Genomic DNA, 57,356 nt, shown 5'->3' on the forward strand with positions numbered 1-57,356 from the left:
AACTCCAGCCCGCCCGGCGTTTGAGGGCACGGGCGCGCAGCGCACGTACGGGTCCGGGCGGAGCCCGGGGAACGGTGGAAGGGCGGGTAGGGGACCACCGCCCCGCGCAGCGGCACGCCGACCGGCGCGTCCGGCCCGGCGTGCGCGGCTACGCCCGTTCGTCGGCGACGGTCCGCAGCGCCGCCAGCGCATGCGCCACCGCCGGGGCGGATTCGGAGCCCCGCCGCAGGGCCGCCACGACATGGCGGGTGGGCCGGTCGTGGGAGAGCACGCGCACGGCGACCCCCGCCGCGCGGCTCGCCACCATGCGGGGGACCAGGGCGACGCCCATGCCCGCTTCGACCATGGCCAGGATCGCGGTCCAGCCGGAGGCCGAGTGCGCCTGCTCCGGCACGAACCCGGCCGCCTCGCACGCGTTGCGGGTGATCTCCGACCAGGGCCCGGAGCCGCCGTAGATCCACGGGTCCCCGGACAGGTCCGCGAGCCGCAGCTCCGCGGCTCCGGCCAGCGGGTGGCCGGGCGGCAGGGCCACGTCGAGGGGGTCCTCCAGCAGGGTCCGGCGGGTGAAGCGGGGATCGCGGGCGGTCGGGGCGTGCGCGGCGAGGGAGAGCGCGAGGTCCACGACCCCCGCGGACAGCAGCTCGTAGGACTCGGCCGCCTCGGTCTCCCGTACGCGGACCTCCACGCCGGGGTGCGAGCGCCTCAGGGCGGCGACCGCCGGGACCACGAGGACCGGTACGGCGGTGGAGAAGGCGCCGATCCGCACCTCCCCCGCCTCCCCCGCGAGGTATCCGGTCAGTTCCGCGTCGGCCCGCTCCAGCTGCGCGAACACGGCCTCCGCGTGCCGGAGTACGAGGTGTGCGGCGTCGGTGAGCCGGACCCGGCGGCCTTGGGCCTCCAGCAGCGGGACCCCCAGCATCCTGGCCAGGTTGGTCAGCTGCTGCGAAACGGCCGAGGGCGTCATGTGCAGCGCCTCGGCCGTCGCGGTCACGGTCCCCTGTTCGGCGAGGGTCCGCAGGATCCGCAGCTTCTTGATGTCCCACTCGATCATGGGACCGAACTTACCGCCGGGCACCCAGACCCACGCCGCCCAGGATCAGCGCCATGCAGAGGAGCTGCGTCGGGCCGGTCGTCTCGCCGAGGAGCAGCAGGCCGAGGCCCGCGACGCAGACCGGCTGGAGGTAGTAGACGACTCCGGCGCGGGCTGCGCCGATGATCGAGACGGCCTTGTTCCAGGCGAAAAAGGCGACGGCGGAGGAGAAGACGCCGACGTACAGGAGCATTCCGGCGGTGGAGGGGGTGACCCGGAAGCCGCCCTGGACGCCGACGGACACGGCGTAGGCGGGGGCGAGCATCAGGGCGCCGAGGACGAAGGTGGTGAGCAGGAAGGCGAGTCCGCCCAGTTCGGCGGGCTTGCGCTTGAGGAGCGCGCTGTACGTGGCGAAGGACAGGGCGGCGCCGAACATCCACAGGTCACCGGCGGCGAAGTCGAAGCGGATCGATCCCTTGCCGACCAGGAGGAGCACGCCGAGGGCGGCGAGGGCCAGGCCGAAGGTGCGCCGGGCGCCGAGCTTTTCGCCGCCGAGCCGGGCGTACAGGGCCATGATGACCGGCGAGGCGGCCATGATCATGCCCATGTTGGAGGCGGAGGTGGTCAGTCCGGCCTGGTGGACGAGCGTGTTGTAGAGGGTGACGCCGAAGAGGGTGGCCAGGGCGATGTAGCCGAAGTGCTTGCGGATCAGGGCCCGCTGCTGCCAGGCCTGCCGGGCGGCGAAGGGGGCGACGGCCACGGTGGCGATCACCCAGCGCCAGAAGACGGCCTGGACGGGCGGGATGCTGTCGGCCATGCCGCGGGTGGCGACGAAGCTGCCGGACCAGACGACCGTCGCGAGCAGGGCGAGGAGGATGCCGAGACCGGCGGCCCCCTTCTTCGCCTTGCCGGGCAGTGCTTCCTGCGGGACGGTGCGGACTCGGTCCATGACGGCCACGGTGTGTCTCCCCCTCGGGGTTCGGAGTGTCGGTTCGTTGGTCTACCGTCGCACCGGGTCACCCGTCAGGTCCATCGAAACATTTCGATCGGTTTCTTCAGCAGAACTGAACGATCCGGCCTTCGGTCGCGCCGAGTCCGCCTTACCTACCGAGTCCGCCCTACCCGCCGCGTCCGCCCTACCCGCCGCAAGCTGCCCCGCGATGGTGGCGCCGAAGGCGATCACCATGCCCAGCACCTGCACCGGCGACAGCGCCTGCCCCAGGGCGGCCCACCCGATGACGGCGGCGGTGAGCGGCGAGAGCGGGCCGAGGAGGGTGACCGACGTGGCGCTGAGCTGGCCGATGCCGCGGATCCAGAGCCAGTACGCGATGCCGGTGTTGATCAGCATCATGTAGCCGTACCCGAGGAAGGCCTTGCCGTCGAGGGCCGGCGGCGCCCCCTCCACCAGCGCGGCGACCGGAATGATGATCAGCCCGCCCGCGGTGAGCTGCCAGCCGGTCATGGCCAGCGGGCCGACACCCTCCGGGCGTCCCCACCGCTTGGTCATGACGGTGCCCGACGCCATCGAGGCGGAGGAGACGATGCCGGCCACCACCCCGACCAGGTCGAGCTGCGCCTGCGCGGTCAGCACCACCATGCTGACGCCGAAGGCCGCCGCGACGGCGGCGAGCACGGTCCGCAGCCGGGCCCGCTCGCCCAGCAGGAGGGCGGCGAGCCCCACGACGAACAGCGGTCCCGCGGAGCCCAGTACGGCCGCGACCCCGCCGGGCAGGCGGTAGGCGGAGAGGAACAGGAGCGGGAAGAAGGCGCCGATGTTGAGTCCGCCCAGGACGGCCGCCTTCCACCACCACCGCCCCGCGGGCAGCTTCCGCGCGAGGGCGGTGAGCAGGAGTCCGGCGGGCAGGGCGCGCATCACGCCGGTGAACAGCGGCCGGTCGGGCGGCAGCAGCTCGGAGGCCACGAAGTAGGTGGAGCCCCAGGAGATGGGGGCTAGGGCGGTCAGGGCGATGGTGGCGATGCGCTTCACGGCGGTGCTCCTCCGGCAGGGACGAGTAGCTCGAGCGAGCGGTTCGAACGAGTAGCTCACTTGGAAGTAGCTTAGCACTAAGCTACTTTCCTGCAAGCAACTTTCTTGCGAAGGAACAAGCGGAAGCCGGATACTGCGCCTATGACCGACAAAGCCCCCGTCGACGCGGTCGACGCGATCGCGGACCAGTGGTTCGCGGTGCGACCCGATCTGGACACCGCGCCCATGGCCGTCTTCGGCCGGATCTACCGGATCTCCAAAGCCATGGGCGACGCGATGGAAAAGGCCTACGCGCGCTACGGAATCTCGCGCGGGGAGTTCGACGTCGTGGCCACGCTGCGCCGGAGCGGAAGCCCGTACACCCTCTCGCCCCGCCAGCTCTCGGCCACGCTGATGCTCACCACGGGCGGGATGACGGGACGGCTGGACAAGCTGGAGAAGGCCGGGCTGCTGCGCCGCAGCCCCGATCCGGACGACCGGCGGGGGCTCCGGGTGACCATCACCGACCGGGGGCTCGCGCTCATCGACGAAGCGGTAGCGGCGGGTCTGGAGGTCCAGCGGGAAGCGCTCACCGGGCTGGACGAGACGGAGATCGCGACGCTCACCGGTCTGCTGCGCAAGGTGATGGCAGGGACCCCCTAGCGGAGTCGTCCCTGCGGAGCCGGGCCCCGCGAACCGGGCCCGGGTACGACGAGGCGCCGGGGGTCCTCAGGGACCCCCGGCGCCTTCGTGCGTTCTTCGGTCAGCCTTCGTTCAGTTCTTGGTCTGCGGCTTGCGCGACTTGTCGCCGACCATCACCAGACCGGCGATGATCAGGAACAGCACGATCGGCGCGGCCACGTAGAGGCCGAGCGTCTCGGCGACGCTCAGGCCCGGACCCGGGTCGTCGCCGTCGTCACGGGTGACCGCGAGGGCGGGAGACGTCATCAGCAGCATCATCAGCGTCGATCCGGCCGTGACGGCGCCGGCGCGCAGAGCGTTCTTCTTGTCCACGGTGCAAACGTAGCGAACACCTAAACGCCGCGCGCGCCCGGGGGTGCCGTACGGGTTCCCACCGCCCCCCGCACCGCCCCCAGCAGGGCGTTCGCCCGCGGCGAGGCGGCCAGTGCCTCCAGGGTCAGCGGCCGGCCCTCCGCGTCGGCGACCGGGAGCCGCCAGTTGGGGTACTGGTCCCACGTGCCGGGAAGGTTCTGCGGCCGCCGGTCCCCCACCGCGTCGGGCAGCCAGACCCCGACCAGCCGGGCCGGAGTGCGCAGCAGGAACCCGTACAGGGACCGTACGGCGGCCTCCTCGCCCTTGGTGTCCAGCCCGAGGTCCTCCAGTACGTCCAGCCAGCGCGCGGTGTCGGCCGCGTCCTCGGCGCGCTCCCGCTCGGCCGGGCGGGTCAGCAGGCCGAGCCGGTCGCGCAGTTCCACGTGGGCGCCGGCCAGTTTGGCGGCCGTGGGCGGCAGATCATGGGTGGTCACGGTGGCCAGGCAGTCGGCCCGCCAGCGCTCCGGCTCCAGCGGCTCGCCGTCGCCGCCCCAGTCCCGCTCGAACCACAGCACCGAGGTGCCCAGCACCCCGCGCCGGGCCAGCGCCTGACGGACCCCCGGCTGCACGGTGCCGAGGTCCTCGCCGATGACCAGGGCCCCGGCCCGGTGCGCCTCCAGGACCAGCAGGGCGAGCATCGCCTCCCCGTCGTACGCGACGTACGCGCCTTCGGCGGGCGGGGCCCCTTCCGGGATCCACCAGAGCCGGAAGAGTCCCATGACGTGGTCGATGCGCAGCGCGCCCGCGTACCGGAACACCCCCCGCAGCAGGGCCCGCAGCGGCGCGTACCCGGTGGCGGCCAGCCGGTCGGGCCGCCACGGGGGCAGCCCCCAGTCCTGGCCGCGCGCGTTGAAGGCGTCCGGCGGGGCCCCGACGGAGACGGTCCGGGCGTAGTGGGGGGCTCCGAAGGGGGCGCCGGTGGCGTCCGAGCCCTCCGGGTGCACCCCGACGGCCAGGTCGTGCACGATGCCGACCGCCATCCCGGCCTCCTTGGCCGCGCGCTGGGCGGCGGCGAGCTGGGCGTCCGTCAGCCAGACCAGCCAGCGGTGGAAGTCGGCCCGGGTCTCCGGGTCCTCCCCGGCGTGCCCGGCGCACCAGGCGGCGTGCCGGTCCAGTTCCGCGCCCTGCTCGGCGCGGAACTCCCCGTAGGCCGCCTCCCGTTCGGGGCTCCGCGGGACGGCGTAGAGCAGCTCCAGGGCGGCCCGCTTGAGGGACCAGACGGCGTCCCGGTCGATCAGCGCCCCCTTCTCCAGCACCTCGCGCCGCAACTCCGCTCCCCGGTCGGCCAGTTCCGTGAGGGCGGCCCGGTCGCGGCAGTCGGCGTACTCGGGGACGTCCTCGATCCGCAGGTGCACCGGGTCGGGGAAGCGGCGCGAGGACGGCCGGTACGGGGAGGGGTCGGTCGGGGTGCCGGGCACGGCCGCGTGCAGCGGGTTGACCTGCACGAAGCCGGCTCCGTGGACGCGTCCCGCCCAGCGGGCCAGCTCCGCGAGGTCGCCCAGGTCGCCCATGCCCCAGGAACGCTCGGAGAGCACCGAGTAGAGCTGGACGAGCAGCCCGTGGGTGCGTTCGGGCGCCGCCGGAGCCCGGTCGGGGGCCACGATCAGGGTGGCGGTCGCGGTGCGGCCGTCGGGGGCCTCGACGTGGATCCGGTGCACGCCGAGGGGCGGCTCCCCCGCGTCGGCCTCGCTCCAGGCCACCGGCGGCTCCTGGGGGACCGCACGGCCCGCCGCCTCCGACGGCCCGGCCCCCACTGCCTCTGCCTCTGCCTCTGCCTCTGCCTCTGCCTCTGCCTCTGCCTCCAGCAGCGTCCGGGTCCCCGGCGGCAGCGCGCCCAGCTCCACGGGCGGCCGGGATCCCGCCCACCACACCAGCACGCGCGGCAACAGCCGGTGCGCCGCGTCGTGTTCGGCCGTGGCCAGGTGCGCCCGTACGGACTCCGGGGTGTCCGTGTCCACACCCAACTGCCGCAGTACGGCGGCGATGGTGGCCTCCGGGACCCGGAGGGTGACGTCCTCGGCGGGCTGGTAGGTGGTGGCGACTCCGTACAGGGCCGCGAGCCGGGCGAGGTCGTCCATCAGGTTCCTTGTCGTCTAGTCACCCGCGGCGGCCGCCGCGGCATGGGTGGTCGGCTCGCTGGTCAGCGGGGCCTCGCAGGCGAGCGGGGGCTCACTGGTCAACGGCGCGTGCGCGGCGTCGGCGAGCGACGGCTCGCTGGTCAGGGGCCGCTCGTCGGGTCCGGCCTGCGCCGGCAGGTGGGCGAGCGGCGGAATCCGTTTGGGGACGGATATGGCGGTGGTGGCGCTCTTGGTGTTCGCAGCCTTGGTGTTCACCGGCAAGCACTCCTTCGTGCGTGAGGATCGGTCAGGACCCGTGGATGGCTCCCACTGTGTCGGTCCGCGCACCGTCCGCGCACCACCGACAGCGGAAATTCTCCTGTGCGGGACGTGAATCCGTACAGACGTGCCTGTGTTCGCTCCGCGCACGAGAGGTGTTGCGGAGCTCCGCGGCGGTCACCACGCGTGCGGGGCCATCGGCCCTGGCGTGCGGGAACGTCGGGAACACCCTCCGGCGCGCGGTCCGGAGAACATCCCAGCCATACCCAGTCGGCCGCACCGCATTCCTGGCCGATCCAGGTCAGATCACCCGCCGACGTTGACACCCCGGGCGTACGGATGGTGGGCTCTGGCTCGTTCGTACGAGCGGGGGACGACTCGGGACGGGGTGGCTCCGTGCAGACCAGGGGCAGCAAGCGAGCCACGGCCACGGCTGCGGCGGTCGCCGTCATCGGCGCGCTGCTGGGCGGTTCGGCGGTGGTGGGTCCCCCCAGCGCCTTCGCCTCGCCGACCGCGCCCGACGGCCCCGCCGCGCCGGACGCGGGCGCGGCACCCGCGGCGCCCGCGGCACTGCGCGACCCGGCGCCCGTTCCCGTACCCGCCCCCGTGCTCGCCCCCGGCTCCGATCCGGCGCGCGCCGCCGACGCGGATCCCGCGGTGTGGCCCCGGCCGCAGTCGATGGCCGCCGACCCGGCGCGCGCGGTGCCGCTGGGCGCCGAGGCCGTGCTGGTGCTGCCCGCGGGCGTGGACGCGTACGCCGCCCAGGTGGTCCGCGACGCCCTGCACGGGGCGGGCGTCCGGACCCTGCACGAGCGGGCCGACGGGGAACCGCTGCCCGACGCCGTCCCCGTCGTACGGATGCAAGGGCCCGATGCCGAGCGGGCGCTGCACGCCCTGGGCTCGGGCGCGACCGGCGACCTCCCGGCCGGCGGCTACCGGCTGGCGGTGGGCCGCGTCGAGGGGCGGGACACGGTCGCGCTGGCCGGCACCGGCGACGACGGACTCTTCCACGCGGCACAGACACTGCGTCAACTGCTCTCCCAGGGCGGCGGGAAGGTGCCGGGGGTCCTCGTACGGGACTGGCCGACCGCGCCGGTGCGCGGGATCACGGAGGGGTTCTACGGGACTCCGTGGACGGCCGCCCAGCGGCTCGCGCAGGTGGAGTTCATGGGCCGCACCAAGCTGAACCGGCTGCTGCTGGCGCCCGGTGACGACCCGTACCGGACCACGGAATGGCGCCGCGACTACCCGGCGCCCCGGGCGGCGGAGCTGCGGGAGCTGGCCGACCGGGCGCGCGCCAACAAGGTGGTGCTCGGCTGGGCGGTGGCGCCCGGGCAGTCGATGTGCCTGGCCTCCTCGGCCGACCGGGCGGCGCTCGCCCGCAAGCTGGACGCCATGTGGGACCTCGGGTTCCGGGCCTTCCAGGTGCAGTTCCAGGACGTCAGCTACACCGAGTGGGGCTGCCGGGCGGACCGGGAGCGGTACGGCAAGGGCCCGGCGGCGGCCGCCAAGGCGCACGCTGAGGTGGCGGGCGAGCTGGCCGCGCACCTGGCCCGGCGCTACCCGGGGGCGCCCGCGCTGTCCCTGCTGCCGACGGAGTACTACCAGGAGGGCGCGACGCCCTACCGGACCGCGCTGGCCGAGGCCCTGGACGACCGGGTGGAGGTGGCCTGGACGGGCGTCGGCGTGGTGCCGCGCACGATCACCGGGCAGGAGATGAACGGGGCCCGCTCGGCGCTCGGCCGGCACCCGCTGGTCACCATGGACAACTACCCGGTCAACGACTGGGATCCGGGCCGGATCTTCCTCGGCCCGTACGCGGGACGCGACCCGGTGGTCGCGGGCGGCTCGGCGGCCTTGCTGGCCAACGCCATGCCCCAGGGCACGCTGTCGCGCATCCCGCTGTTCACCGCGGCGGACTTCACGTGGAACCCGCGCGGCTACCGGGCCGCCGACTCCTGGGCGGCGGCCGTGGCCTCGCTCGCCGGCAACGACCCCAAGGCCCGCGAGGCCCTGGCCGCGCTGGCCGGGAACAACGCATCCTCCGGCCTCGCCCAGCCGGAGTCCGCCTACCTGGTCCCGCTGACCGAGGAGTTCTGGCGGGCCCGCAGCTCCGGCGACCCGGCGGCCGGCGACCGGCTGCGCGCCGCCTTCCGCGTGCTGCGCGAGGCCCCGGACCGGCTGCCCGCGCTCGCGGAGGAGGCGGGACCCTGGCTGTCGCGGCTCGCGCGCTACGGGGCGGCCGGGGAACTGGCCCTCGACGTCCTCCAGGCGCAGGCCCGCGGGGACGGGGCGGCGGCCTGGCAGGCCTCGCAGGCCTTCACCGCCGCCCGTTCGGCGCTGTCCGGGGCGGAAGCCGCCCGGGTCGACAAGGCGGTGCTGGACCCCTTCCTGGCGCGGGCGGCGGCCGAGGCCGACGCGTGGACCGGCGCGGCCCGCGAGCCGGGCACGGTGACCCGGCAGGCCGACGCGTGGACGGTCCAGCTGTCGGACGCCCGGCCGGTGTCGGTGGTGACCGTGATGACCGACCCGCTGCCGCCGGGCAGCCGGGGCGCCGCGATCGAGGCCCACGTACCGGGAGAGGGCTGGCGCAAGGTCGCGGAGGCCGCGGCGTCGGGCTGGACCCAGGCGGACGTGGGCGGCCTGCGGGCCGACGCGGTCCGGCTCGTCTGGTCGGGCCCGGCTCCGGCCGTGCACGGCGTGGTCCCGTGGACGGCCGACGGGCCGGAGGCCCGCTTCGAACTGGCGGAGACCGTGGACGCGGAGATCGGCGGGGCCGCGCAGCGGATCCCGGCGCAGCTGTCCGCGCTGCGTCCCGGCGAGGTCCGCGGGCCCCTGTCGGCGACCGCGCCGCCGGGGATCTCGGTGCGCCTGCCGGAGACGGCCGCGGCCGCGCGCGGTACGACGGCGACCGTCCCGGTCGAGGTCGCGGTGGCCGCGGGCACGGCGCCGGGCACCTACGAGGTCCCGGTCACCTTCGGCTCCGAGACGCACACGCTGAAGGTCCGCGCCCATCCGCGGACGGCCGGCCCGAACCTGCTGCGCTCCGCCGTGGCCTCCTCCTCGGGGGACGAGACCCCGGCGTTCCCCGCGTCGGGGGCGCTGGACGATTCCCCGGCCACCCGCTGGTCCTCGCCCGCGGCCGACGGGGCCTGGTGGCAGGCGGAGCTGCCGGCTCCGGCGCGGATCGGGCTGCTGCGGCTGCGGTGGCAGGAGGCGTACCCGTCCCGGTTCCGGGTGGAGACCTCGGCGGACGGTGTCGCCTGGCATCCGTCGGCGACGGTCGACTCCCGCGGCGGGGTGGACTCCGTCCACTTGGACCCGGCGGCGGGCCCGGCCCGCTTCGTCCGCGTCACCTGCGAGACCCGCGCCACCCGCTACGGCTGCAGCCTGCTGGGCGCAGAAGCCTTCGCGATGGCCCCGTAGGGGGCCGGGCGACCCTGCGGGGCTGTCCCCTACCCGCCCTTCGCCCGTTCCCTGGGGCTCCGCCCCAGACCCCGCGCCTCAAACGCCGGCGAGGCTGGATGATGCCGCGCAGCGGCATTTCCAGCCCGTCCGGCGTTTGAGGACCCGGGCAGAGCCCGGGGAACGGGCGAAGGGCGGGTAGGGGACTTTGCCCGGCTCTGGGGCTACGAAGCGACCGCCGCGGCGGGTACCGGGACCCCGATGCGGTCCAGTGCGTCCTCCGCCCCGTACGGCTGGAGGTACGGCATCCAGCACGGATCCCGGTGCCCCGTCCCGATGATCCGCCAGGCCAGCCCCGACGGCGGAGCCGGCTGGTGCCGCAGCCGCCAGCCGAGATCGACGAGGTGCCGGTCGGCCTTGACGTGGTTGCAGCGACGGCACGCGGCGACGACGTTGTCCCAGGCGTGCTGCCCGCCCCGGCTGCGCGGGATGACGTGGTCGACACTGGTGGCGACGGCCCCGCAGTACATGCAGCGGCCGCCGTCCCGGGCGAACAGCGCGCGGCGGGTGAGTGGAACGGGCCCCCGGTAGGGGACCCGCACGAAGCGCTTGAGCCGAACCACGCTGGGAGCGGGGACGGCCCTTGTCGCGCTGTGCAGAAAGGCGCCGGATTCTTCCAGGGAGACGGCTTTGTTCTCCAGGACGAGGACGAGCGCGCGACGGAGCGGTACGACGCCGAGGGGCTCGTACGACGCGTTGAGGACCAGGACGTGCGGCACGGACTGCCTCCTATAACGCCGGCGGCGCGTGGCTCGCGCCGGGACGATCTGCTTTCCAGTCTCCCCTTACGGCTGGTCGAAGCGCCACCACGCGCCCGTAACGGGTCCGAGGTGTTTTCGACCACACTCGCTTCCTCCCCGCGTGAGTCTGGTCTCTCCCTCGAACACGGCAACAAGTCCGGCCTAATGCCCCGTTAGGGTGGATGGTCTGCCCGCCCCACCCCTACCGCGGGCAGGACGCCACATCTGGAGGTTCCCGCCGTGCCCTGGCCTGCCGCCCTGCTCCCGCTCGCAGCCGCCAACGCCGACAACGCCGACGCGTCCGAAACGATCAGAGAGACGCACGAGAGCGTCACGAACGCCGCCAGTTTCATCGAGGAGAACTGGGCCGGATGGCTGTACCTGGGCCTGCGGATCCTCCTCATCCTGGTCATCGCCTTCGCCCTGCGCTCGGTGGTCCGCAAGTCGCTGACCAAGCTGATCACCCGGATGAACCGCGGCGCCGACGCCGTCGAGGGCACGGCCCTGAGCGGGCTGCTGGTCAATGCCGAGCGGCGCCGTCAGCGGTCCGAGGCCATCGGTTCGGTGCTGCGCTCGGTGGCCTCGTTCCTGATCCTCGGCACGGCGGCCCTGATGGTGCTCGGCGCGCTCGACATCAACCTGGGGCCGCTGCTGGCGAGCGCCGGTGTGGCCGGTGTGGCCATCGGTTTCGGCGCCCGGAACCTGGTCACGGACTTCCTGTCCGGCGTGTTCATGATCCTCGAGGACCAGTACGGCGTCGGTGACAAGATCGACGCCGGGGTGGCCTCGGGCGAGGTCGTCGAGGTGGGGCTGCGCGTCACCAAGCTGCGCGGCGACAACGGCGAGATCTGGTACGTCCGCAACGGCGAGATCAAGCGGATCGGCAACCTCAGCCAGGGCTGGGCCACGGCGAGCGTCGCGGTGCAGGTCAAGCCCAACGAGAGCCTGTCCCGCATCCGCGAGGTGATCAAGAGCATCGCCGACACCATGGCCAAGGAGTCCCCGTGGGACGAGCGGCTGTGGGGTCCGGTGGAGGTGCTGGGCCTGGACGAGGTGCTGCTGGCCTCGATGTCGGTGTCGGTGTCGGCGAAGACCATGCCGGGCCAGCAGTTCGCCGTGGAGCGCGAGCTGCGCTGGCGGATAAAGGACGCCTTCGACGCCGCGGGCATCGGGATCGTCGGCGGCCTGCCGGCGCCCGACGCGGACGAGGCCCCGGCCGACCCCGCAGCCGCCGTGGCCCCGCCGTCGGCGCTCGCGAACCCGACGTCCCCGCAGTCCCTGGCCACCGCGGAGATCCCGCAGCCGGCCGCGGGCGGCCCGGCCTCCGGCCCGCGCATCACGAAGTAGCGCCCGCCCCGCACGCACGTACACACGTATACGACACGCGTACACCACTGCCCCCGTAGGTCCGACCTGCGGGGGCAGTGGTGTACGCAGTGCCATTGACACGAGCGACCCACCAATAGGAAACTTACCTAACAGTTCACCTCGGTGAGAGAGAAGTCACCCCATGCCCGCCACCCCCGGTACGCCCAGCCTGTTGCGCGCCCTGAACGACCGGGCCGCGCTCGAGCTCCTGCTGACGCACGGTCCCCTGTCCCGGACCCGGATCGGGCATCTCACCGGCCTCTCGAAGCCCACCGCCTCCCAGCTCCTGGCCCGGCTGGAGTCCGCCGGGCTCGTCGTCGCCACCGGCACCGCCACCGGCCGCCCCGGCCCCAACGCGCAGCTCTACGCCGTCAACGCGCGGGCCGCGTACGTCGCCGGGCTCGACGTCACCCCGGGCCGGATCCTCGCCTCCGTGGCCGACCTCACCGGCGAGGTGATCGGCAGCCACGAGCTCCCGCACGCGGAGTCCACGGGGCCGGTCGAGCACGTCACCCGCGCCCTCGGCGAGGCCGTCAAGGACGCCGGGCTGCACCTCGCCGACATCCACCGGGTGGTCATCGCGACCCCCGGCTCCTTCGACCCCCGCACCGGGGTGCTGCGCTACGCCGACCACCTGGCCGGCTGGCAGTCCCCCACGCTCCTCGACGAGCTCGCCGCGGCCCTGCCGATGCCGGTCGAGTACGAAAACGACGTGAACCTCGCCGCCGTCGCCGAACAGCGGCTCGGCGCCGCCCGCGGCCACGAGGACTTCGTCCTGCTGTGGAACGAGGAGGGCCTCGGGGCCGCCCTCGTGCTCGGCGGCCGGCTGCACCGCGGCTGGACCGGCGGCGCCGGGGAGATCGGTTTCCTGCCGGTCGCCGGGCACCCCCTGGTCCGCCAGGTCACCCGGGTCAACTCCGGCGGCTACCAGGAGCTGGCCGGGGCGCAAGTACTGCCCGCGATGGCGGCCCGGCTCGGGGTCGTCGCACCGCCGGCCGCCGCGGCCGGGGCCGGCTCGGTGCACGGCGCCGTGCACGGGGCCGAGTCCGGGGCCATGGTCGAAGCGGCGGCCGCGCTGCTGGCCCAGGCCGCCGCCGCACCCGAGGGGCCCCACCTGGACCTCCTGCGGGAGTACGCCACCGCCCTCGCCACCGGCCTCGCCTCGCTGGTCGCCGTACTGGACCCGGAGATCGTGATCCTCTCCGGCGCCCTGACCATCGCGGGCGGAGAGCCGCTGCGCGAACTCCTCGAAGCCGAGCTCGCCGACCTCGCCCCGTCCCGGCCCCTGCTGGTGACCGGCGAGGTACGGGAACGGCCCGTCCTGCGCGGGGCGCTGGAAAGCGCCCTCGCCGCCACCCGCGACGAGGTCTTCGACACCTCCCGCCGCTGAACCGCACCACCACGCGAACCGCACCACCACGCGAACCGGACCGCACCCGGCCGCGTGAGCCATCACCCGCCCCACCCCTCCAGGAAGTCCCCCCGCGCAGAGAGTGACTCCGCCATGCCCGGAATCCGCCGCCTCACCGTCGCCGCAACCGCCGTCGCCGCGATATCCGTACTCGCCACCGCGTGTACGGGCTCCGCCTCCAACACGGCCGCCGACGACCCGAACAAGGACGTCACCCTCAACTTCTGGCACGGCTGGTCCGCCCCCAGCGAGATCAAGGCCATCGAGGACAACATCGCCCGGTTCCAGAAGGCTCACCCGAACATCAAGGTGAACGTCACGGGCAACATGACGGACGACAAGATCAACCAGGCGCTGCGCGCCGGCGGGGAGAAGGCCCCCGACGTGGTCTCCTCCTTCACCACCGACAGCGTCGGCAAGTTCTGCAACTCCGGCGCCTTCGCCGACCTGAACCCCTTCCTGAAGAAGTCCGGGGTCGACAAGGAGAAGGTCTTCCCCAAGACCCTGCTGGAGTACACCCAGTTCAAGGGCAACCAGTGCACGCTGCCGCTGCTGAACGACGCGTACGGCCTCGTCTACAACAAGACCGCCTTCGAGGCCGCCGGGATCACCGAACCGCCCAAGACCTGGAGCCAGTTCGTGGCCGCCGCGCAGAAGCTGACGATCGCCAAGGGCGATTCGTACGAGCAGCTCGGCATCATGCCCACCTACCACGGCTACGAGACCGCCCCCCAGCGGCTGGCCGCACTGTGGAGCCCGTCGTACTTCGACGCCGACGGCAAGTCCAACCTGGCCAAGGACCCCGGCTTCGCGCAGATGCTGACGGCGCAGAAGGACCTGGTCGGCAAGCTCGGCGGGTACGAGAAGCTGGAGAAGTTCCGCACCACCTTCGGTGACGAGTGGAGCGCCGAGCACCCCTTCCACCTCGGCCTGGTGGCCATGCAGATCGACGGCGAGTGGCGGGCGAACATGGCGAAGGAAGCCGGGGTGAAGTTCGAGATCGGGACCGCGCCGATGCCCGTCCCCGACGACCGGGTCTCCGAGTACGGCAAGGGCTACCTCGCCGGCACGATCATGGGCATCGCCTCGGGCAGCAAGAAGCAGAACGCCGCCTGGGAGCTGACGAAGTACATGACGACCGACACCGAGGCGGTCGTGGAGTTCGCCAACGCCATCCACAACGTGCCCTCCACGCTGGCCGCCCTGGACTCCCCCAAGCTCCAGGTGAGCCCGGAGTTCAAGACGTTCATCGACATCGCCAAGCACCCGAAGTCGACCACCACCCCGGCGCAGGCGGACGGCGGCACCTACCAGCTGACCTTCACGGACTTCGCGTACGCGGTCGAGAAGGGCGAGGTCACGGACATTCCCGCCGGTCTCGCCAAGACCGACCAGCAGGTCGACACGGACATCGCGAAGGCGAAGTAGTCCGGTGGCCGGCACCCTCTCCCCCGAACTGCGCGCCAGGCGCCGCAGGTCGACGCTGCGCACGGCGGCCTTCATGTCGCCCTGGCTGATCGGGTTCAGCGTCTTCTTCGCCTACCCGCTCGTCTCCACCGTCTACTTCTCCTTCACCAAGTACGACGGCTTCCGCCCGCCCGTCTTCAACGGGCTGGACAACTGGACCTACGTCTTCTCCGACCTCCCGATGTTCTGGCCGGCCATGCGCAACACCCTGTGGCTGGTCGTGATCATGGTCGCCTGCCGGGTCGCCTTCGGCCTCGGCATCGGCCTGCTCATCACCAAGATCAAGCTGGGCACGGGCGTCTTCCGCACCCTGTTCTACCTGCCCTACCTGGCCCCTCCGGTGGCGGCGACCCTCGCCTTCGTCTTCCTGCTCAACCCGGGCACCGGCCCGGTGAACACCCTGCTGGACGCCGTCGGACTGTCCGGACCCGGCTGGTTCACGGACCCCGCCTGGTCCAAGCCGGCACTGACCGCGCTCGCGGTGTGGGGGGTCGGCGACCTGATGGTCATCTTCATGGCCGCGCTGCTCGACGTACCGCGCGAGCAGTACGAGGCCGCCGAGCTGGACGGGGCCGGGGCGCTGGCGCGCTTCCGCCACATCACCCTGCCGAACATCTCGCCGATCATCCTGTTCGCGGTGGTCACCGGGGTCATCCAGGCGATGCAGTTCTACACGCAGCCCCTGGTGGCGGGGAAGGTGGCGTCCGGCGTGATGGGCGGCTCGGGCCAGCAGTTCGAGCCCGGGTACCCCGACAAGTCCACCCTGACCCTGCCCCAGGTCATCTACAACGTCGGCTTCCAGCGCTTCGACTACGGCACCGCCTGCGTGGTCGCCCTGGTGCTGTTCGCCCTCTCCATGGCCTTCACCGCGCTGCTCATGCGGCGGCGCGGCGGGCTGATCCAGGCAGGTGACTGAGGATCATGAGCCAGACCATCACCCGCGGCGCGCGGCCCCGTCCGCGTCCCGCCGCACCCGGCACCCCGGACTCCGCCCGGGTCGTGCGCACCGCCCGCCGCAAGGCCGCCCTGCACTGGGTGGCCGTGCACTCCCTGGGCGTCGCGGCGGCGCTCTTCTTCGTCCTCCCCTTCGTGTTCCTCTTCCTGACCTCGGTGATGAGCGACCAGCAGGCGCTGACCCGCGACCTGTGGCCGCACACCTGGGAGTGGGGCAACTACACGAAGGTGTGGGACACCCCCGGCTTCCTGACCTGGTGGCGCAACACCCTGCTGTACGCGGGCCTCGGCACACTGCTGACCGTGGTCTCCTCGGTGCCCGTCGCCTACGCGCTCGCCAAGTTCCGCTTCCGCGGCCGGCGGCTGTCGCTGCTGCTCGTGATCGCCATGATGATGCTGCCGCCCCAGGTGGTCGTCATCCCGATGTACCTCTTCTGGGCCCAGCAGCTGGACCTCTCCGGCACCCTGTGGCCGCTGATCATCCCGATGGCCTTCGGTGACGCCTTCTCCATCTTCCTGCTGCGCCAGTTCCTGCTGACGATCCCCGACGAGTACCTGGACGCGGCGAGGGTCGACGGCTGCGGCGAACTGCGCACCATGCTGCGCGTGGTCCTGCCGATGGCGAAGCCCGGGATCGCGGCCGTGGCGCTGTTCCAGTTCTTCGCCGCCTGGAACGACTACTTCGGCCCGCAGATCTACGCCTCCGACAACCCGGCCGCCTGGACCCTCAGCTACGGGCTGGAGTCCTTCAAGGGCGCGCACCACACCAACTGGAACCTGACCATGGCGGCGACCGTGCTGGTCATGGCCCCGGTGATCGTCCTCTTCTTCTTCGCCCAGAAGGCGTTCGTCGAAGGCGTCACCCTGACCGGAGTGAAAGGCTGATGACGATGAAACTCGCAGTGGTGGGCGGCGGTTCCACCTATACCCCCGAGCTGATCGACGGGTTCGCCCGACTGCGCGACACCCTGCCCATCAGCGAGCTGGTGCTGATCGACCCGGCCGCCGACCGGCTGGAGCTGATCGGCGGCCTGGCCCGGCGGATCTTCGCCAAGCAGGGGCATCCGGGCCTGATCACCACCACCTCCGACCTCGACGCGGGCGTCGCCGACGCGGACGCGGTCCTGCTGCAGCTGCGCATCGGCGGGCAGGCGGCCCGGCTCCAGGACGAGACCTGGCCGCTGGAGTGCGGCTGCGTGGGCCAGGAGACCACCGGAGCCGGCGGTCTCGCCAAGGCGCTGCGCACGGTCCCGGTGGTCCTCGACATCGCCGAGCGGGTCCGGCGCTCCAACCCGGACGCGTGGATCATCGACTTCACCAACCCGGTCGGGATCGTCACCCGCGCCCTGCTGCAGGCCGGGCACAAGGCGGTCGGGCTGTGCAACGTGGCCATCGGCTTCCAGCGCAGGTTCGCCGCGATGCTGGACCTGACGCCGGCCGACATCCACCTCGACCACGTGGGCCTCAACCACCTCACCTGGGAGCTGGGGGTGCGCAAGGGCGGCCCGGAGGGCGAGAACCTGCTGCCGCAGCTGATCGCCCGGCACGGCGACTCCATCGCCGCGGACCTGCGGCTGCCGCGTACGGTGCTGGACCGGCTCGGCGTGGTCCCCTCGTACTACCTGCGCTACTTCTACGCCCACGACGAGGTGGTCCGGGAGCTCGGCACCAAGCCCTCGCGGGCCGCCGAGGTCGCCGCGATGGAGAAGGAACTGCTCGGCCTGTACGGGGATCCCGCGCTGGACGAGAAGCCCGAACTGCTCGCCAAGCGGGGCGGCGCCTTCTACTCGGAGGCCGCGGTGGACCTGGCCGCCGCCCTGCTGGGCGACGGCGGGAGCGCCATCCAGGTGGTGAACACGCTGAACAACGGCACCCTGCCGTTCCTCCCCGACGACGCGGTCGTCGAGGTGCAGGCACGGGTGGACCGCACCGGGCCGTCGCCGCTGGCCGTACCGCGGCTGGACCCGCTGTACTCGGGGCTCATCGCCCACGTCACGGCGTACGAGGACCTCGCGCTGGACGCGGCGCTGCGGGGCGGCCGCGAGCGGGTCTTCAAGGCGCTGCTGGCGCACCCGCTGGTGGGCCAGTTCGACCTCGCCGAGGGGCTGACCGACCGGCTCCTCGCGCACAACAAGGAGCACCTGGCATGGGCGTGAGCCGGCCCGTTCCCCCGCCCTCGGCCGCGGCGGTCCTCGCCGTCGACGCGGGCAACAGCAAGACGGACGTGGCGCTGATCGCCGCGGACGGCCGCGTCCTCGGCACCGGACGCGCGGGCGGCTTCCAGCCCCCGCGCGTCGGGGTCGAGGCGGCGGTGGACGTCGTCGGGCAGGCCGTCGCCGAGGCGGCCGCGGCCGCCGGGCTGCCGGAGCCCGCGGCCGGGGCCCCGTACGCCGTCCGGGTTTCGGCCTGTCTGGCCAACGCGGACCTCCCGGTGGAGGAGGCCCTGCTCGCGCAGGCCATCGGCGCGCGGGGCTGGGGCACGGCCACCGAGGTCCGCAACGACACCTTCGCGATCCTGCGGGCCGGGCTCGGCGAGAACGCCGGGGGTCCGCGCGGGGTCGCGGTGGTGTGCGGAGCGGGCATCAACTGCGTGGGCATGCTGCCCGACGGGCGCACCGCCCGGTTCCCGGCCCTCGGGCAGATCTCCGGTGACTGGGGCGGCGGCGGCGGACTGGCCGCCGAGGCCATGTGGTGGGCGGCGCGCGCCGAGGACGGGCGCGGCGGTCCCACCGAGCTCGCAGCGGCCCTGCCGCGGCACTTCGCGCGGGATTCCATGCACGCGCTGATCGAGGCGCTGCACCTGGGCATCGTCGAGCCCGTACGGATCCACGAGTTGGTGCCGGTGCTGTTCGATGTGGCCGCGGCCGGCGATCCGGTCGCCGCGGCCCTCGTCGAGCGGCAGGCCGAGGAGGTCGTTGCCCTGGCCTCGGTGGCGCTGGAGCGGCTCGAACTGCTGGCCGAGGAGGCGCCCGTCCTGCTGGGCGGCAGCGTCCTGGCAGCCCGGCACCCGCAGCTGAACGGCCGCGTGGAGGCCCTGCTGGCCGAACGGGCCCCGCACGCCCGGGTCTCGGTGGTGACGGCCGCGCCGGTGCTGGGCGCGGGTCTGCTGGGGCTGGACGCGCTGGGGGCCGGGCCGGAGGCCTACGGGAAGCTGCGCGCCCATTTCGGCTGAACCATTCCGGCTGGACCATTCGGGCTGGACCGTTTCGGCTGAAACGATGCGGATGAACCGTTTCGGATGAACCGCGCCCGCACCGGAACCATCGCGGCCCCCGGGGCGTACTGACGGTGAAGGGGTGGACCGGACGGGGGGACCGGCCGGGGCAGGACCGGGGACGGATCGGGGCGGATCGTGCCTGATCCCGGACCGGGTGCTGTGGAGGACCGCCACTAAGGCCATACTGCTGCGAAGCACGAAGGACCGAGGGGGAGGTCAGGGTGGCCATCACATCACGCGCGCCCGCGCCCGGCGGCGTCTCGGCGCCCTCCGGGCCGCCGGCGCCGCCGCCCGACGGGCTGCCCCGGCGCGGCACCGCCTGGGCCGAGGGCGTGGAGCGGCTGCGCGCGGCCGCCACCACCGAGCCCGGCCGGCTGCGGATCGTCGGCGCGGCCCTGGCCGCACTGGTCCTGCTGTTCGGCGCGGTGGCCGTCTGGGAGATCTCCGGACGGGTCACCGCGGCCGACGACGTCGTGGGCCGCAGCCAGCCGCTGAGCGCCGACGCGGCGAGCATCTACCGCTCCCTCGCGGACGCCGACACCGCCTCCTCCAGCGGTTTCCTCGCGGGCGGCAACGAGCCCCGCGAGGTCCGCAGCCGGTACGAGAAGGACATAGCCAACGCGTCCCGGCTGCTGGTGAACGCGGCCGCCAGCACCACGGCCGGCGACGACTCCCGCAAGCAGATCACCCTGCTGAGCGAGCAGCTCCCCCGGTACGCCGGCCTGATCGAGCAGGCACGGGCCACCAACAAGCAGGGCCTGCCGCTCGGCGGCGCCTACCTCCGGTACGCGAACGAGCAGATGAGCACCCAGCTGCTGCCCGCCGCGCAGCGGCTGTACGAGGCGGAGACCGGCCGGCTCTACACGGACTACGACGAGGCCCGCGCGCTGCCCCTGGCCTCGCTCGGGGCCGGTCTGCTCGCCCTCGCCGCCCTGCTCTGGGCCCAGCGGCGCAACTACCGGCGGACGAACCGCGTCTTCAACCACGGGCTCGTCGCGGCGACCACCGCCGCTCTGGTGCTGCTGCTGTGGCTGGCCGCGGGGCACACGGTCGCCCGGTCGGGGCTGAGCGAGGCCCGCACGGACGGGCAGGAGTCCCTCAAGGTGCTCAACGACGCGCGGATCGCCTCGCTCCAGGCGCGGGCCAACGAGAACCTCACCCTGGTGTCGCGCGGAGCCGTACTGGCCGAGGACAAGAAGTCCGACAAGTACGACGTGGACTTCTCGAACGACATGAAGGACCTGGACGCGGGGCTGGCGACGGCGGCGAAGCTGGCCGACGACACGGCCGGCCGCGATCCGGTGGCCCGCGCCGCGGAAGGCGTGAGGCAGTGGAAGGGGCTGCACGCGGCGGCCCGGCAGACCGACTTGACGGGTGACTACCAGGGCGCCGTCGGGCAGGTCATCGGCGACAAGGACCACCCGAAGCCCACGGGCACCGCCTTCGACACGGTGGACGCCTCGCTGGAAGAGGCCGTGCTGCACGAGCAGCACGAGTTCACCCGGGCGGCGCGGGACGGGCTCGGGGCGCTCGACGGTTTGGTGACAGGTACGGCGGCCCTGGCGGTCGTCGGCGCGGTGGCCGCCCTGCTCGGCATCGGGCGCAGGCTTTCGGAGTACAGGTGAGAGCGATGCCGGGACGGGTGAAGCACGCGGGCGAGGGTTCCGAGGGGCCCGGGGGCACCGCGACCCCTGCGGTGGCCCCCGAGGGCGTCGTGGCCTCCGCGGAGGGCACGGCGGAGGGCGCCGAGAGCGCCGTGAGCGCCGTCGAAGGACCGGACGTACGCGGCCTGCGGCGGCTGACGGGCCGGCTGCGCGGCTGGGGCGGGGTCGGTGCGATGGCCGCGGCCTGCGCCCTGACGGCGGCGGCCGTGCTGCTGCCCCTGGCCCAGGCGGCCCCGGGCGGATCGGGACCCTCCTCGCTGGTGCGCGAGCCGGCCAGGATGGCCGTCGCTCCGCAGGCACCGGGCGACACCTGCGAGAACCCGGAGGCGAGCCTGCGCCCCAACGGGCTGGACGGCTCCGCGATCCAGCGGATCCGCACGGCGGGCCACCTCGTCGCGGGCGTGGACCAGAACAGCTTCAAATGGGGCTACCGCAACCCGGCCGGGGAGCTCGACGGCTTCGACATCGCCCTGGTCAAGGCCATAGCGAAGGACATCTTCGGCGAGGACGGCAAGGTCATCTACCGGGCCATCCCCACCAGCCAGCGCATCCCCGCGCTCAAGGACGGCACCGTCGACATCGTCGTGCGCACGATGACCGTCAACTGCAAGCGGCTGGAGGACGTCGCCTTCTCGACGGCGTACTTCGAGGCCGGGCAGCAGGTGCTGGCCCCCAAGGGTTCGGCGATCACCGGCTACGACGCTTCGCTGAAGGGCCGCCGCATCTGCACGGCGGCCGGCTCCACGGCCGAGTCGGCACTGGCCGCCCAGTCCTACGGCGCCGTCCCGGTCAGCGTGCCCAACCAGCTCGACTGTCTGGTCCGGCTGCAGCTGGGCGAGGTGGACGGCATCATCACGGACAACGCCCTCGCCGCCGGCCAGGCCGCGCAGGACCCGTCGGTCGCGCTGGTGGGCTCCCCGTTCACCAAGGAGTTCTACGGGGTGGCCATGAACAAGGACGCCGGCGACCTGGTGCGCCGGGTCAACAAGGTACTGGAGGACTACCGCGCGGGCGGCGGCAACAGCCCCTGGATGAAGGCCTACAGGGACCACCTGGAGCCCGTGCTGCCCGGCGTGGGCGGCCCGCCCGTTCCCAAGTACCGGGACTGAGGCCGGTGTCGGATTCTGAGCCCGATGTCACAAGACCGGAGGCGGGATCGTTGGAGGCACATCCTTTGGGGGCGCAGCCGGCGGTGATGGACCGGGACGGCGTGGACCGTGCGCTGGCCCGGCTGGGTGCGGAGCACGAGGCCGTCGAGACCTCGCTGCTCGCGCTCCAGGACCACTCCGGCCGACGGCTCCTGGAGGGCGCCGGGCTGACCGGGGTCACCAAGGAGCGGTGGGCCGAGGCCGATGCGGCCATCACCCGGCTGTGGCGGTACTTCGACGCCTACAGCGGGGCGCTGGGCGCCGCCCGGGAGATCCGCGAGCGGCGGCGCTGGCCGAGCCGCGAGGACCTGGTCGAGCTGACGGACCGGCTGCGCGGGCCCGGGGTGCTGATCTCCGGTGCCGCGGTGGAGGGGGCCCCGCTCGCGGAGCGGTTCTCCCTGGCCGAGCTGGTGTCCCGCATGAACGAGCTGTACGCGAGCTCCCTGGACGTGGTGGTCGCCGCGGACTCCGTCTGGTCGGCGCTGCCGGCCCGGATCGACCTCCTCTCCGCCGAACTGCACCGCACCCGCGCCCTCGCCCACTCGGTGGGGGTCCGGCCGGGGGAACACCCCTCGGGGGACGACCTGGAGGCCATCACGGCCGAGCTGGCGGAGCTGCGGGCGCGGGTGATCGAGGACCCGCTGGCGTTCTGGTGCGCGGTGGCCGGGAGCTCCGCGCCGGGTGGCGGCCGTCCGGACACCGGGCGCTACGACCGGGCCGCGCGCGCCCTGGAGGACGTGCGCCGGGAGGTCGAGGCGGTACTGACCGTCCGGCAGGACGCCGAGCAGCGGCTGATCGGGCTGCGGGACGTGCTCTCGCGGGCCGACCGGACCCTGGCGGAGGCCCGGGTGGCCCGCGGTGAGGTACTGGCGAAGATCGCGGCGTCCGAGGTGCCCGCGGTGAGCGGCCCGCCGACGGTGCTGCAGGAGCAGCTCTCGGCTGCGGCCGAGTACCGGCGCCGGGCCCAGTGGCACCGGCTGTCGCCGCTGCTGGAGTCCTTGGAGGAGCGGGCCGAGGAGGAATTGCGCCGGGCCCGCGAATCGTTGACCGCGGTGACGGCTCCGCTGGCCGTGCGCGCGGAGCTGCGCGGTCGGCTCGACGCCTACCGGGCGAAGGTCGCCCGGCTCGGCATGGCGGAGGATCCGCTGCTGATGGAGCGGTACGACACCGCCCGGCGGATGCTGTGGAGCGCTCCCTGCGATCTGCGGGCCGCCGAGCAGGCGGTGCTGCGCTACCAGTGGGCCACGGCCGAGGCGCTGCCGTCACCGCAGCAGGACCAGCGGGACCAGCAGGATCAACAGGGGCACCGACCGGTGCGCGAGTGGCCCGACGGGCCGAGGGAGGGGGACGCGTGAGTCTGATCGGAACGGCGTGCATGCGCCCCGGCTGCCCGGGGACGTACGAGGACATGGGCGGCGGCGAGGTCTACTGCGGCACCTGCGGGCTGGCGCCGGCCGGCGCCGTCGCGGCGGGCGCCGAGGAGCTGGTGTCGGTCCCGACGGCGATGACGAGCGCGGCCCGCCACGGGGACTCCCAGGGCTCGCAGGGCTCGCACGGGTCCGGGCGGTCCTCGTCCTCCTCCTCCCGGGCTTCCCGCTCGTCGCGGTCGTCTTCCTCCCGGCGTTCCGTGTCGGGACGGCTCTCGCGCGCCCTCTCCGGGGCCGCGTCCACCCGGTCGGTCTCGGTGCGCAGTTCGGGTTCGGCCGCCTCGGGGTCGGGCCGCAGCCGCCTGGGCGCCGGGCTGGTCAACGTACCGGAGGTGCCTCGTCCGGATCCTTCGGCGGCGGTGCTGGAGAACCCGGAGGTCCCGGAGCGCAAGCGGTTCTGCTCGCGGTCGGACTGCGGGGCGCCGGTGGGGCGGGCCCGCGGGGAGCGGCCGGGACGGACGGAAGGTTTCTGTACCAAGTGCGGGCACCCGTACTCCTTCGTGCCCAAGCTGCGCGCGGGCGACCTCGTGCACGGCCAGTACGAGGTCGCGGGCTGCCTCGCGCACGGCGGGCTGGGCTGGGTCTACCTCGCGGTGGACCGGGCCGTGTCGGACCGGTGGGTGGTGCTCAAGGGCCTGCTGGACACCGGGGACCAGGACGCGATGGCGGCCGCGATCTCGGAGCGGCGCTTCCTCGCGGAGATCGAGCACTCCAACATCGTGCGGATCTACAACTTCGTGGAGCACCTGGACCAGCGGACCGGTTCGCTGGACGGGTACATCGTCATGGAGTACGTCGGCGGCAAGTCCCTCAAGGAGATCGCCAACGAGCGGCGCAGGCCGGACGGCCGCCGGGACCCGCTGCCGGTGGAGCAGGCGTGCGCGTACGGCATCGAGGCGCTGGAGGCGCTCGGCCACCTGCACACGAGGAACCTCCTCTACTGCGACTTCAAGGTCGACAACGCCATCCAGCAGGCCGACCAGCTGAAGCTGATCGACATGGGCGCGGTCCGGCGGATGGACGACGAGGAGTCGGCCATCTACGGCACCGTCGGCTACCAGGCGCCGGAGGTGGCGGAGGTCGGCCCGTCGGTCGCCTCCGACCTGTACACGGTGGCGCGCACGCTGGCCGTGCTGACCTTCGACTTCCAGGGCTACACGAACGTGTTCGTGGACTCGCTGCCGGACCCCGAGCACATCGAGGTGTTCGGGCGGTACGAGTCCTTCTACCGGCTGCTGGTACGGGCCACCGACCCGGATCCCGGACGGCGGTTCGCGTCCGCGCAGGAGATGGCGGACCAGCTGACGGGGGTGCTGCGGGAGGTCGTCGCGCTCCAGACGGGCCGCCCGAGGCCGCAGGTCTCCACCCTCTTCGGCCCCGAGCTCCGGGTGCCGGACGACCGGCTGTTCACCGACGACAAGTCCGGCGGCCACGTGTCCCGGCTGGGCGAGCGGGCCGTGAAGCGCCGGCGGACGGGCCGGAGCCCGGCTCCGGCCGCCGTCCCCGCACCCGCGCCGCTTCCCACCCCGCCTCCCGGCGCCGCCGTGTCCGCGGGGGCTCCCGCCGCTCCTCCTTCGAATGCTCCGATCACGGGGTACGGCACGACCGGGCTGGTCACCACGGCGACGCACCGGGCCGCCGGTCCCGGCGTACCGGCCCCGCGACCGGCGCCGACGACCGCACCGCTGCCGCCCGTCGGGATCACCGCCGCGCGAAGGCCCGAGCCGTCCACGCTGGACACCCGCGAGGCCGCGCTGGCGCTGCCCGTGCCGCTGGTCGACGCCGGGGACCCCAACGCCGGTTTCCTGGCCGGCCTGCTGGCCTCCGCCCCGGCCGACCTGCTGACCGCACTCGGCTCGGCGCCCGCCGAGTCCGCGGAGTTGCGGCTGCGGGAGCTGCGGGCCCGGCTCGAACTGGGCGGCGCCGACGCGCCGCTCGTCGCCGACGCGCTGGCCCGGCTGGAGGCGCAGCACCCCGACGACTGGCGCGTGGTGTGGGCCCGCGGCATCTCCTCGCTGGCCGTCGGGGAGGACGAGACGGCGGCCCTGTCCTTCGACGCCGTCTACGACGCCTTCCCCGGCGAACCGGCGCCGAAGCTGGCGCTGGGGCTGTGCGCGGAGGTGCTGGGGCAGCTGGACAACGCCGCCGAGTACTACCGGCTGGTGTGGGCCACGGATCCGGGGTTCGTCGGGGCGGCGTTCGGGCTCGCCAGGGTGCAACTGGCCACCGGGGACCGGGCCGGAGCCGTGCGCACGCTGGAGTCCGTACCGGAGGTCTCGATCCACCACACCGCCGCGCGGGTGGCGGCCGTACGGGCACGCCTGCGCGACCGGTCTCCCCAGGAGGCTCTGCTTCCCGATCTGACGGCGGCCGCGGCGCAGGTGGAAGCCCTGGGGCGGTTCGGCCTGGACTCGGTGCGCCACGAGCGGCTCAGGGCGGAAGTTCTGGGCTCGGCGCTGGACTGGGTACTGTCGGGTAGCCGGGGTTCCGACCCCGGCCCTGCCCCGCTGCTCGGCTGCCAACTGGACGAGCGGGGGCTGCGCTTCGGCCTGGAGCGCTCGTTCCGCGTGCTGGCTCGGCTGGCGCAGCGGGGCGAGGAGAGGATCGAACTGGTGGAGCGGGCAAACCGTTTCCGTCCCCGGACGTGGGTGTGATTGATGTCGATGCATCGGCTGTCGGGCTGCCCCAGCTGCGCGGAACCGCTGGAGGAGGGTGACCGTTTCTGCGGCCTCTGCGGCTACGCCCTCACCACCCCGGCCCCCACGGAGCCCGGCCCCCCGCAACGAACGACCCCGCCGATGGGCACGGCTCCGGCCGCGCCGGCGTTCCCGGCGGGCTCGGCGTACGCGACCCCGGCGGCTCCGGACGCCCCGGCGGGTGGGATCCCGGCCGCGCGCGGGCTCGCGTCGTCCGACGAGGACCTCGCTCCGCAGTACTCCGGCGGCTACGCCGAACCGGCGGCCCCCGGGTACGCCGGCGAGGCCGCGCCCGGCTGGGGCAGCGTCTCCACCGCCGCCCCCACCCTGGTGTCGGGCCCCACCGGCTGGTCCGACCCCGGCTCCCCGGCCGACCCCCACGGCACGCCTCCGGCCCCGGAGAGCCCGTACGGCGCGCCCCCTCAGGGCCGGCACCCCGCGGACACCGCCCCCTACGGAGCGAGCACGCAGGGCACGGGTTCCGCGGGCGGAGCCGCATACAGCGGCCACGAAAGCCACGATGCGTACGGCACCCCGGGCCCCGGCGAGCACGCCTCCCCCTACGACCACCCCGCCCAGCCGGGGCAGCACCCCGGCGCCGAGGCCCCGTACGGCTCCGCGACCGGCGGGCACGACCCGGCCGGCCACGGCACCGACCCGCAGAACCCCGGCCCGACGCACGAAGCCCCGTACGGCAGCCCCTCCTCGCAGGGGTACGCCCCCGGCGGCGAAGCCCCGTACGGCAGTTCCACCCCCCAGGGCCACCAGCCCGGCGGCGAGGCCCCGTACGGTGGCGGCCCCGCCGAGCAGGGTCCCGCCCCGCAGGGGGACGGCGGGGGGAAGACCTGTGTGGCCTGCCGGGCCGGGCGGGTGGACACCGACGGGTACTGCGAGCACTGCGGCCACGCGCAGCCCCGGGAGCGGGACCACCTCGAGGAGGAGCTCGGGAGCGTCGCCGCCGTCAGTGACCGCGGGCTGCGCCACCACCGCAACGAGGACTCCTTCGCCGTCGCGGCGACCGCGCTGCCCGACGGCTCCGCCGCCACCGTGGCCATCGTCTGCGACGGCGTCTCCTCCGCCAGCCGCCCCGACGAGGCCTCCGCGGCGGCCGCCGGAGCCGCCAACGAGGCGCTGCTCGACGCCCTCCCCCGCGGCGCCCACCCCCAAGAGGCCATGCACGAGGCGATCCTGGCGGCCGCCGCCGCCGTGAACGCCCTCGCCCCCGAGGTGCCGGGCGCCCAGAACGCCCCCGCCTGCACCCTGGTCGGCGCCGTGGTCAGCCGCGGCCTGCTGACCATCGGCTGGGTCGGCGACAGCCGTGCGTACTGGGTCCCCGACGACCGCGCCGCCCTGCCCCGCCGCCTCACGGAGGACGACTCCTGGGCCGCCCAGATGGTCGCGGCGGGCCTGATGGGCGAGGCCGAGGCCTATGCCGACGTCCGCGCGCACGCCATCACCGGCTGGCTCGGGGCCGACGCGTACGAGCTGGAACCGCACACCGCCACCTTCAAGCCCGACCACGACGGTGTGGTCGTGGTCTGCACCGACGGACTGTGGAACTACGCCGAGTCCGCGCGCGACATGGCCCAGGTCCTCCCGCAGGACGCCGCCGTCCGGCCCCTGCACAGTGCGCAGGTCCTGGTGGGGCACGCCCTCGACGGCGGCGGGCACGACAACGTCACCGTGGCCGTCGTGCCCTTCGCGGCGAGCCCGGCACCAGTGCAGTCCCCGCCCGCCGGCGCCGCGGGCCCCGCCGCCCCGCAGCCCCAGGGCTGATCCCCGTCCTCGAGGAGTAGCGACCGATGGCGAACTTCGCCAAGCCGAGCGCCCCCCGCTTCAGCGTGGAGGTGTACCAGAACGAGTTCCTCGCCGAGGGCTCCCGCGACGTCCACGCGATCGTCACGGTCACCTCCACGGGCGGAGCCACGGCCACCCGGACGGCCGTCGCCCCGGGCGGCGCCGCCGTGGTGATCATGGTCGACTGTTCCGGTTCCATGGAGTACCCGCCCGACAAGATGCGCGGCGCCCGCGAGGCGACGGCCGCAGCCGTCGACACCCTCCGCGACGGCACCGCCTTCGCCGTGATCGCCGGTACCCACGTGGCCAAGGAGGTGTTCCCCCGCCGGGGCCGGCTCGCCATCGCCGACGCGACCACCCGCGCGCAGGCCAAGGAGGCCCTGCGCGGGCTCTCCTCCGGAGGCGGCACCGCCATCGGCACCTGGCTGCGTCTCGCCGACGGCCTGCTGCGCGGGTCCACCGCGGCGATCCGGCACGGGATCCTGCTCACCGACGGCCGCAACGAGCACGAGGACCCGGCCGTGCTCCGGGCCACGCTCGACGCCTGCGCGGGCCGTTTCACCTGTGACGCCCGCGGCGTGGGAACCGACTGGGAGGTCAAGGAGGTCACCGGCATCGCGAGCGCGCTGCTCGGCACCGCCGACATCGTGGCCGATCCGGCCCGGTTGAGCGAAGACTTCACGCACATGATGGAAAAGGTCATGGGCAAGGAAGTGGCGGACGTCTCACTGCGCCTGTGGACCCCGGTCGGCGCGGAGATCCTGTACGTCAAGCAGGTCGCTCCCGCCGTGCAGGACCTGACCGCCCGCCGCACGGAGGCCTCCCCGCGGGCCGGGGACTATCCGACGGGTTCCTGGGGCGACGAGTCCCGCGAGTACCACGTGTGCGTACGGGTCCCGGGCGCGGCCGTGGGCCAGGAGATGCTCGCCGCACGCGCCGCTCTCGTCATGCCGGGGGCTCCCGGCGAGGACCCGGCCGTGCTCGCCCAGGGCCTGGTCCGCGCCGTCTGGACGGACGATCTCGCCGCGTCCACCGCGATCAACCCCCAGGTGGCCCACTACACCGGACAGGCGGAGCTCGCGCAGGCCATCCAGCAGGGTCTGGAGGCCCGCAAACTGGGGGACGTCGGGGGCGCCACGGCCAAGCTCGGCCGGGCCGTGCAGCTGGCGAGCTCCTCGGGCAACGCCGACACCGCGAAGCTGCTCGCGAAGGTGGTGGATGTCGTCGATGCGGCGGCGGGTACTGTGCGACTGAAGGCAAAGGTCGCCGACGCGGACGAGATGACACTAGAAACGCGTTCCACTCAAACCGTTCGAGTGCGAAAATCTTGACGTAAAGCTTGACGCTCTGATCAGCCGCTCACCAGACGCCGATCAGCCGCCGATCCGCCGCACAGAAGAAGCAGCAGAAGCAGACCCTGCCTCGTTGACGCAGGAAGAAGGAGGAAGCGCCGCGATGCCGACCTGCCCGAACGGGCACCAGTCCGCCTCCGACGACTGGTGCGAGGTCTGCGGCCACCGCATGGCCGCTCCTACGGGCACCCCCGGGGCGCCCTCCTACGGCTACGGCTACCCTCCGACCGGCGAGCCGACGGCACAGGCCGAGCTCTGCCCGCAGTGCCGGACCCCGCGCGAGGCCATGGCCCCGTTCTGCGAGGAGTGCCGGTACAACTTCCTGACCCGTACGGCGACCTCGTACGCACCGCTCTCCCCGGACATGCCCGCGCCGCCGCAGCCCCCTTCCCCGGGCGCGCCCGCGGCCCCGCCGGCGTACTCCCAGGACCACTTCGACTACCAGGGCTCGCGGCCCTCCCGGGTCAACCGCCCGGCCGAGCCGCTGCAGCGCGATGACGACTGGATGCTGCCGCCTCCGGCGCGCCAGGACTTCCAGCAGCCCCCGTACCAGCAGCAGCCGCCGCCCCCGCAGCAGCACCAGCAGCCGCAGCACCAGGCGCCGCAGCAGCAGCACCAGGCCCCGCCGCACCACCATGCACCGCAGCCTCAGCAGCACCAGCCGCCGCAGGGACAGCAGGCTCCGCCGCCGTACCTGCAGCAGCCCTCCCGGACCGGGCAGTACCAGCCGCCCCAGGCGCCCCCGCACCACCAGCAGCCGCAGCAGCAGCACCAGGCGCCGCAGGCCCACCCGTCCTACCAGCAGCAGCCCTACCAGCCGCAGGCCGGCGGGGCCTGGACCGCGACCATCGGTCCGGACCGCACGTACTTCATGGCGATGATGCAGCGCAGCGGCCCCGAGGCGGCCGGGCTCGACCTGCCCGCGTACTCGCCCGAGCAGCACCTGCCGCTCGCCGGCGGCCAGATCACCATCGGCCGCCGCCGCGCCTCGACGGGCGAGTCCCCCGACATCGACCTCTCGGTGCCCCCGGAGGACCCGGGCGTCTCGCACCAGCACGCGGTGCTCGTCCAGCAGCCGGACGGCAGCTGGGCCGTGGTGGACCAGAACTCCACCAACGGCACCACGATCAACGGCGGCGAGGAGTCGATCCAGCCCTACGTTCCGGTTCCGCTCGCCGACGGCGACCGCGTCCACGTCGGCGCCTGGACCACGATCACCGTCCGGCGCGGCTGAGGCTCCTCGAACACGAAGAAGGCCCCCGGTGAACCGGGGGCCTTCTTCGTGTTCGGGTGCCGTCGTCCGGCCCGGCCGGCCGGCCTAACCGCCGACCAGCGGGTCCCGCACGTCCCGCCTGCGCCGCACGCTCACCACCACCGCGGTGACCAGCAGCAGGACCAGCAGGACGGCCATCCCGAGCGGGAGCAGGGTCCCGGGAATGACGCCGAAGTACACGAACGGCAGTCCCGCGAGCAGGACGGCCGGTCCGGTGCGCAGCCGGGCGAACGCGTGGCGTCCGGCCAGCAGCAGTCCGGCGGCCACCGGCACGACGAAGCGCAGCTGGGTGAGCGGGTACGACAGCGGGACCATCAGCACCGCGCCCACCATCACCGCCGTCCACGCCACCACGGCGGCCGCCCCGGCTCGTGTGCGGATGCGCGGAACCGGCCGCACGTCGGGCGGGCACGCCACCGCCACGAGGGCGAGGAGGAGCATCGGCCCGGTGGAGAGGGCCGAGATCCCGACACCGCCGACGCCCAGCCGGACGGTACTGGCCGCGAGCAGTGCCGCCAGTCCCACGAGCACGGTCCAGCTGCCCGCCGACCACCGCCCGGCCAGTGCGAGGAACACGCCGAACACGGTGACGACGTACGCGGCCACGAGCGCGAGGAAGCCCGGGCCGACGCCGCCCAGCCCGGCGACGATGAGCGCGTTGCGCATCACTCCGGTCCAGCTCAGCGCACTCGCTGCGACCGCGATCAGGGCGAACGGCGCCAGCGCGGCCAGGAGCCGGCCGGAGCGCCGGCCGGAGCCCAGCCCGAGCCGCATGCGCAGGGCGTGCCCGAGGACGTCGGCGCTCTCGCGCACCCGGGCCGGGGTCCCCGCCCCGCGGGTGGCCTCCCGGTACGCGTCGGATATCTCGTCACCGAACTCCCGCCGGTAGGCGGCGGGATACAGCTTCACCAGCGCGGTCACGCGTCCATCACCGCCCCGCCGGTCGCGAGCCGCCGCACGGGCGCCACGGCTGCGCGCAGGGCGCCGCCGAAGGAGGCACCCGCCCCGCCGAGCCCCAGCCGCCGGGTCGCCTCCTGCGCGGTGCGCGCGAGCCGGGCAGCCTCGGCGGCCAGGGTCTCCCGTCCGCGCGGGGCGAGCGCGTAGCTGCGCCGCCTGCGTCCGTCGACCACCTCTTCCTCGTGGACGGCGATGAGTTCCTGTTCCAGGAGCCGCTCCAGGGCCCCGTAGAGGGTTCCGGTGCGCATTTTGGTGCGGCCTTCCGAAATCTTCTCGACCTCCTGGGCGATCGCGTATCCGTGCCGCGGGGCATCGGCGATCGCCGTGAGGATCAGCAGGGTCGGCTCGCGAAGAGCTTGATCATTCACATCCGCACCATAGCTCGGCAGCCGACATATGTCGATAGCCGACCTATGGAGCTCCCGCCTATGACCGGCCGGCCTCCCCCAGGGGCCATACGTAGGGCCCCTGGGGATCGTCGAGCCAGGACCACTGCCCGGCGTCGCCGACCGTCACCCCGAAGCGCTCGCGCGCCGGCCGGCCCTCGCGCCGCCACAGGTCCAGCGCCTCCCGCGGGTGCAGGGCGCCCGAGGTGAGCACGAGCATGAACTGGAACCGCTCGTTCTCCACCAGCTCGTACGGGATCCCCTGCGGCATGCCGTACGTGCCCGGCGGCGCGGCCGTGGCCCCGCGCAGCGGCACGAAGTAGGCCGAGGTGTGCAGGAAGCGGCCCTCGGCGAACGCGGCGTCCCGCACCGTGAGCGCGATCAGCCCGGTCGACAGCGGGGCCAGGATCCGCGCCCCGGGCCGGCACTGGCCCAGCCAGGCGGGCGGGATCAGCGGGATCGTGCAAGTCACCAGGATCCGGTCGAAGGGGGCCCGGGCGGGGCAGCCGCGCGCCCCGTCGCCGGTGACGACGGCCGGGTGGTAGCCGAGCCGGTCCAGGTGTGCGCGCGCCGACTCGGTGATCTCCTCGTCCAGGTCCACGGTGGTGACCAGGTCGTCGCCGAGCCGGTGGCAGAGCAGGGCCGCGTTGTAGCCGGTGCCCGCGCCGATCTCCAGCACGTGGTCCCCGTCGCCCACGTCCAGGGCCTCCAGCATCTTGGCCATCAGCGAGGGCTGGCTGCTGGAGGAGACCAGTTCGCCGTCGCGCAGCCGGGTGGCGAGCGGGGCGTCGGTGTAGACCCCGCGCAGCCAGCGGGCCCGCCGTTCGGGGTCGGGGTCCTCGGCCCAGAGCCGCTCGTGTCCGGCGCCTCGGCCGGTGTAGTAGTACGGCACGAACACGTGCCGGGGCACGGCCGCGAAGGCCGCCCGCCAGCGCGGATCCTCCAGTGCCCCGGCTGCGGTCAGCTCCCGCACCTGGGCAGCGTGCGCGGTCTCCCGTACGTCGCGTACCTCGGCTTGTGCGCCCATGCCTCCACTGTCCTGCGGACGCCGCCCGGGTGCGACCGCGCTGCGGTCGCAGCGCGGTCGTACCGCGGTCGTGCGGGGCAGGGTCCCGGAGGTCCTGGGACCGGGGTCCTCCGTCCGGGCGTCTGAGACGATGGTCGGGTGAATGAGATTCCGCGGGGCACGGTCCAGGAGCAGACCTTCTACGAACTGGTGGGCGGCGAGGACACCTTCCGCCGTCTGGTCCACCGCTTCTACCAGGGGGTCGCCGAGGACCCGCTGCTGCGCCCGATGTACCCGGAGGAGGACCTCGGTCCCGCCGAGGAGCGGTTCGCACTGTTCCTGATGCAGTACTGGGGCGGCCCGAACACCTACAGCGAGAACCGCGGCCACCCGCGCCTGCGCATGCGGCACGCGCCGTTCCAGGTGGACGCGGCCGCGCACGACGCGTGGCTGGCGCACATGCGGGTGGCGGTGGACGAGCTCGCCCTCGCGCCGGAGCACGAGGCGCAGCTGTGGCGGTACCTGACGTACGCCGCCGCCTCGATGATCAACACCGCGGGCTAGGGGCGCCCGGCCGCGCCCCGGCCCGTAGGCGGTCGGCTAGACCGGGCGGACGAGCAGGGTGCCGAGGCCGCCCGGGCGGCGCGTGGCCACGGAACCGTACGGGGTGCGCAGCCGCAGCCAGCCGCCCGAGGCGAACAGGGCCACGGGCTCGGGGGCGCCGGGCTGGGAGGGTGCGGCGGGCACGGTGGACCGTACGGGCCGCAGGAAGCCCAGGGACTGCGCGGCGTGCACGGCGCGCAGCGGAAGTTCGGTGTCCCCCAGCGTGCGGGACCAGATCTCGCGGCCGATGCGGTCGCGCTCGGAGCGGGTCCGGTGCTGCGGGGGCAGGGCCTCGTCGCGGGCCCGGAACTCGGCGACGGCGGCCGCCAGGGCCTTGGCCATCGCCTCGGGACCGGGCAGCCCGGCCACCGGGGTCCAGCCGCCACGGGGCGGGAGCACGCCCGCCCAGGGCGGTCCGGTGACGGCCGCGGGGACGACGGCGCCGGCCGACTCGCCCTCGTCGACGGACTCCAGCAGCTCCCCGGCCGAGACGGTCAGGTCGAGCGGAGCGGAGAGGGGCGCGGCGAGCCGCACCGTACGGACGGCCAGGACGTCGAAGGACGGCGGCCGCCCGAAAACGGCGAGCGCGCCACCGCCGGCCTGCGCCTGCAGGCGGACGGCGGCGGCGCGGTCGTAGTGCACCAGCCGGCCCAGGAAGGCGGCGAGGTCCGCCGCCTCCCCGGAGTCGGCGAAGTGCAGCTGCTCGTTCATGCTGCGATGCCCCCGGCGGGAGCGCCGCTCTTCGGCTGTGCCTTCGGCTCGTCCAGGTACTCCTGGAGGAAGAGCTTCTCCTCGGCCGTGATGCGGCGGGGCCGCCCCTCGGCGAGGTTGTAGGGCACGACCACGGTCTCGGCGCGCACGTACACCGTCTCGGGCGCGTCCTCGGTCGCCTCGTCCTTGACCTCGTAGCGGATGGTCAGGGACGCGGCGCCTATCCGGGTCACCCAGGACTCGATGAGCACCGGCTCGTGCCGGTGCACGAGGGGCAGCTTGTAGTCGATCTCGTGACGGGCCACGACGGAACCGCCCGTGAAGGACTCACTGCCCTCCCCCGGCGCGAGGCGGAACATGAAGTCGATCCGCGCCTCCTCCAGATAGCGGAGGAAGACGACGTTGTTGACGTGCCCGAAGGCATCCATGTCCGCCCAGCGGAGGGGGCATCGGTAGTGGTGTCTGGCCATGGCCCGTTTCCTCGGCCCTCAGCCTCGGGTGAGCTTCTTGTAGGTGGCACGGTGCGGACGCGTGGCGTCCGCGCCGAGCCGCTCGATCTTGTTCTTCTCGTACGACTCGAAGTTGCCCTCGAACCAGTACCACTTGGAGTCGCCCTCGTACGCCAGGATGTGCGTGGCGACTCGGTCGAGGAACCAGCGGTCGTGGGAGATGACCACGGCCGCACCGGGGAATTCGAGGAGCGCGTTCTCGAGCGAGGACAGGGTCTCGACGTCGAGGTCGTTGGTGGGCTCGTCGAGGAGCAGCAGGTTGCCGCCCTCCTTGAGCGTCAGCGCGAGGTTGAGGCGGTTGCGCTCACCGCCGGACAGGACGCCGGCCGGCTTCTGCTGGTCCGGGCCCTTGAAGCCGAAGGCGCTGACGTAGGCGCGCGACGGCATCTCGACCTGGCCGACGTTGATGTAGTCCAGCTCGTCCGACACGACGGCCCAGAGGGTCTTCTTCGGGTCGATGTTGGCGCGGCTCTGGTCGACGTAGGAGATCTTGACGGTCTCGCCGACCTTGATGGCGCCGGAGTCCGGCGTCTCCAGGCCCTGGATCATCTTGAAGAGCGTGGTCTTGCCGGCGCCGTTCGGGCCGATGATGCCCACGATGCCGTTGCGCGGCAGCGTGAAGGACAGGTCGTCGATGAGGACCTTGTCGCCGAACGCCTTGGAGAGGTTGTTGACCTCGACCACGATCGAGCCCAGACGCGGGCCCGGCGGGATCTGGATCTCCTCGAAGTCCAGCTTCCGCATCTTGTCCGCCTCGGCGGCCATCTCCTCGTAGCGGGCGAGACGGGCCTTGGACTTGGTCTGACGCCCCTTGGCGTTCGACCGCACCCACTCCAGCTCTTCCTTGAGGCGCTTCTGACGCTTCTCGTCCTTGCGGCCCTCGACCTTGAGGCGGGTGGCCTTCTTCTCCAGGTAGGTGGAGTAGTTGCCCTCGTAGGCGATGGCGCGGCCGCGGTCGAGCTCCAGGATCCACTCGGCGACGTTGTTCAGGAAGTACCGGTCGTGGGTCACGGCGATGACGCAGCCCTTGTACTGCGAAAGGTGCTGCTCCAGCCAGTTCACCGACTCGGCGTCGAGGTGGTTGGTGGGCTCGTCGAGGAGGAGCAGGTCCGGGGCCTCGATCAGCAGCTTGCAGAGCGCCACGCGGCGCTTCTCGCCACCGGAGAGGTTGGTGACGGGCCAGTCGCCGGGCGGGCAGCCCAGGGCGTCCATCGCCTGCTCCAGCTGGGCATCGAGGTCCCAGGCGTTGGTGTGGTCCAGGATCTCCTGGAGCTTGCCCATCTCGTCCATGAGCGCGTCGGTGTAGTCGGTCGCCATTTCCTCGGCGACCTCGTTGAAGCGCTTCAGCTTGGCCATGATGTCGGCCGCGCCGTCCTGGACGTTCTCCAGGACCGTCTTGGACTCGTCGAGCTTGGGCTCCTGCATGAGGATGCCGACGGTGAAGCCGGGAGACAGGAAGGCGTCGCCGTTGGACGGCTGCTCCAGCCCCGCCATGATCTTGAGGACGGTGGACTTACCGGCACCGTTCGGGCCGACCACACCGATCTTCGCGCCGGGCAGGAAGTTCAGGGTGACGTCATCAAGAATCACCTTGTCGCCGTGCGCCTTGCGCGTCTTGCGCATGGTGTAGATGAACTCAGCCAAGAGAAACCGTCCGGCAGATCGATGGGTGGGCAGATACACCCCATCTTGCCTGACGTCCATCCCCGGGGGGAAACCCGTTCGGCCCCGGAGCCCTGACCTGGGCGGCGTCCGGAGGGGCGGTGCGCGGCCCGCACGGGTGCGTACGCGCGGAGCCCGGCACCGGCTGGTCCCGGGGATCACTGGGCAGGATCCCCCCGAAATGGCGGCCATGACGGCCACGGCTGCCTCGGGGAACCAGGGGGTTCAGTGGAGAGCGCACTCATCGGGTTGGCGGCTGCGGTGGTCGGAGTCACGGGCACGCTCATAGCCTCCGTCCTGTCGCAGAGGCTGACGGCCCGCGTGCAGTCGGAACAGTTTGCGCGCCAGCAGCAGGTCGCCGAAGGACAGTGGCTCCGCGAGCAGCAGGTGGTGGAGCTGACCCGCCGGCGCGAGGCCTACAAGAGCGTCAACGCCTCCTTCCGGCGCTACCGGACCCAGCTGATGAACTTCCTGTGGACCGTGCACAAGGACGCGGTGACCGCGGAAGCCAGGGAAGTGGTCGAAGAGGCCCGCCGCGATCACCACTCGGTGTTCGCCGAGGCCCAGCTGGTGGCGTCCGGAGAGGTCCTGGCCGAGCTGAACGACATGACGAAGGTCCTGTCGGAGACCTACCGGAGGATCATGTGCCTGGAGGAGGGCAACCCCGATCCGAACGGCTCGTTCGAGGAGATCCGAACGGACTTCGGCCGGCTCTGGCGGCAGTGGGAGCGGATGCTCGGCGCCATGCGGGCCGACCTCGGCGCGGGGAGCGACGCACCCGCCCTGCCGTCACCCCCCGCAGGTCGCCCCTTCACGCTCGACGGCCCGCCGTCGGCCCAGGTGGCTCCGGGTCCGTGAAAGGGCCCCGGACGGGCCGCGCCGCCCGGCAGGATGGCGGCCACGGGGAGCGGGCGGGGGCCGCCGTGAAGGCAGGGGGAGGCGGGGGACGTGGACAGCGGACTGATCGCGCTCGGCGCGGCCGTGGTCGGTGTGGCCGGGACGTTGCTGGCGACGGTGCTTTCGCAGCGGATGCTGGCGCGGGTGCAGGCGGCGCAGTTCGAGCGGGAGCAGCAGGTGGACCGCACGCGGTGGGTGCGGGAACAGGAGCTGGCGGAGCTGGCCCGCAGGCGGGACTGCTACATGGCGGCGAACGCCGCCTTCCGCCGCTACCGCATCGCCCTCATGGACTTCCTGTGGCGCGTCCACAGGGCAGAGGCCACCTCCGAGGACCGGACGGCTCTGGAAGAGGCCCGGGCCGGCCACCACGCCTCTTTCGCGGAGGCCCAGATGATCGCCTCCGCCTCGGTGCTGGCGAAGCTGGACCTGATGACCAAGAACATGTCCAGCGCGTACGCCCGCACGGTCCGGTTGGCGGACGGCCACCCGGAGCCCGACGGCTCGTTCGAGGAGATCCACACGAGGCTCATCGTGATCACGGAGCGCTGGATGGGGATGCGGGACACGATGCGGGACGACCTGGGCGTGGGAGGGGGCGTGGCTCCCGGAGAGCCGGACCCCACCGGTCTGGGGCGCCGGCCCCTCCCGGGGGCGGGTGAGGCCCCGGGAGGCGCCGGTGCGCCGTCCGTCAGCGGGGGCGGTAGACCGTGAGGGCGTCCGGGAGGTCGTCCAGGACCAGGGCGGTGGGGGCCTGGGCGTACTCGCCGTCGTAGGCGAGCGGGGTGCCGGCGGGGATGTCGCCCACGCGCAGGCTGCGCAGCCGGGTGGCGACGTGGACCGGGGATCGGGTCAGCGGGCCCGCGAAGGCTGCGGCGAGCAGGCGGGGGCCGGGGCGGCCGCCGCCGTGGACCAGGCGTACGTCGAGCAGGCCCTCGCCGAGGCTCTTGCGGGAGCGGGGCGCCGGGCCCGTGCCCTGGTAGGTGCCGTTGCCCGCGAAGAGCAGCCAGACGCTGCGCGGCTTCCCGGCGAGCTTGAGCCGTACCGGGCGCTCCGCGCGCAGCACCCGGTACGCCGCCAGCAGGGCGGCGGGGCCGCCGCCGATCCGGGGGGCCCAGCGGAGCCGGTGGCCGAGCAGCTCCGGGTAGGCCCCGATGCTGAAGTTGTTCAGGAAGTACCCGGCCCTGGTGTCCTCGGGGTCCGGCCCCGGGCCCGGGCTGAAGCGGCCGACGCCGATGTGGACCGCGTGACCGGCCGCCACGGCCCGGCAGGTGTCCTCGGCTCCCGCGAGGCCGAGGTCGAGCGCGAAGTGGTTGAGCGTGCCGCCGGGGAACACCGCCAGGGGGATCCCGGCGCGCAGCGCGGCGGTGGCGGCGGCGTTGACCGTGCCGTCGCCGCCGCACACCCCGAGGACGGTGGCCCGCTCGGCGGCCGAGGCCAGTTCGGCGGTGAGCTCCGGGCCCTCGCACAGGACGAGCTCGGCCTTCGGCAGCCGCTCGCCCAGCAGTACGTCGAGCCCCGTCGTCGCCGCCGTGCCCGACCCGGTGTTGACCACCACCGTGAGCCCGGCTCCGTCGGGCAGCGCGGGCGCCCCCGCGGCGGGCCGCTCGTCGCCCGGCATGATCCGGGCCTCCACGGCGTCCCGGGTGAGGCGGCGCACGACGAACCCGGCCGCCACGCCGAGCGCCGCGCCCGCGAGGACGTCCGAGGGGTAGTGGACCCCGGTGTACACGCGGGAGAAGGCGACGGAGACGGCGACGGGGGCCAGCGCTGCGCCCAGCAGCGGGGACTCCAGCGCCACTCCGGCGGTGAAGGCGAACGCGGACGCGGCGTGCCCCGAGGGGAAGGAGGTCGTACGCGGCTGCGTGGTCAGCTGCCGCGCGGCGGGCACCCCGTCCAGCACCGGGCGCGGTCTGCGCACGGACCATTTGCCGATGGTGTTGATGGTCGCGGAGGCCAGTGCCAGGGAGGCGGCCCCGCGCACGGCTGCCTTGCGGGCCCCGGCCGAGCCGAGGACGGCGATCCCCGCGGCGGCCCCGCCCCACAGCAGCCCGTGGTTCGCGGCCCGGCCGAGCCGGGGCAGCACCCGGTCGGCCCCGGGCCAGTGCCGCCGGGCCACCACGTCGAACAGCCTGCGGTCCCCTCGTGCGACCGCGCCCCGCCAGGTCAGTTCTTGATCAGCCATCTCCTGCCTCTACCCGGCCCCCCGCATCCGAACCAGCCCCCGCCCCGGGCTCCCGAATCCCACCCCTCCGGCCGAGCCCGTCCCATGGTCCCGGACGGGGTCCGGCCGAGCCCTGCCGGGGAGCACTGGATCCCCGGCCCGGTCCTACTCCGGGTCCGGCGTCCGGTCCGGGGTGGGGCCGTCCTCCAGGGGGCGCTTGCGCAGGAGGAGGACGACCAGGCCGCCCAGGACGACCAGGCCCACCGCCAGGGAGGCGATCACCGGGGTGGCCGCCGAGCTGCCGCTGGCGGCCAGCCGTTCCTCGGAGCTGTCCGAGTCCACGGGCGGGGCGGATTCCGACAGCGCGCCCATCGCGGTCATCGCCCCGCCCGACGCCGCCGCGTCGTCGGCCGGCTGGGCTGCGGGGAGCCGCGGCCACGTCGCCTTCGCCGTGGCCACCGCCGCGGACTCGCTGGAGCCGGCCACGATCTGGACCTGCGCCGGGACCCCGCTGGTGAAGACCCGCCCGACCGGCACGCGGGTGGATCCGCGGAGGGTGATCTCGGCGCTGCCGTCCGGTGTCCCCTCCGGCACCTCGAAGAACAGCTTCCCCCCGTTGACCGCGGAGCCGACCGGCAGACCTTGGGCGTCCACCACCCGCACCCCCATGGCCACGGCCGCCGCGTCCGGGGTCACGCTCACGCTCTGCGCTCCCGTCCGCACGGTGACCGGCCCGATCCGGGTGCCCAGCGGCCCCGACACCTCGCCGGGATCGACCGCGAGTGACGCCGGCGGTTCGGGCAGCCGCCGCGCCTCCCGCTGGAGGTAGTCGGCCAGCTTCTCCGCCTGCGGGTCGACGGCCTCCACCCATGCGCCCTCGGCCAGACGCCAGATGGCCACCTGGGTCCCGGCCGCGGCGCTCTCCGCGGTGAGCGCCCCGGCTCCGGCCGCCTTGGCGAGTCCGGCCAGATCGTTCAGCTGGGGGTAGGAGTGCTCCAGCACCCAGCGGATCCGGCCCGCCTCGCCGTTCCCGGCGAGCGGCGTGCCGCTCCACCCGGCCTCCGTGAACCGGGCCTGGGGCTGCGCATCGCCCGCGACGCCGACTCCGTACGTCTGGAGCATGCCGCCGCCGTCGACCCGCATCTCGTACAGTCCCGCCGGGATCTGCCGCGCGGTCCCGTCCGTGCCGCGCAGGACGGCCTGTCCGTACGTCTTCAGCCCGTCCAGGACGGCGCTCGCTCCCTCCGGCGTCCTGGGTGCGGCCGGGCCGGCGTCGGCGGCCGCGATCGCACCCGGTGCCCCGGCCAGCGCGGCGGCGAGCAGGGCCACCGCGATCGGCCGGCGCACGGAGCCCCGTATGGCAGCGGCGGACGTGGTGCGCGTCGCCGGTGCGTCGCAGGCCTGCCCGGCAGGGGGAAGCGGAGCGCCGCCAGGAGTGCCGACAGGAGCCAGGCCCATGGCGGCGGCAGGAGCGGAGGGAGCGGGAACGGCAATCGACACAGTCTTCCCCTTCGGGCCGAAGGCCCAGGTGCCCGTGAGTACCGGGGAATCCTAGCCTCCTCGAACACTCAGACCACCGCCGCCTTCTGAGGGGCCATCAGCGGCACGTCCGTCCTGACCACCCGCCGGAAGGCCGCCGTGCCGCGGTTCAGGTCGTGCCCGATGGCGGTCGCGTCGATGTTGGCCGAGAACCACCGGTTGCCCTCCCCGTCGGGCGGGTCCTCCCGCACCCGCAGCCTTCCGTGCACCACCAGCGGTTCACCGACGGAGACGGATCCGGCGAGGTTCACGGCGAGGCCGCGCCGGGCCCACACCGTGTAGAAACTGGTGGGCGCATCCGCCCAGGTCTCCTTCTTCCGGTCGTAGTACCTCGGGGTGACCGCGAAGCGGAACCGGGCCGCCGGGCCGCTCGCCGTGTCCTTGTAGTCGATCTGCGTGGCCACGTAGCCCACCAGCGTCACCTGGGTGTCGTTCATCCCGGCCGCCCTTCCGGGGTCCGGCGGCGCGCTCGACCACGCACCGCTGCGACCCGCATTCCGTACCCGCCCGGACCATCCGCACGGGGTACGACCATGCTGGCCCGGACGGCCGGAACCCGTCGGCGGCTGTGGACTACTGACGGCTTGTGGACAACTTCGCCACCGTCGCGTACTGCTCGCGCACCTCCCGGTAGCGCAGCAGCTCCGCCGCGACCGGTTCCAGCACCCGGGCCCGGCCGCAGCCGGCCGCAGCCTCGCGCAGCCGCCGCTCCGCGTCCTGCCCGTAGCGTCGTGCCGGACCCCTGGCCCCGATCGAACAGGCCCACTCCACGAGGGGTCCGCCGATGATGCCGGCCACCATCAGCAGGACCGGCGGCATCAGGCTCGGCTCCAGCACCCCGGCGATCTGCCCGACCAGCCACAGCCCGCCGTAGATCTGGAGCAGGGTCATGGCGGCCTGTGCCAGCACCGCCGCCGGCCACCACGAGGGCCGCGGCGGGCGGGCGCTGGGCACCGCGACGGCCGGCCCGAGGGTCACCGCGATCTCGTCCAGCGCCTGGGGGAGCCCTTCGGCGCCGCGGACCGCGGTCTCCCGTACGGCCTGCGCCCAGGGGTCGGGCAGCCCGTGGACCGCCTCGTCGGCGACGGTCCGTACGGCCTGTTCCACCCGCTGGCGGGCCGTCACCTCTTCCTCGACCGGCGCTTCGGACGCCGCCGGGGAACGTCCGATCGCCGCCAGGGCGGCGAGGCCGGCCAGCGAGCGCGGGGAGCGCCGGCTCTCGTACCACCGCCACAGGCGCAGCCACGGGGTGCCGCAGGCCTTTCCGGCGTTGCGCCGCCAGGCCCGCTCGGCGGCGAGCCCGGCCGCGTACGCCCCGACCGCCTCTGCGAGCCGGTCCTCGAACTCGGCGCGCGCGGTCTCCCCGATCTCCGGCCCGGCGTGGCCGTCGGCCACGTAGAGCGGCCGCAGGCGGGCCGCGGCCTTGTCGACATCGGCGGAGATGCGGCGGGTCGCGGCGCCCTTCTCCTGGGTGAACTGTCCGAGCATCTCGCGCAGTTCCCCGACGCCTTCACCCGTAAGGGCGGAAAGTCCGATGACGGTGGCCCCCGGCTCGCCGTGTTCGCCGAGTGCGATCCCGTCGTCGTCGAGGAGCCGGCGCAGGTCGTCCAGTACGAGATCGGCGGCCTCTCCCGGCAGCCGGTCCACCTGGTTCAGCACGACGAAGGTCACCTCCGCGTGCCCGGCCAGCGGGCGCAGGTACCGCTCGTGCAGGACGGCGTCCGCGTACTTCTCCGGGTCCACCACCCACACCACCGCGTCGACCAGTGCCAGGACCCGGTCCACGTGGTCGCGGTGGGCGCCGACGGCCGAGTCCAGGTCGGGCAGGTCCACGAGGACCATGCCGCGCAGCACCTCGGCCTCCGAGGTCTCGCGGGGGCGGCGGCGCAGCCGTCCGGGGATCTCCAGCCGGTCCAGCAGGCCCGCGGCTCCGTCGGACCAACTGCACGCGATGGGTGCGGCGGTCGTCGGCCTGCGCAGCCCGGTCTCGGAGATCTGCACTCCGGCGAGTGAGTTGAAGAGCGTGGACTTGCCGCTTCCGGTGGCTCCGGCGATGGCGACGACCGTGTGCTGCGCCGACAGGCCGCGGCGCGCGGCCGCCTCGTCCAGGACGCGTCCGGCTTCGGCGAGGGTCTTTCCGTCGAGGATCCTGGTCCGGGACAGCCCGATGAGCTGGCGCAGCGCGTCGAGGCGGACCCGCAGGGCCTGGGCCTCGGGGCTGAGCGGGGGCGCCGGGGCCTTGCCGCCGTCGCTTCCGGCGCCGGAAACCGCCCGTACGAGTGCTTCGTCGCCCTCCTCGTCACCGCTCCCGGGCCAGTCGTCCTCGCTGGTCCGGGGGCGCGAGCGGGCGATCAGTCCGTCGTCCCAGCGGTCGTCGGTGCGGTCGGTCAGGGCGGTCACCGCGTCACCTCTCCTTCTGCAGTACGGACAGCGCGGCGATCAGCTCGGCCTGGGGTTCGGGACTCACTTCGAGCGCTTCGATCGGGGCGAGGCGGCGGTCGCGTTCGGCGCGCAGCACCTGGTCGAGGTGCTCGGCGACGAGCTCGCCGCCCCGGTCGCGCAGGCGTACGGCGGCCTGGACTCCGATCCGCTCGGCGAGCTTCTCCCCGGCCGGCCGGGCCCGCTTGCCTCCGAGGAGGGCCGCGACCAGCAGGGCGGCGACCCCGTCGGGGTCGGGCGCGGGCTGCTTGTCGAGCCGCGCCACCTCTTCCTCGGCGAGTTCCTCCAGCACGCGCCGCCAGCGGCGTACGGCCATGCCGATACGTTCCGCCGCCTCCCGGTCGGGGGCCGGCAGGGACACCGCGCCGGCGGCGGGCTCGCGCCGCCAGGCCTCCGCGATGCGTTCGTCGGCGGCGGCGACGGCGCACTGGAGCAGCGCCGCGAGGGATTCCGCGAGGGAGTCGAGCAGTTCGTCGGCGCTGGTGTCGAGCGGATAGCCGCGCCAGCGGGTCAGTGCGTCCCCGGCGAGTACGGCGCCCCGGTCCAGGCGGCCCCGGACCCGCTTGCCCTCCCGCTTGTACGCGTCCTCGACGGCGAACGTCAGCCGTACGGCGGCGGCGTGCTGGGCCGCGACGGCCGAGGCGAGCTCCGGCATCCGGCGCCCGAGGGAGTCGAGCGCGCCGAGCGCGGTGCGCCCGACGGCGTACTGGCGGGCGGCCGGGTCCTGCGCGTGGTGCGCGAGCCAGGCGAACAGCGGGGCCACGGCGCTGGCGGGCAGCAGCCCGCCCCCGCCGGCCGATTCGGGCAGCTCGGGCACCGTGAACCGGGGCACCTCGCCGAGCCCGGCCCGCGTGAGCAGGGCCCCGTACTGGCGGGAGACCTCGGCGAGCACCTGGTGCGGGACCCGGTCGAGGACGGTGACGAGGGTGGCCTTGTACTGCTTGGCGGTGCGCAGGAGGTGCCAGGGCACGGCGTCGGCGTACCGCGAGGCGGTGGTGACCATGACCCAGACGTCCGCGGCGCAGATGAGCTGGGCGGCGAGGGTCCGGTTGTCGACCACCAGGGAGTCGATGTCGGGGGCGTCGAGGATGGCGAGGCCGCGGGGCAGGGTGGAGACCGTCTCGATCCGCACCTCGCGGGGGGTGGGCGGGTACCCGCGCCCGTGCCGGTCGCCCGGCCGGTGCGCGGACTTGCGGGCGGACACGGGGGTGTCCTCGTCGTCCTGGGGAGCCCAGACCCGCATCAGATCGGGCAGCACCCGCACCCCGGCGAACCAGTGGTGGTCATCCGGATGGCAGACGAGAACGGGGGTGCGCGTCGTGGGCCGGAGTACTCCGGCTTCACTCACTTGGCGCCCCACGAGGGAATTGACGAGGGTGGACTTACCGGCCCCGGTGGACCCGCCGACGACGGCGAGCAGCGGCGCCTCCGGCGCCTTCAGCCGGGGTACGAGGTAGTCGTCGAGCTGCGCGAGCAGCTCCGCTCTGGTCTGGCGGGCGCGGGGGGCGCCGGGCAGGGGCAGCGGCAGACGCACGGACGCGACCCGGTCGCGCAGGGCGGACAGGGCATCGAGCAGCTGAGGCCGAACATCCAAGGTCACCACATGCGAAGAATGCCCAATTTAGGAGCATTTTTGAAGCTTATACGTCCTCTGCGCGCCGAGCGCTACTCCAGCGGCACATCCCGGACACAGCGGACGAGTGGGGCGCAGGCATAACGAGTGCACAACACCCAGGGCGCCACGGCGCAAAAGCGGTGCGAGAATCGCACCTGCCTGCGATTATCGGGACCGCTTCACCGAACCTCCACATCGTGGCACGCGAGTGAAGCAACCGGGACAAGGCAACCGGAGCCCTATCCTTGACCCGGCACGGACCACAGCCCCACCCCCATCCAGGGGCTCCAGGCCACCACGGCCACCTTCCGGCCCCCGTAGCTCAGTGGATAGAGCAGGTGCCTTCTAAGCACTTGGCCGCAGGTTCGAGTCCTGCCGGGGGCACTCCTCCCACCCATCCCTCAGCCCTCCCTTCCGGGAGGGCTTTTCCGCAGGTCAGCGGCACCCTAACCCGGCCGCCGTAGCGGCTGCGTAAGCCCCGGACCGGCGATGCGGGTCCGGCGGACTGCTCGGTGGGCTCCTCGGTCGACTACTCGGCTGACTACTCGAAGGCCTTGACGGCCTGGTAGTAGGTCCACGCGGTGCCCTCGCACGAGGCCCTGCGGGCGCCCGAGTAGCGGGCGCAGACCCGCTTCAGGTCGGCGTGGAACATCTCGTCCAGCCGGGGCTTGGACGCCCGGAACTCCCCCGCCGCCTTGTAGTTGCGGTAGCCGAAGTCGTGGCGGGCGCAGGCCGTCCGGAAGGGGAACCCGAAGGGGTTGTCCGGGGACGTGGTGCAGTAGTCCGTGGACCAGTCGAAGCCGTACGGCTCCCACTCGGCCCGGTTGTCGCGCGCCGCGGTCCAGGCGTCCTGGCTGGCCGCGCCCGACTGCGTCCAGCCGCTCAGCACCTGCGGCTTGTCCTGCGGAACCAGCGGAACCGGCGGGGACTGCCGAGCCGCGAACGCCGTTGGCGCGAGGGCCAGTACGGCGGCCAGGGCGACGGAGACGAGAGCGGACAGGCGGGCTCCGGTCCGGGTGGGGGTGCGGGCGGGGGCTGGGTCGGCGGGGGCTGGGGCTGGAGCTGGAGCTGGAGGGTGGGGCACGCGTCCTCTAACGAGGGGCTCCATCACGGGTGTCGGGGTGGCGCGCGCGGGCGCCCGGTATCCGTCTCGCGAGGGATACGGGGGCCCGGCGGGGGCCCGGCGGAGGCCCATCAGGGCTCGGCCGGCGGTCCGGACCGGTACTCAGGTATGAGCCGATGTCACCCTTCCGGAAGAGATTCGGTTCAGCCTCGGGAGGGACGCGGACTACGGCCGCCGCCGCAAATACTCGTAGACATGAACCGCCGCCCTCTCGTCATCGCCGCCGCCACCGTGGGAGTCCTCGCCACCGCAGCCATCGCGCTGCCCAACCTCCCGCCCAACCCCCTGACCGACACGATCAACGCCCGGGTGTTCAAGGAGAAGGGCATGCGCTTCGCGACGGCCGCCGACGCTCCGACGCGTGCGGAGTCGGGGCACGGGCAGCCGGGCCACGGGAAGTCGGCGCGCGGGGAGGCGACATGGGTGCTGCCGCGCTGGGTGCCGAAGGACGCGACCGACGTGCGAATAGTGGCGCGCACCGACGGCAAGGCGCGGCTGCTCCGCTTCACGCTGGGCGCGACCCCGCTGGACGGCCCGCAGTGCTCGGCGGGCACGCCCGGCAAGCACGCCGGGACGGCGCTGGAGGCCAAGTGGTGGCCGGCGGGCACCAGGGCCGAGGAGCGGCCCGAGTGCCGCGGCGACCTCCAGTACCAGGTCACGGTGCGCGGCAAGGAGGTCTACGCCTGGACCGACGGCACCCCGTCTCCAGGAGCGGGGGCGCAGGACGGCATCCCGGTCCGGCAAGTGTCGGCCACGGCCCCCTGATCCGGGTGCGCCCGGCGGGTTCAGCGGCGTGTACGCAGCTCGCGGGCCGTCGCGAGTTCCGTGAGTCCGGCCCAGTGGGGGCGCAGCCAGTCCTCCGGTGAGGCGGCCGTGGGCAGGCCCGGCGGCAGGCTGTCGTGGAAGGCGGCGGTCTCCGGTTCGACGGCCCGGTGGTGGGTCAGGATCTGCGGTTCCCCGGAGCCCTCCGAGGCCACGGCCACGCTCCGCAGGAACATGGCATTGGCCACCAGCAGCCAGTGCGGCCGGCCCGGGTCGGCGTCGGATCCGGCGCCGTTGCCGCTCGACAGCGCCCACGGGTCCGGGGCGAGGTACCGGACCCGCCCCACGCCGGTGAACTCGGCTGCGGCCGCGCACATCGAGCACGGCTCCTGGGTGCTCCACAGCGTCGCCGCGCCCAGGTCCCAGCCCGTGCGGGCGGCCCCCAGCGCGTTCATCTCGGCGTGGGCCAGGGGTGTGCCGCGCAGCGGCCCGACGCCCGGGCCGTCCTCGTAGGCCTCGTTGCGCCCTTCGGCGACCGGCTTCCCGTCGGCGTCCGTCAGCACCGCTCCGACCGCCAAGCCCCCGGCCGCGAGCGCCTCGTAGGCGAGGGCAAGCGCCCTGCGCAGGGGCTCCGGCGCAGCCCGCCACGCCGTGTCGAAGCCATGCTCCCCGTTGATCACCCAGCCATTATCGCCACCACCTCCACCCCACCCCGGCACCACCTTCACCACCGCCCCACCGCCCCACCATCACCCCCACCTCCGGCACGCCTCTCCTCGCCACTCCGAGCACTGCCTTCGGCGGCGCCCCCCTACGCCCCACCACGGCACCGCCTTCACCACCGCCCCACCGTCCCGGACACAGCCCACATCCGCCCCACCATCACCCCGCCTTCGGCACGCCTCTCCGAGCACTGCCTCGGCAGCGCTCCCCAATACGCCGCTCCCGGCACCACCCTCGACACCGCTCCCCCTCCGGCCCTCCCCACCGCTCTCGGCATCGCTCACCTACGCCGCTCCCGACACCGCCCACCTCACCGCTCTGAGCACCACTCCCGGCACCACTCCCGGCACCACTCCCGGCACCACTCTCCTCACCGCTCTCGGCAGCACCTTCGGCAGTGCTCCCTTACGCCGCTCCCGACAGCGCCCACCTCACCCGTCCCTGCGTCACCAGGGACACCGCCGTCCTCGCCGCTCCCGCAACCACCATCGACACGCCCTCCTCACCGCTCCCGCCACACCTTCCTCAGCACTCCCGGCACCGCTCCCGCCATCGCGCTCGGCAGCGCTATCGTCGCCGCCATGGATATCCGCCCCGCACGCACCGTCGCCGAACTCCAAGCCGCAGAAGCCCTCTTCGACGGGCCCGCCCGCGCGGACTGGTCGGAGCGGTTCCTCGCCTCACCGGGGCACCTGATGCTGATCGCCTACGTCGACGGCGTACCCGTCGGCATGGTCTCCGGCATCGAGATGGTCCACCCCGACAAGGGCACCGAGATGTGCCTCTACGAGCTCTCCGTGGACGAGGCCCACCGCCGACGCGGCCTCGGCCGGGCCCTGACCGAGGCACTCGCCACCGAGGCGGAGTCCCGGGGCTGCTACGGGATGTGGGTGGGCGTCGACACCGACAACGAAGCCGCGCTGGCCACGTACGGGGCGGCCGGCGCCCACGACGAGGGGGTCTTCAGGATGCTCGGCTGGCCCGTCACCCGCTAACGGGTGCCTCGCGGATCGGGCACGGAGCAAGCGGGCACCGGCCCGGCAGGCACGGCCCGAGCGGCCGCACGGCGCCGGCCGGCGCCAAGGCGGCTCCGGCCCGGACCGTGCGGGCCGGAGCCGACCGGGCACGGACCGGGCCGGCACCGGCCGCGCCGCGGGAAACCTCCCGGCCGGTCGGCGCCCCCGGGGGCGGCGTGTCGTGGGGCCAGTCGGCGCACCCTCCGCGCGGGCGGGGCGTGCCTCGCCGAGCATCGGCGGCATGACCGCATTCACCGCGCTGCTCCCGGCCGCCGCACTGCTGGCGGCGGCCACCGCCCTGCCGCCGCACTCCGCACACGCCGCAGCCGCCGCCTCCGACGCCCCCACCGCCCCCTACGTCGTCGTCCTCAAGGACGGCGTCACGCGCGCCTCCGCGGCCGCCGCCACCCGCGCGCTCGCCGCCGAGGCCGAGGCCTCCGGCGACACCGTCGGGGACGTCTACGACACCGCCCTGAGCGGTTTCGCCGTCCGCACCACCGCCGCCCGCGCCGCCGAACTCGCCGCGGATCCCCGGGTGGCCTCCGTGGAGCCCGACGCGCTCTTCCGGATCGATGACGCCCCCGCCGTCCAGACCCCCGCGCCCTGGTCCCTGGACCGGCTCGACCAGAGCGAGTTGCCCCTCGACGGCTCGTACGCGTACCCGGCCAAGGCCGAGGGGATCACCGCGTACATCGTGGACACCGGGATCAACACCCTGCACCAGGAGTTCGGCGGCCGGGCCCGGTGGGGCGCCAACGCGGTGTTCATGGAAGGCGCCACGGACTGCAACGGCCACGGCACGCACGTCGCGGGGACCGTCGGCGGAGCCACCTACGGGGTGGCCAAGGGGGTTTCGCTCGTCGCCGTGAAGGTGGCCGACTGCCGCGGGGACGCGACCCTGTCGGCCATCACGCGGGGCATCGACTGGTTGGTGAAGGACGCCCTCAAGTCGCCCGCCACCCCGGCCGTGGCCAACATGAGCCTGGGCGGCGGCTACAGCTTCGCGCTCAACCGGGCCGTGACGCGGGCGATCGCGTCCGGGATCACCTTCGCCGTCGCTGCGGGCAACTCGGGCGAGAACGCCTGCACCGGCTCCCCCTCCGGTGTCCCGCAGGCGCTCACGGTGGGCGCGACGGACGCACTGGACCGGCGAGCCTCCTTCTCCAACCACGGTGCCTGCGTGGATCTTTCCGCCCCCGGCGTGGCCGTCACCTCCGCGTGGAAGGGCTCCGCCACGGCCCTCGCCCGCGCCTCCGGCACCTCGATGGCGTCCCCGCACGTGGCGGGCGCGGCCGCGCTGGTGCTCGCGCGGGGGCTGGCGGCCGGCGGCCCGCGCCAGACGCCGGCCCAGGTGGCCGAAGTCCTCGTACGGGACTCCGTGCGGGACCGGATCACCGCCCTGCCGGCCGGAACGCCGAACCTGTTGCTGCAGGTCCCGACCGTCAAGCAGCCCGACAAGCAGACCGAGAAGCAGACCGACACGCTGCCCGAGAAGCAGCCCGCCGAGTAGCCCGTACGGGAGCCTCCGCCGGCGGCGTCGCCCCGCCCCGGCGGACCACCCGGAGACCCCTCCCGGAGACCCCACCCGCCCCACCCGCATTGCGCTCCGGACAACAGGTATCCGCCCCTCCGTTCCACCCGGCCTGATGGCACATCAATTTCTGTGTGCTTCGGGCGAAAGCAAGTCATTGACTTCTCAATCCCGCGACGCGTCAATGTCGGCCACCGCACCGGCTCGACCTCCCCCACACAGCGGGTGGGGGGAGGGTTCGTATGACGAAGGAGTCGCGACCCAGTGAGTACAACGTTTCGACGAAGAGTTCTGGCCGGGGCTGGCGCTCTGTCCCTGGCCCTGACGGGCGCCGTGGTGGGTCTGTCGGGAACCGCGCAGGCCGCGACCAAGACGACGCCCGTCCCGATGGACTGCGTCGCGCCCGCGCCCCAGCCGGGTGGTTCGGGCACCCAGCCCTACACGATCACGCTGCCCGACGGCGCCAAGGCCGGCGACGTGGTTCCGATCACCATCGACCCGGGTCCGAGCCCGGTCGTCCCCAGCTTCTCGGTGAAGACCACGAACGTCTCCAAGATCACCCTCAAGGTCGGGTCGACCCTCCAGACGGTCGTCAGCCCGCCCGAGACGGTCGACGTGGTCGCCGGAACACCGCTCGACCCCGCCGGCTTCTCCGGAACCGTCAAGATCCCGGACGGCACCGAGGGCACCACCGTGCAGGTGGCCCTGGACCTGGCGGTGACCGACGCGAGCCTCATGGGCTCGGTCTTCACCACCACCTGCACGCCGAACCCGCGTCCGAGCGCCTCGCTCGGCTCGGTGGCCGTAGAGGCCCTGCCCAAGGACCCGATCACCACCAAGCTGACGCCCAACAGCGGCAAGGCCGGCCAGGAAGTCGTCGTCACGGGCGCCAACTTCCCGGTGGGTGCGGTCACCTGCTCCGCGCTCAAGAACGGTACGGCCACGGGTGACACGGGTACCGGCACGGCCACCGCGGCCGGCGTCGCGACCTGCAACATCATCGTCAACCAGCCTGCCGACAAGATCCGGATCGACGGCGCGGTCCCGCCGTACAAGGACTACTCCTTCATCGTCGAGCAGCCCGGTGTGCAGAACCCGGTCGACGTGGAGGTCCTGCCCGGCCCGCTGGCCATCGGCCCGCAGGCGGGCAACCCCGCCGTCAGCTTCGGTTCGGTCACCATCAACGGCAAGTCCCAGTCGGTCGTCGGCCAGTTCACCGCGATGGCCGTCCAGGACTTCCGCGGCGGGACCCTCGGCTGGGACGTCTCGGCGACCCGGACCCCGTTCCTGAACTCGGTCACCGGACACTCCATGGCCACGGCGCAGATCGGCATCCAGCCGACCTGCAAGGTGACCAACCCGGCCAGCCCGAGCGCCTGCACCGTCGGTGCGCCCGGTGCGATCTCCGACGTCCCGCTGAAGGTCGCCTCGGCGGCCGCGGGCGGTGACAACCTGACCGGCGGCGAGTTCGAGATCGGCGGAGCCGGAATGATCCAGCTCCCGCCGTTCATGTTCGCGGACAGCTACCAGTCGGTCGTCACCTTCTCGATCGCCTGACCCGTACGACCCCGCTCCACCCTTCCGCGCATCCCCCTCCCCCGCTGAACCCCACCAGCGATCCCCTTCCCCGTCCGGCCCGACTGGAGAACCGCCCATGCGCACCCGCACCCTCCTCCTCGGCCTGCTCCTCGGCCTCGCCGCCCTGCTGCTCCCGGCCCTTCCCGCGACGGCCGCGGACAACGGCACCTGGGGCGTCTTCCCGACACCCCCGGCCGGTGCGGCGATGACGGACCGGGCGTACTTCTTCCACCAGGGCGAGGCCGGCACCACCATCAGCGACAGCGCGACGATCGTGAACTCCTCCGACAAGGAGCTGACGTTCCAGATCTTCGCCACCGACGCCGTCAACACCCCGGTGGGCGGCGGGTTCGCGCTGCTGCCGGTGGAGACGAAGCCCAAGGACGTGGGCACGTGGGTCGTGCTGCCGCCCGAGGCGAAGACCACCGTCACCGTGCCGCCCAAGGGCCGCAAGGACTTCCCGTTCTCCGTGAAGGTCCCGGCGGACGCGACGCCCGGTGACCACGTGGGCGGGATCGTCGCCCTCAACACCGAGGTGGAGGGCATCCAGCAGGAGGGCAAGGTCCAGGTCGGAGTGAAGCGCCAGGTCGGCGCCCGGCTGTACTTCCGGGTGCCGGGGCCGGTGACCCCGGGGCTGAGCGTGGAGGACGTGAAGGTCAGCAGGGCGGCGCCGCTGCTGCCCTGGGTCAAGGACGCCCGCGCCAAGATCACGTACTCCCTGGTCAACCGGGGCAACGTGGTCGTCGAGCCGAAGGTGACGGTCTCCGCCGAGGGGCTGTTCGGCCGCCGGGTGCTCGACCGGTCGTCCCGTGAGCTGAAGCTCGTCCTGCTGCCGGGCCAGCGGATCGAACTGACCGAGGAGTGGGCGGACGCACCCCAGTCGGACTGGGTCACCGTCGACATCACCGCAGGCGCCTCCGCCTACCCCGACCTCGTCTCCTCTTCCACTACGGGGTTCCTCGCCGTGCCGTGGACCGCACTCGGCGCCCTCCTGGTGCTGGCCGGCGCCGCCATCGCCGCCCGGGTGCTGCGCCGGCGCCGCCGGGCCGCCGCCGAACGGCCGGAACCGGCACCGGACTTGGCTGAAGCGCGCTGATCGGCAAAGGTGTCCCCAGGTGACGGCATCCGGCCATCGCCGGGTAGGCAACGGCGCCGGGGGGCACCACACATGGCACGACAGCACGGCGAAGCGGGGCCCGGCCGGCCGGCGCACGGAACCGTCCCCGCAGGTACGCCGGCGGACGCCGGCACGGCGGGGATCGGACTGCTGACCCTCGTCGAGCGGACGCTGGGCACCGGCACCGCGGTGTACGTCCCGGGGGACGGCTGGATCCGGCTCACGCTCCCGCTCGACGACGGCGGTCCGGCCCCGGTCGCGGTGGACGTGGTCGCGGACACCCGGCGGACCCCGCACGGGATCGCGTACCTCCTGCCGGGCGCCGGACTGAACTTCGGCTCCGCCTTCTTCACACCGTCCGACCTGAACCTCGCCCACCGGCTGCGCCGCGAGGGCCTGCTCGTCGTCGGCGTCACCCCGCGCGCGGACGCCGCGGCCGCGGAGGACATCGGCCCCGACTGGGGCCTCGCGGCGCACCGCCGGGATCTGGCCGCGGTCGTGGAGGCGCTGGACGGGGCGCTCGGGCTGCCGTACCAGTACGTCGGCCACTCCGCCGGGGCCCTGCTCGCCCTGGACGCGGCCGCGCACGACGACTCGCCCCGCCTGACCCGGGTGGTGGCGCTGGACACGACCGGCCCCTACTCCGGCGACCTGGCCGTACGGGCGGCCCAGACCCGGGACGCGTACGAGGCCCTGATCGAGCGGGGCGCGTACGCGACGGACCCGGGCCTGGCGGCGCTGTTCGCCCGGGCCGTCACCGACCCGGCGGGCTCCTCGGAGGTCCCCTGGCCCCCGGACCCCGGGCTCCGCTTCACCCACGCCGGGCTCGCCCACTTCGTGCTGGTCCGCACCGCCCTGCTGCCCGGCCCGGCGGACTGGATCCACACCCAGGGCCACGCCGCGGGCTCGTACGCCTTCGGAGCCACCCCGGCCGGGGACCGCTTCGGCCTCACCCACGCCACGCTGGCGACCTGGCACGCGGCCACCGCCGGCCTGGGCAGCGGGCTGATCCCGAACGCGCTGGCACGGGACCTGGCGGCGATCTGGGCGGGCGACGAGAAGACGTACGCGATCGACTGGGGGGCGATCTCCGCCGAGGTGGTGTGGATCAACACCGAGCTGGGCCGCGGCGACCACACCCGCGGGCCCCGGCTGATCCGGGCCGGCGGCAACCGGCGGGTCCGCTTCACCGTCGTCCCGGGCTACGGGCACGGCGACCCCGTCTGGTCGCAGACGGCGGCGGCGGACGTCTGGTCACTGCTCTGAGCCGAGCCGCTCCCGGCCGGGGGGGCGGCCCGGAAACGGGCTCGCCCCCCGCGGTGAGGGTTGCGGGGGGCGAGCAGTCCTACGACGCGGTCCTACGACACGGTCACGCGGTCATGCGGTCATCAGTGGTTGCGCGGGAATCCCAGGTCGACACCGGCCGGGGCGTCCGACGGGTCGGGCCAGCGGGTCGTGACGACCTTGCCCCGGGTGTAGAACTGGATGCCGTCGTTGCCGTAGATGTGCAGGTCGCCGAAGAGCGAGTCCTTCCAGCCACCGAAGGAGTGGTAGCCCACCGGCACCGGGATCGGCACGTTGACGCCGACCATGCCCGCCTCGATCTCCAGCTGGAACCGGCGGGCGGCGCCGCCGTCACGGGTGAAGATGGCGGTGCCGTTGCCGAACGGCGAGGCGTTCATGAGCGCCACGCCCTCCTCGTAGGTGTCGACGCGCAGCACGCACAGCACCGGGCCGAAGATCTCGTCGCGGTAGGCGTCGGAGTCGGTCTTGACGTTGTCCAGCAGCGAGAGGCCGATCCAGTGGCCGTTCTCGTTGCCCTCCACCGTGTAGCCGGTGCCGTCCAGGACCACGTCGGCGCCCTGCGCGGCCGCGCCCGTCACGTACGAGGCGACCTTGTCGCGGTGGGCCGCGGTGATCAGCGGGCCCATCTCGGAGGTCGGGTCGTTGCCGGGGCCGATCTTGATCTTCTCGGCGCGCTCGCGGATCTTGTCCACGAGGGCGTCGCCGATGGAGCCGACGGCCACGACCGCGGAGATGGCCATGCAGCGCTCGCCGGCCGAGCCGTAGGCCGCCGAGACCGCGGCGTCGGCGGCGGCGTCCAGGTCGGCGTCCGGCAGCACCAGCATGTGGTTCTTGGCGCCGCCCAGGGCCTGGACGCGCTTGCCGTTGGCGGAGGCGGTGGCGTGGATGTGGCGGGCGATCGGGGTCGAGCCCACGAAGGAGACGGCCGCGACGTCGGGGTGCGCGAGGAGCGCGTCGACGGCGACCTTGTCACCGTGGACGACGTTGAGGACGCCCGCCGGCAGGCCGGCCTGGCTCGCCAGCTGCGCCAGCAGCGTGGAGGCCGAGGGGTCCTTCTCGCTCGGCTTGAGGATGAAGGTGTTGCCGCAGGCCACGGCCAGCGGGAACATCCACATCGGCACCATCGCCGGGAAGTTGAACGGGGTGATGCCCGCGACGACGCCGATCGGCTGGCGGATCGAGGAGACGTCCACGCGGCTGGACACCGAGGTGGACAGCTCGCCCTTGAGCTGCACGGTGATCCCGCAGGCCAGCTCGACGATCTCCAGGCCGCGGGCGACCTCGCCCAGCGCGTCGGAGTGCACCTTGCCGTGCTCGGCGACGATCAGGTCGGCGATCGCGTCGCGGTTGGCGTCCAGCAGGGCGCGGTAGGCGAACAGCACCTTGGTGCGGGCGGCCAGCGAGGACTGCCCCCAGGACAGGAACGCCTCCTTGGCGACCCGTACCGCCGCGTCGACCTCGTCGGCGGACGCGAGGGCGACCTGCGTGGTGACCTCGCCGGTGGCCGGGTCGGTGACCGGGCCGTAGTTGCCCGACGCGCCCTCGACGGTCTTGCCACCGATCCAGTGGTTGACGGTCTTCATGCCTAACTCCTTCACAGATGGCGACGTCGCTGCGCGGCTTGCCGGTCGTACTCTTCTCGGGCCAGGGCCGCCGACGCACGGGTCGCGGTCTCGGCCACAGGGACATCCCACCACGCCTGTGCGGGGGGCGGGCCCGACACAGTGTCGGGTGTTCGGGTCTGCACGTAGACACATGTGGGACGGTCCGCATCCCGCGCCTCCGCGAGGGCTTTGCGCAGGTCACCGATGGTGCGGGGGCGGATGACGGCCATCCCGAGGGAGGCCGCGTTGGCCGCCAGGTCCAGCGGCAGCGGCGCACCGCCGTACGCGCCGTCCTCCGCCCGGAAGCGGTAGGCGGTACCGAACCCCTCGGCGCCCACCGCCTCCGAGAGGCCGCCGATCGAGGCGTATCCGTGGTTGTCCAGGATCACCAGCCTGACCGGGATCCCCTCCTGCACGGCGGTGACGATCTCGGTCGGGTTCATCAGGTACGTCCCGTCGCCGACCAGCGCCCACACCGGCCGGCCGGGGGCGGCCAGCGCGGTGCCGATCGCGGCGGGGATCTCGTAGCCCATGCAGGAGTACCCGTATTCGACGTGGTACTGGTCCGCGGAGCGGGCCCGCCAGAGCTTGTGCAGGTCCCCGGGGAGCGAACCGGCGGCATTGATCAGGATGTCGTCACCGTCGACGAGGCCGTCCAGCAGACCCAGCACCTGTGCCTGCGTCGGGACGGAGTCCTCGTCGGGAGCCGCGTAGGCCCCGTCGACCAGCCGCTCCCACGCCCTCTTCCCTTCTTTGTACGCCGCCTCGTACGGGGGGTCCACCCGGTACCCGGCGACCTCCGCCCGGAGTTCCTCCAGGCCCGCCCGCGCATCGCAGACCAGGGGGCGGGCGGCGAGTTTGTGGGCGTCGTACGGGTCGAGGTTGAGCCCGAGGAACCGCACGCCGGGGTGCTGGAAGAGCGTCGCGGAGGCGGTGGTGAAATCGGTGAGCCGGGTCCCGGCGGCGATCACCACATCGGCTTCGCGGGCCAGCGCGTCGGCGGTGGCCGTGCCGGTGTGCCCGATCCCGCCCACGTCGGCGGGGTGGTCCCACGGCAGGGCCCCCTTGCCCGCCTGGGTGGAGGCCACCGGGATCCCGGTGGCCTCGGCGAACTCCGCCAGCGCCGCGCCCGCGGCGCTGTGCCGGATCCCGCCGCCGGCGATGATCAGCGGCCGCGCGGCGCCCCGTACGGCCCGGGCGGCGGCCGCGAGCTCGGTGCGGTCGGGCCGGGGGCGGCGTACGCCCCACACCCGCTCGGCGAAGAACTCCTCCGGCCAGTCGTACGCCTCGGCCTGTACGTCCTGCGGCAGCGCGAGGGTGACGGCGCCGGTGCTCACCGGGTCGGTGAGGACCCGTACGGCGTGCAGCGCGGCGGGGATCAGGGCTTCGGGACGGGTGACGCGGTCGAAGTACCGGGACACCGGCCGCAGGGTGTCGTTGACGGAGACATCACCCGCATGGGGGACCTCCAGCTGCTGGAGCACGGGGTCTGCGGGCCGGGTCGCGAAGGCGTCCCCGGGCAGCAGGAGCACCGGGATCCGGTTGATGGTGGCGAGGGCGGCCCCGGTGACGAGGTTGGTGGCGCCCGGGCCGATGGAGGTGGTGACGGCGTGCGCGGACAGCCGCCCGCTCTGCCGCGCGTACCCGACGGCGGCGTGCACCATGGCCTGCTCGTTGCGGCCCTGCAGGAACGGCATCTCCCCGCGGCCGCTCTCCAGCAGCGCCTGGCCGATCCCGGCGACGTTCCC

General features: G+C 73.6%; 47 protein-coding genes and 1 tRNA gene (1 of these 48 running past the window's edge). 26 read left to right on the top strand and 22 right to left on the bottom strand.

The genetic code is table 11. The features are described from left to right. Nucleotides 1-148: 148 nt before the first annotated feature. Genes ACFRU2_RS24960 through ACFRU2_RS24970 form a run of 3 tightly spaced genes read right to left on the bottom strand, consistent with a single transcriptional unit; the run spans nucleotide 149 to nucleotide 3,017 of the window. Complete coding sequence (locus tag ACFRU2_RS24960) at nucleotides 149-1,051, bottom strand: LysR family transcriptional regulator (RefSeq protein WP_382975783.1); 903 nt, start codon at nucleotides 1,049-1,051, stop codon at nucleotides 149-151. Nucleotides 1,052-1,061: 10 nt separating this feature from the next. Beyond that, the gene (locus ACFRU2_RS24965) at nucleotides 1,062-1,979 is read right to left on the bottom strand and encodes a DMT family transporter (RefSeq protein WP_382975785.1); all 918 of its coding nucleotides are present in this window, start codon (nucleotides 1,977-1,979) and stop codon (nucleotides 1,062-1,064) included. Nucleotides 1,980-2,030: 51 nt separating this feature from the next. Next, a complete protein-coding gene (locus ACFRU2_RS24970) occupies nucleotides 2,031-3,017 on the bottom strand; it encodes an EamA family transporter (protein WP_382975787.1) in 987 nt (328 codons plus the stop codon). A 141-nt stretch (nucleotides 3,018-3,158) separates the two neighbouring features. Here ACFRU2_RS24970 and ACFRU2_RS24975 point away from each other — a divergent pair, with 141 nt between their 5' ends. Beyond that, the gene (locus ACFRU2_RS24975; protein ID WP_382975789.1) at nucleotides 3,159-3,659 is read left to right on the top strand and encodes a MarR family winged helix-turn-helix transcriptional regulator; all 501 of its coding nucleotides are present in this window, start codon (nucleotides 3,159-3,161) and stop codon (nucleotides 3,657-3,659) included. Between the two features lie 111 nt (nucleotides 3,660-3,770). Here ACFRU2_RS24975 and ACFRU2_RS24980 read toward each other — a convergent pair whose 3' ends face one another. The 3 genes from ACFRU2_RS24980 to ACFRU2_RS24990 are packed head-to-tail and all read right to left on the bottom strand — an operon-like array spanning nucleotide 3,771 to nucleotide 6,322. After that, nucleotides 3,771-4,010 carry a hypothetical protein gene (locus ACFRU2_RS24980; RefSeq protein WP_382975791.1) on the bottom strand — a complete coding sequence of 80 codons (240 nt, stop codon included), beginning with the start codon at nucleotides 4,008-4,010 and terminating at the stop codon, nucleotides 3,771-3,773. A gap of 20 nt (nucleotides 4,011-4,030) precedes the next feature. Then, entirely contained in the window at nucleotides 4,031-6,127 is a 2,097-nt protein-coding gene (locus tag ACFRU2_RS24985; protein ID WP_382975793.1) for a 4-alpha-glucanotransferase, read from the bottom strand. A gap of 15 nt (nucleotides 6,128-6,142) precedes the next feature. Beyond that, nucleotides 6,143-6,322 (bottom strand): hypothetical protein, encoded by a 180-nt coding sequence (locus ACFRU2_RS24990; RefSeq protein ID WP_382976344.1) that lies wholly within the window; start codon nucleotides 6,320-6,322, stop codon nucleotides 6,143-6,145. A 459-nt stretch (nucleotides 6,323-6,781) separates the two neighbouring features. On the opposite strand from ACFRU2_RS24990, the gene ACFRU2_RS24995 reads away from it, so the two are divergent. Then, nucleotides 6,782-9,811, top strand: coding sequence for a beta-N-acetylglucosaminidase domain-containing protein (locus ACFRU2_RS24995; RefSeq protein WP_382975795.1), 3,030 nt, complete (start codon nucleotides 6,782-6,784; stop codon nucleotides 9,809-9,811). 203 nt (nucleotides 9,812-10,014) lie between these two features. Here the strand turns inward: ACFRU2_RS24995 and ACFRU2_RS25000 are convergent, their stop codons facing one another. Beyond that, nucleotides 10,015-10,569, bottom strand: coding sequence for an HNH endonuclease (locus ACFRU2_RS25000; protein ID WP_382975798.1), 555 nt, complete (start codon nucleotides 10,567-10,569; stop codon nucleotides 10,015-10,017). 261 nt (nucleotides 10,570-10,830) lie between these two features. On the opposite strand from ACFRU2_RS25000, the gene ACFRU2_RS25005 reads away from it, so the two are divergent. The 14 genes from ACFRU2_RS25005 to ACFRU2_RS25070 all read left to right on the top strand — a co-directional run bounded on the left by ACFRU2_RS25005 (nucleotide 10,831) and on the right by ACFRU2_RS25070 (nucleotide 30,325). Next, nucleotides 10,831-11,937 (top strand): mechanosensitive ion channel family protein, encoded by a 1,107-nt coding sequence (locus tag ACFRU2_RS25005; RefSeq protein ID WP_382975801.1) that lies wholly within the window; start codon nucleotides 10,831-10,833, stop codon nucleotides 11,935-11,937. Between the two features lie 163 nt (nucleotides 11,938-12,100). Then, nucleotides 12,101-13,348, top strand: coding sequence for an ROK family transcriptional regulator (locus ACFRU2_RS25010; RefSeq protein ID WP_382975804.1), 1,248 nt, complete (start codon nucleotides 12,101-12,103; stop codon nucleotides 13,346-13,348). Nucleotides 13,349-13,462: 114 nt separating this feature from the next. Beyond that, a complete protein-coding gene (locus ACFRU2_RS25015) occupies nucleotides 13,463-14,797 on the top strand; it encodes an ABC transporter substrate-binding protein (protein WP_382975807.1) in 1,335 nt (444 codons plus the stop codon). A 73-nt stretch (nucleotides 14,798-14,870) separates the two neighbouring features. Then, nucleotides 14,871-15,752, top strand: a complete 882-nt coding sequence (locus ACFRU2_RS25020) for a carbohydrate ABC transporter permease (protein WP_382976346.1) — start codon at nucleotides 14,871-14,873, stop codon at nucleotides 15,750-15,752. Between the two features lie 5 nt (nucleotides 15,753-15,757). Next, the gene (locus ACFRU2_RS25025; protein ID WP_382975809.1) at nucleotides 15,758-16,675 is read left to right on the top strand and encodes a carbohydrate ABC transporter permease; all 918 of its coding nucleotides are present in this window, start codon (nucleotides 15,758-15,760) and stop codon (nucleotides 16,673-16,675) included. 5 nt (nucleotides 16,676-16,680) lie between these two features. After that, a complete protein-coding gene (locus ACFRU2_RS25030; protein ID WP_382975812.1) occupies nucleotides 16,681-17,946 on the top strand; it encodes a 6-phospho-beta-glucosidase in 1,266 nt (421 codons plus the stop codon). Next, a complete protein-coding gene (locus ACFRU2_RS25035; RefSeq protein WP_382975815.1) occupies nucleotides 17,937-18,962 on the top strand; it encodes an N-acetylglucosamine kinase in 1,026 nt (341 codons plus the stop codon). The genes ACFRU2_RS25030 and ACFRU2_RS25035 overlap by 10 nt, the downstream gene beginning before the upstream one ends. 266 nt (nucleotides 18,963-19,228) lie before the next feature. After that, entirely contained in the window at nucleotides 19,229-20,632 is a 1,404-nt protein-coding gene (locus ACFRU2_RS25040; protein ID WP_382975818.1) for a hypothetical protein, read from the top strand. A gap of 212 nt (nucleotides 20,633-20,844) precedes the next feature. Then, nucleotides 20,845-21,780, top strand: a complete 936-nt coding sequence (locus ACFRU2_RS25045) for a glutamate ABC transporter substrate-binding protein (RefSeq protein WP_382976349.1) — start codon at nucleotides 20,845-20,847, stop codon at nucleotides 21,778-21,780. Nucleotides 21,781-21,866: 86 nt separating this feature from the next. Then, on the top strand, nucleotides 21,867-23,174 hold the full coding sequence (locus ACFRU2_RS25050) for a hypothetical protein (RefSeq protein ID WP_382976350.1): 1,308 nt from the start codon (nucleotides 21,867-21,869) through the stop codon (nucleotides 23,172-23,174). Between the two features lie 5 nt (nucleotides 23,175-23,179). Then, entirely contained in the window at nucleotides 23,180-25,900 is a 2,721-nt protein-coding gene (locus ACFRU2_RS25055) for a tetratricopeptide repeat protein (RefSeq protein ID WP_382976352.1), read from the top strand. 3 nt (nucleotides 25,901-25,903) lie between these two features. Beyond that, on the top strand, nucleotides 25,904-27,718 hold the full coding sequence (locus ACFRU2_RS25060; protein ID WP_382975821.1) for a protein phosphatase 2C domain-containing protein: 1,815 nt from the start codon (nucleotides 25,904-25,906) through the stop codon (nucleotides 27,716-27,718). 26 nt (nucleotides 27,719-27,744) lie between these two features. Then, nucleotides 27,745-29,070: a VWA domain-containing protein gene (locus ACFRU2_RS25065; protein ID WP_382975824.1), complete on the top strand. Its 1,326-nt coding sequence runs from the start codon at nucleotides 27,745-27,747 to the stop codon at nucleotides 29,068-29,070. A 124-nt stretch (nucleotides 29,071-29,194) separates the two neighbouring features. After that, entirely contained in the window at nucleotides 29,195-30,325 is a 1,131-nt protein-coding gene (locus tag ACFRU2_RS25070) for an FHA domain-containing protein (RefSeq protein ID WP_382975826.1), read from the top strand. An 84-nt stretch (nucleotides 30,326-30,409) separates the two neighbouring features. On the opposite strand, the gene ACFRU2_RS25075 is transcribed toward ACFRU2_RS25070, so the two are convergent. The 3 genes from ACFRU2_RS25075 to ACFRU2_RS25085 are packed head-to-tail and all read right to left on the bottom strand — an operon-like array spanning nucleotide 30,410 to nucleotide 32,734. Next, a complete protein-coding gene (locus tag ACFRU2_RS25075; RefSeq protein ID WP_382975829.1) occupies nucleotides 30,410-31,285 on the bottom strand; it encodes a hypothetical protein in 876 nt (291 codons plus the stop codon). Continuing rightward, nucleotides 31,282-31,689, bottom strand: a complete 408-nt coding sequence (locus ACFRU2_RS25080; RefSeq protein ID WP_382975831.1) for a PadR family transcriptional regulator — start codon at nucleotides 31,687-31,689, stop codon at nucleotides 31,282-31,284. Before ACFRU2_RS25080 ends, ACFRU2_RS25075 begins: the two co-directional genes overlap by 4 nt. A 58-nt stretch (nucleotides 31,690-31,747) precedes the next feature. After that, on the bottom strand, nucleotides 31,748-32,734 hold the full coding sequence (locus ACFRU2_RS25085) for a methyltransferase domain-containing protein (RefSeq protein ID WP_382975834.1): 987 nt from the start codon (nucleotides 32,732-32,734) through the stop codon (nucleotides 31,748-31,750). A 138-nt stretch (nucleotides 32,735-32,872) separates the two neighbouring features. Here ACFRU2_RS25085 and ACFRU2_RS25090 point away from each other — a divergent pair, with 138 nt between their 5' ends. Beyond that, nucleotides 32,873-33,277 carry a globin gene (locus ACFRU2_RS25090; RefSeq protein WP_382975836.1) on the top strand — a complete coding sequence of 135 codons (405 nt, stop codon included), beginning with the start codon at nucleotides 32,873-32,875 and terminating at the stop codon, nucleotides 33,275-33,277. 36 nt (nucleotides 33,278-33,313) lie between these two features. Here the strand turns inward: ACFRU2_RS25090 and ACFRU2_RS25095 are convergent, their stop codons facing one another. The 3 genes from ACFRU2_RS25095 to ettA are packed head-to-tail and all read right to left on the bottom strand — an operon-like array spanning nucleotide 33,314 to nucleotide 36,180. Next, nucleotides 33,314-34,027: a hypothetical protein gene (locus ACFRU2_RS25095; RefSeq protein ID WP_382975839.1), complete on the bottom strand. Its 714-nt coding sequence runs from the start codon at nucleotides 34,025-34,027 to the stop codon at nucleotides 33,314-33,316. Further along, nucleotides 34,024-34,497 carry an acyl-CoA thioesterase gene (locus ACFRU2_RS25100; RefSeq protein WP_382975842.1) on the bottom strand — a complete coding sequence of 158 codons (474 nt, stop codon included), beginning with the start codon at nucleotides 34,495-34,497 and terminating at the stop codon, nucleotides 34,024-34,026. The genes ACFRU2_RS25095 and ACFRU2_RS25100 overlap by 4 nt, the downstream gene beginning before the upstream one ends. 18 nt (nucleotides 34,498-34,515) lie before the next feature. Next, the gene (gene ettA, locus ACFRU2_RS25105) at nucleotides 34,516-36,180 is read right to left on the bottom strand and encodes an energy-dependent translational throttle protein EttA (RefSeq protein ID WP_382975845.1); all 1,665 of its coding nucleotides are present in this window, start codon (nucleotides 36,178-36,180) and stop codon (nucleotides 34,516-34,518) included. Between the two features lie 246 nt (nucleotides 36,181-36,426). Here ettA and ACFRU2_RS25110 point away from each other — a divergent pair, with 246 nt between their 5' ends. Both ACFRU2_RS25110 and ACFRU2_RS25115 read left to right on the top strand, forming a co-directional pair. After that, entirely contained in the window at nucleotides 36,427-37,056 is a 630-nt protein-coding gene (locus ACFRU2_RS25110) for a hypothetical protein (RefSeq protein ID WP_382975847.1), read from the top strand. A 90-nt stretch (nucleotides 37,057-37,146) separates the two neighbouring features. Continuing rightward, nucleotides 37,147-37,806 carry a hypothetical protein gene (locus ACFRU2_RS25115; RefSeq protein ID WP_382975850.1) on the top strand — a complete coding sequence of 220 codons (660 nt, stop codon included), beginning with the start codon at nucleotides 37,147-37,149 and terminating at the stop codon, nucleotides 37,804-37,806. Here the strand turns inward: ACFRU2_RS25115 and ACFRU2_RS25120 are convergent. The 5 genes from ACFRU2_RS25120 to ACFRU2_RS25140 all read right to left on the bottom strand — a co-directional run bounded on the left by ACFRU2_RS25120 (nucleotide 37,784) and on the right by ACFRU2_RS25140 (nucleotide 44,828). Beyond that, nucleotides 37,784-39,277 (bottom strand): bifunctional phosphatase PAP2/diacylglycerol kinase family protein, encoded by a 1,494-nt coding sequence (locus tag ACFRU2_RS25120; RefSeq protein ID WP_382975853.1) that lies wholly within the window; start codon nucleotides 39,275-39,277, stop codon nucleotides 37,784-37,786. The genes ACFRU2_RS25115 and ACFRU2_RS25120 overlap by 23 nt on opposite strands. A gap of 144 nt (nucleotides 39,278-39,421) precedes the next feature. Next, nucleotides 39,422-40,756: a thioester domain-containing protein gene (locus tag ACFRU2_RS25125; protein WP_382975856.1), complete on the bottom strand. Its 1,335-nt coding sequence runs from the start codon at nucleotides 40,754-40,756 to the stop codon at nucleotides 39,422-39,424. A 68-nt stretch (nucleotides 40,757-40,824) separates the two neighbouring features. Beyond that, complete coding sequence (locus ACFRU2_RS25130; protein WP_250739535.1) at nucleotides 40,825-41,232, bottom strand: single-stranded DNA-binding protein; 408 nt, start codon at nucleotides 41,230-41,232, stop codon at nucleotides 40,825-40,827. 136 nt (nucleotides 41,233-41,368) lie between these two features. Then, a complete protein-coding gene (locus tag ACFRU2_RS25135; RefSeq protein WP_382975859.1) occupies nucleotides 41,369-43,195 on the bottom strand; it encodes a GTPase in 1,827 nt (608 codons plus the stop codon). Between the two features lie 4 nt (nucleotides 43,196-43,199). Next, nucleotides 43,200-44,828 carry a dynamin family protein gene (locus ACFRU2_RS25140; RefSeq protein ID WP_382975862.1) on the bottom strand — a complete coding sequence of 543 codons (1,629 nt, stop codon included), beginning with the start codon at nucleotides 44,826-44,828 and terminating at the stop codon, nucleotides 43,200-43,202. Between the two features lie 332 nt (nucleotides 44,829-45,160). Between ACFRU2_RS25140 and ACFRU2_RS25145 the strand changes: the two genes are divergently transcribed. Beyond that, nucleotides 45,161-45,233, top strand: a tRNA-Arg gene (locus ACFRU2_RS25145). Between the two features lie 157 nt (nucleotides 45,234-45,390). On the opposite strand, the gene ACFRU2_RS25150 is transcribed toward ACFRU2_RS25145, so the two are convergent. Then, on the bottom strand, nucleotides 45,391-45,849 hold the full coding sequence (locus ACFRU2_RS25150; protein ID WP_382976353.1) for a phospholipase: 459 nt from the start codon (nucleotides 45,847-45,849) through the stop codon (nucleotides 45,391-45,393). 318 nt (nucleotides 45,850-46,167) lie between these two features. Between ACFRU2_RS25150 and ACFRU2_RS25155 the strand changes: the two genes are divergently transcribed. Next, nucleotides 46,168-46,737 (top strand): hypothetical protein, encoded by a 570-nt coding sequence (locus ACFRU2_RS25155; protein WP_382975865.1) that lies wholly within the window; start codon nucleotides 46,168-46,170, stop codon nucleotides 46,735-46,737. Between the two features lie 20 nt (nucleotides 46,738-46,757). On the opposite strand, the gene ACFRU2_RS25160 is transcribed toward ACFRU2_RS25155, so the two are convergent. Next, nucleotides 46,758-47,414, bottom strand: coding sequence for a nucleoside deaminase (locus ACFRU2_RS25160; RefSeq protein ID WP_382975868.1), 657 nt, complete (start codon nucleotides 47,412-47,414; stop codon nucleotides 46,758-46,760). Between the two features lie 624 nt (nucleotides 47,415-48,038). Here ACFRU2_RS25160 and ACFRU2_RS25165 point away from each other — a divergent pair. From ACFRU2_RS25165 to ACFRU2_RS25185, 5 genes are all read left to right on the top strand, one after another. After that, a complete protein-coding gene (locus ACFRU2_RS25165) occupies nucleotides 48,039-48,452 on the top strand; it encodes a GNAT family N-acetyltransferase (RefSeq protein WP_382975871.1) in 414 nt (137 codons plus the stop codon). A 262-nt stretch (nucleotides 48,453-48,714) separates the two neighbouring features. Then, nucleotides 48,715-49,983, top strand: coding sequence for a S8 family peptidase (locus ACFRU2_RS25170; protein WP_382975874.1), 1,269 nt, complete (start codon nucleotides 48,715-48,717; stop codon nucleotides 49,981-49,983). A 285-nt stretch (nucleotides 49,984-50,268) separates the two neighbouring features. After that, on the top strand, nucleotides 50,269-51,561 hold the full coding sequence (locus ACFRU2_RS25175) for a hypothetical protein (protein ID WP_382975876.1): 1,293 nt from the start codon (nucleotides 50,269-50,271) through the stop codon (nucleotides 51,559-51,561). 97 nt (nucleotides 51,562-51,658) lie between these two features. After that, nucleotides 51,659-52,678, top strand: a complete 1,020-nt coding sequence (locus ACFRU2_RS25180; RefSeq protein WP_382975879.1) for a WxL protein peptidoglycan domain-containing protein — start codon at nucleotides 51,659-51,661, stop codon at nucleotides 52,676-52,678. 72 nt (nucleotides 52,679-52,750) lie between these two features. Continuing rightward, nucleotides 52,751-53,965 carry a hypothetical protein gene (locus ACFRU2_RS25185; RefSeq protein WP_382975882.1) on the top strand — a complete coding sequence of 405 codons (1,215 nt, stop codon included), beginning with the start codon at nucleotides 52,751-52,753 and terminating at the stop codon, nucleotides 53,963-53,965. 122 nt (nucleotides 53,966-54,087) lie between these two features. Here ACFRU2_RS25185 and ACFRU2_RS25190 read toward each other — a convergent pair whose 3' ends face one another. Further along, nucleotides 54,088-55,587, bottom strand: a complete 1,500-nt coding sequence (locus ACFRU2_RS25190; protein WP_382975885.1) for a CoA-acylating methylmalonate-semialdehyde dehydrogenase — start codon at nucleotides 55,585-55,587, stop codon at nucleotides 54,088-54,090. An 11-nt stretch (nucleotides 55,588-55,598) separates the two neighbouring features. Then, nucleotides 55,599-57,356: the 3' portion of a 3D-(3,5/4)-trihydroxycyclohexane-1,2-dione acylhydrolase (decyclizing) gene (gene iolD / locus ACFRU2_RS25195; RefSeq protein ID WP_382975888.1), read on the bottom strand. Its footprint extends 123 nt past the window's final position; the window shows 1,758 of its 1,881 coding nt (coding positions 124-1,881); its start codon lies off the right edge, out of view; it ends in the stop codon at nucleotides 55,599-55,601.

The organism is Streptomyces sp. NPDC056883, assembly GCF_042788835.1.
Classification (GTDB): Bacteria; Actinomycetota; Actinomycetes; order Streptomycetales; family Streptomycetaceae; genus Streptomyces; species Streptomyces stoeckheimensis.

What these genes read in the sequence shown, in the direction of transcription:
- ACFRU2_RS25025 (WP_382975809.1), top strand. Translation starts at nt 15,758, where the DNA reads ATGAGCCAGACCATCACCCGCGGCGCGCGGCCCCGTCCGCGTCCCGCC.
- ACFRU2_RS25050 (WP_382976350.1), top strand. Translation starts at nt 21,867, where the DNA reads ATGGACCGGGACGGCGTGGACCGTGCGCTGGCCCGGCTGGGTGCGGAG.
- ACFRU2_RS25170 (WP_382975874.1), top strand. Translation starts at nt 48,715, where the DNA reads ATGACCGCATTCACCGCGCTGCTCCCGGCCGCCGCACTGCTGGCGGCG.
- ACFRU2_RS25095 (WP_382975839.1), bottom strand. Translation starts at nt 34,027, where the DNA reads ATGAACGAGCAGCTGCACTTCGCCGACTCCGGGGAGGCGGCGGACCTC.
- ACFRU2_RS24960 (WP_382975783.1), bottom strand. Translation starts at nt 1,051, where the DNA reads ATGATCGAGTGGGACATCAAGAAGCTGCGGATCCTGCGGACCCTCGCC.
- ACFRU2_RS25085 (WP_382975834.1), bottom strand. Translation starts at nt 32,734, where the DNA reads ATGGGCGCACAAGCCGAGGTACGCGACGTACGGGAGACCGCGCACGCT.
- ACFRU2_RS25035 (WP_382975815.1), top strand. Translation starts at nt 17,937, where the DNA reads ATGGGCGTGAGCCGGCCCGTTCCCCCGCCCTCGGCCGCGGCGGTCCTC.
- ACFRU2_RS25030 (WP_382975812.1), top strand. Translation starts at nt 16,681, where the DNA reads ATGAAACTCGCAGTGGTGGGCGGCGGTTCCACCTATACCCCCGAGCTG.
- ACFRU2_RS25015 (WP_382975807.1), top strand. Translation starts at nt 13,463, where the DNA reads ATGCCCGGAATCCGCCGCCTCACCGTCGCCGCAACCGCCGTCGCCGCG.
- ACFRU2_RS25070 (WP_382975826.1), top strand. Translation starts at nt 29,195, where the DNA reads ATGCCGACCTGCCCGAACGGGCACCAGTCCGCCTCCGACGACTGGTGC.
- ACFRU2_RS25165 (WP_382975871.1), top strand. Translation starts at nt 48,039, where the DNA reads ATGGATATCCGCCCCGCACGCACCGTCGCCGAACTCCAAGCCGCAGAA.
- ACFRU2_RS25060 (WP_382975821.1), top strand. Translation starts at nt 25,904, where the DNA reads ATGTCGATGCATCGGCTGTCGGGCTGCCCCAGCTGCGCGGAACCGCTG.
- ACFRU2_RS25100 (WP_382975842.1), bottom strand. Translation starts at nt 34,497, where the DNA reads ATGGCCAGACACCACTACCGATGCCCCCTCCGCTGGGCGGACATGGAT.
- ACFRU2_RS24985 (WP_382975793.1), bottom strand. Translation starts at nt 6,127, where the DNA reads ATGGACGACCTCGCCCGGCTCGCGGCCCTGTACGGAGTCGCCACCACC.
- ACFRU2_RS25120 (WP_382975853.1), bottom strand. Translation starts at nt 39,277, where the DNA reads ATGGCTGATCAAGAACTGACCTGGCGGGGCGCGGTCGCACGAGGGGAC.
- ACFRU2_RS25065 (WP_382975824.1), top strand. Translation starts at nt 27,745, where the DNA reads ATGGCGAACTTCGCCAAGCCGAGCGCCCCCCGCTTCAGCGTGGAGGTG.
- ACFRU2_RS25020 (WP_382976346.1), top strand. Translation starts at nt 14,871, where the DNA reads ATGTCGCCCTGGCTGATCGGGTTCAGCGTCTTCTTCGCCTACCCGCTC.
- ACFRU2_RS25045 (WP_382976349.1), top strand. Translation starts at nt 20,845, where the DNA reads ATGGCCGCGGCCTGCGCCCTGACGGCGGCGGCCGTGCTGCTGCCCCTG.
- ACFRU2_RS25130 (WP_250739535.1), bottom strand. Translation starts at nt 41,232, where the DNA reads ATGAACGACACCCAGGTGACGCTGGTGGGCTACGTGGCCACGCAGATC.
- ACFRU2_RS24975 (WP_382975789.1), top strand. Translation starts at nt 3,159, where the DNA reads ATGACCGACAAAGCCCCCGTCGACGCGGTCGACGCGATCGCGGACCAG.
- ACFRU2_RS25180 (WP_382975879.1), top strand. Translation starts at nt 51,659, where the DNA reads ATGCGCACCCGCACCCTCCTCCTCGGCCTGCTCCTCGGCCTCGCCGCC.
- ACFRU2_RS25155 (WP_382975865.1), top strand. Translation starts at nt 46,168, where the DNA reads ATGAACCGCCGCCCTCTCGTCATCGCCGCCGCCACCGTGGGAGTCCTC.
- ACFRU2_RS25010 (WP_382975804.1), top strand. Translation starts at nt 12,101, where the DNA reads ATGCCCGCCACCCCCGGTACGCCCAGCCTGTTGCGCGCCCTGAACGAC.
- ACFRU2_RS25185 (WP_382975882.1), top strand. Translation starts at nt 52,751, where the DNA reads ATGGCACGACAGCACGGCGAAGCGGGGCCCGGCCGGCCGGCGCACGGA.
- ACFRU2_RS24965 (WP_382975785.1), bottom strand. Translation starts at nt 1,979, where the DNA reads ATGGACCGAGTCCGCACCGTCCCGCAGGAAGCACTGCCCGGCAAGGCG.
- ACFRU2_RS25190 (WP_382975885.1), bottom strand. Translation starts at nt 55,587, where the DNA reads ATGAAGACCGTCAACCACTGGATCGGTGGCAAGACCGTCGAGGGCGCG.